This is a genomic window from Agrobacterium sp. O3.4, from assembly GCF_041414895.1.
Classification (GTDB): Bacteria; Pseudomonadota; Alphaproteobacteria; order Rhizobiales; family Rhizobiaceae; genus Agrobacterium; species Agrobacterium cucumeris.
Map to the genome: position 1 here is coordinate 226510 of NZ_JALPZP010000001.1, position 57244 is coordinate 283753.

At 59.2% G+C, this 57244-nt stretch carries 54 protein-coding genes, 1 tRNA gene and 1 pseudogene (1 of these 56 cut by a window edge); 31 read left to right on the forward strand and 25 right to left on the reverse strand.

Annotated features, from left to right (window positions below; all coding sequences use genetic code 11):
- Positions 1-182 precede the first annotated feature (182 nt).
- Entirely contained in the window at positions 183-428 is a 246-nt protein-coding gene (locus tag M0412_RS01070) for a hypothetical protein (protein ID WP_269701897.1), read from the forward strand.
- A gap of 24 nt (positions 429-452) precedes the next feature.
- Here M0412_RS01070 and uppJ read toward each other — a convergent pair whose 3' ends face one another.
- Together uppJ and uppH are read right to left on the reverse strand one after the other, a co-directional pair.
- Entirely contained in the window at positions 453-1397 is a 945-nt protein-coding gene (uppJ, locus tag M0412_RS01075; protein WP_269701899.1) for a polysaccharide biosynthesis UDP-hexose transferase UppJ, read from the reverse strand.
- 8 nt (positions 1398-1405) lie between these two features.
- Complete coding sequence (gene uppH / locus M0412_RS01080; protein ID WP_269701901.1) at positions 1406-2317, reverse strand: polysaccharide biosynthesis endo-1,4-beta-xylanase UppH; 912 nt, start codon at positions 2315-2317, stop codon at positions 1406-1408.
- A 212-nt stretch (positions 2318-2529) separates the two neighbouring features.
- On the opposite strand from uppH, the gene uppI reads away from it, so the two are divergent.
- Both uppI and uppG read left to right on the forward strand, forming a co-directional pair.
- The gene (uppI, locus tag M0412_RS01085) at positions 2530-3600 is read left to right on the forward strand and encodes a polysaccharide biosynthesis UDP-hexose transferase UppI (RefSeq protein WP_269701903.1); all 1071 of its coding nucleotides are present in this window, start codon (positions 2530-2532) and stop codon (positions 3598-3600) included.
- 2 nt (positions 3601-3602) lie between these two features.
- Positions 3603-4682 (forward strand): polysaccharide biosynthesis glycosyltransferase UppG, encoded by a 1080-nt coding sequence (uppG, locus tag M0412_RS01090; RefSeq protein WP_269701905.1) that lies wholly within the window; start codon positions 3603-3605, stop codon positions 4680-4682.
- A gap of 44 nt (positions 4683-4726) precedes the next feature.
- Here the strand turns inward: uppG and M0412_RS01095 are convergent, their stop codons facing one another.
- Entirely contained in the window at positions 4727-5797 is a 1071-nt protein-coding gene (locus M0412_RS01095) for a GNAT family N-acetyltransferase (RefSeq protein WP_269702236.1), read from the reverse strand.
- 524 nt (positions 5798-6321) lie between these two features.
- Between M0412_RS01095 and M0412_RS01100 the strand changes: the two genes are divergently transcribed.
- The 3 genes from M0412_RS01100 to M0412_RS01110 all read left to right on the forward strand — a co-directional run bounded on the left by M0412_RS01100 (position 6322) and on the right by M0412_RS01110 (position 11533).
- Positions 6322-7674 carry an O-antigen ligase gene (locus M0412_RS01100; RefSeq protein ID WP_269701907.1) on the forward strand — a complete coding sequence of 451 codons (1353 nt, stop codon included), beginning with the start codon at positions 6322-6324 and terminating at the stop codon, positions 7672-7674.
- Positions 7675-7948: 274 nt separating this feature from the next.
- Positions 7949-9148 carry an MFS transporter gene (locus tag M0412_RS01105; protein WP_269701909.1) on the forward strand — a complete coding sequence of 400 codons (1200 nt, stop codon included), beginning with the start codon at positions 7949-7951 and terminating at the stop codon, positions 9146-9148.
- Between the two features lie 435 nt (positions 9149-9583).
- Positions 9584-11533, forward strand: coding sequence for a methyl-accepting chemotaxis protein (locus tag M0412_RS01110; protein ID WP_269701912.1), 1950 nt, complete (start codon positions 9584-9586; stop codon positions 11531-11533).
- 89 nt (positions 11534-11622) lie between these two features.
- Here the strand turns inward: M0412_RS01110 and M0412_RS01115 are convergent.
- Positions 11623-11947 (reverse strand): annotated as a pseudogene (locus M0412_RS01115) (BrnA antitoxin family protein).
- A gap of 323 nt (positions 11948-12270) precedes the next feature.
- Positions 12271-12347, reverse strand: a tRNA-Arg gene (locus M0412_RS01120).
- 520 nt (positions 12348-12867) lie between these two features.
- Between M0412_RS01120 and M0412_RS01125 the strand changes: the two genes are divergently transcribed.
- Positions 12868-13374: a MarR family winged helix-turn-helix transcriptional regulator gene (locus M0412_RS01125; protein ID WP_142840477.1), complete on the forward strand. Its 507-nt coding sequence runs from the start codon at positions 12868-12870 to the stop codon at positions 13372-13374.
- A gap of 251 nt (positions 13375-13625) precedes the next feature.
- Complete coding sequence (locus M0412_RS01130) at positions 13626-13901, forward strand: hypothetical protein (protein WP_142840476.1); 276 nt, start codon at positions 13626-13628, stop codon at positions 13899-13901.
- Positions 13902-13947: 46 nt separating this feature from the next.
- On the opposite strand, the gene M0412_RS01135 is transcribed toward M0412_RS01130, so the two are convergent.
- Positions 13948-14409 carry a hypothetical protein gene (locus M0412_RS01135; RefSeq protein WP_269701915.1) on the reverse strand — a complete coding sequence of 154 codons (462 nt, stop codon included), beginning with the start codon at positions 14407-14409 and terminating at the stop codon, positions 13948-13950.
- A 98-nt stretch (positions 14410-14507) separates the two neighbouring features.
- Complete coding sequence (locus M0412_RS01140) at positions 14508-15512, reverse strand: LysR family transcriptional regulator (RefSeq protein ID WP_269701917.1); 1005 nt, start codon at positions 15510-15512, stop codon at positions 14508-14510.
- A 256-nt stretch (positions 15513-15768) separates the two neighbouring features.
- Between M0412_RS01140 and chvE the strand changes: the two genes are divergently transcribed.
- The 4 genes from chvE to araD1 all read left to right on the forward strand — a co-directional run bounded on the left by chvE (position 15769) and on the right by araD1 (position 20767).
- Complete coding sequence (gene chvE, locus M0412_RS01145; protein ID WP_142840472.1) at positions 15769-16833, forward strand: sugar ABC transporter substrate-binding protein ChvE; 1065 nt, start codon at positions 15769-15771, stop codon at positions 16831-16833.
- A gap of 91 nt (positions 16834-16924) precedes the next feature.
- Positions 16925-18463 (forward strand): sugar ABC transporter ATP-binding protein GguA, encoded by a 1539-nt coding sequence (gguA, locus tag M0412_RS01150; protein ID WP_142840471.1) that lies wholly within the window; start codon positions 16925-16927, stop codon positions 18461-18463.
- Positions 18460-19656 (forward strand): sugar ABC transporter permease GguB, encoded by a 1197-nt coding sequence (gene gguB / locus M0412_RS01155; protein WP_142840470.1) that lies wholly within the window; start codon positions 18460-18462, stop codon positions 19654-19656. Before gguA ends, gguB begins: the two co-directional genes overlap by 4 nt.
- 115 nt (positions 19657-19771) lie before the next feature.
- Positions 19772-20767, forward strand: a complete 996-nt coding sequence (gene araD1, locus M0412_RS01160) for a 2-keto-3-deoxy-L-arabinonate dehydratase AraD1 (protein ID WP_269702239.1) — start codon at positions 19772-19774, stop codon at positions 20765-20767.
- A 205-nt stretch (positions 20768-20972) separates the two neighbouring features.
- Here the strand turns inward: araD1 and M0412_RS01165 are convergent, their stop codons facing one another.
- The 7 genes from M0412_RS01165 to M0412_RS01195 all read right to left on the reverse strand — a co-directional run bounded on the left by M0412_RS01165 (position 20973) and on the right by M0412_RS01195 (position 26472).
- The gene (locus tag M0412_RS01165) at positions 20973-21638 is read right to left on the reverse strand and encodes a histidine phosphatase family protein (protein ID WP_269701922.1); all 666 of its coding nucleotides are present in this window, start codon (positions 21636-21638) and stop codon (positions 20973-20975) included.
- Positions 21625-22041: a VOC family protein gene (locus M0412_RS01170; protein WP_269701924.1), complete on the reverse strand. Its 417-nt coding sequence runs from the start codon at positions 22039-22041 to the stop codon at positions 21625-21627. The genes M0412_RS01165 and M0412_RS01170 overlap by 14 nt, the downstream gene beginning before the upstream one ends.
- Positions 22042-22090: 49 nt before the next feature.
- Complete coding sequence (locus M0412_RS01175; RefSeq protein ID WP_269701926.1) at positions 22091-22555, reverse strand: GNAT family N-acetyltransferase; 465 nt, start codon at positions 22553-22555, stop codon at positions 22091-22093.
- Between the two features lie 118 nt (positions 22556-22673).
- On the reverse strand, positions 22674-23270 hold the full coding sequence (locus M0412_RS01180) for a bifunctional 2-polyprenyl-6-hydroxyphenol methylase/3-demethylubiquinol 3-O-methyltransferase UbiG (protein WP_269702241.1): 597 nt from the start codon (positions 23268-23270) through the stop codon (positions 22674-22676).
- A 4-nt stretch (positions 23271-23274) separates the two neighbouring features.
- A complete protein-coding gene (locus M0412_RS01185) occupies positions 23275-24096 on the reverse strand; it encodes a transglutaminase family protein (protein WP_269701928.1) in 822 nt (273 codons plus the stop codon).
- Positions 24097-24117: 21 nt separating this feature from the next.
- A complete protein-coding gene (locus tag M0412_RS01190; protein WP_142840463.1) occupies positions 24118-25059 on the reverse strand; it encodes an alpha-E domain-containing protein in 942 nt (313 codons plus the stop codon).
- A 3-nt stretch (positions 25060-25062) separates the two neighbouring features.
- Complete coding sequence (locus tag M0412_RS01195; protein ID WP_161991253.1) at positions 25063-26472, reverse strand: circularly permuted type 2 ATP-grasp protein; 1410 nt, start codon at positions 26470-26472, stop codon at positions 25063-25065.
- A 477-nt stretch (positions 26473-26949) separates the two neighbouring features.
- Between M0412_RS01195 and M0412_RS01200 the strand changes: the two genes are divergently transcribed.
- From M0412_RS01200 to M0412_RS01215, 4 genes are all read left to right on the forward strand, one after another.
- The gene (locus tag M0412_RS01200; RefSeq protein ID WP_269701931.1) at positions 26950-27846 is read left to right on the forward strand and encodes a DMT family transporter; all 897 of its coding nucleotides are present in this window, start codon (positions 26950-26952) and stop codon (positions 27844-27846) included.
- A 78-nt stretch (positions 27847-27924) separates the two neighbouring features.
- Positions 27925-28542 (forward strand): L,D-transpeptidase, encoded by a 618-nt coding sequence (locus tag M0412_RS01205; RefSeq protein WP_142840461.1) that lies wholly within the window; start codon positions 27925-27927, stop codon positions 28540-28542.
- A gap of 240 nt (positions 28543-28782) precedes the next feature.
- Positions 28783-29172 (forward strand): DoxX family protein, encoded by a 390-nt coding sequence (locus M0412_RS01210; RefSeq protein WP_161991252.1) that lies wholly within the window; start codon positions 28783-28785, stop codon positions 29170-29172.
- Between the two features lie 164 nt (positions 29173-29336).
- Complete coding sequence (locus tag M0412_RS01215; protein ID WP_269701935.1) at positions 29337-30245, forward strand: DMT family transporter; 909 nt, start codon at positions 29337-29339, stop codon at positions 30243-30245.
- Positions 30246-30508: 263 nt separating this feature from the next.
- Here the strand turns inward: M0412_RS01215 and M0412_RS01220 are convergent, their stop codons facing one another.
- The gene (locus M0412_RS01220) at positions 30509-31984 is read right to left on the reverse strand and encodes a DEAD/DEAH box helicase (RefSeq protein ID WP_142840458.1); all 1476 of its coding nucleotides are present in this window, start codon (positions 31982-31984) and stop codon (positions 30509-30511) included.
- A 476-nt stretch (positions 31985-32460) separates the two neighbouring features.
- Here M0412_RS01220 and M0412_RS01225 point away from each other — a divergent pair, with 476 nt between their 5' ends.
- Positions 32461-36159 carry a response regulator gene (locus tag M0412_RS01225; RefSeq protein ID WP_269701938.1) on the forward strand — a complete coding sequence of 1233 codons (3699 nt, stop codon included), beginning with the start codon at positions 32461-32463 and terminating at the stop codon, positions 36157-36159.
- A gap of 30 nt (positions 36160-36189) precedes the next feature.
- Here M0412_RS01225 and mnmD read toward each other — a convergent pair whose 3' ends face one another.
- Positions 36190-36945: a tRNA (5-methylaminomethyl-2-thiouridine)(34)-methyltransferase MnmD gene (gene mnmD, locus M0412_RS01230; protein WP_269701940.1), complete on the reverse strand. Its 756-nt coding sequence runs from the start codon at positions 36943-36945 to the stop codon at positions 36190-36192.
- Here mnmD and M0412_RS01235 point away from each other — a divergent pair.
- From M0412_RS01235 to M0412_RS01285, 11 genes are all read left to right on the forward strand, one after another.
- Positions 36944-38152 carry an FAD-binding oxidoreductase gene (locus M0412_RS01235; protein WP_269701942.1) on the forward strand — a complete coding sequence of 403 codons (1209 nt, stop codon included), beginning with the start codon at positions 36944-36946 and terminating at the stop codon, positions 38150-38152. The genes mnmD and M0412_RS01235 overlap by 2 nt on opposite strands.
- Positions 38153-38248: 96 nt before the next feature.
- Positions 38249-38956 carry a DUF1045 domain-containing protein gene (locus tag M0412_RS01240; RefSeq protein ID WP_142840454.1) on the forward strand — a complete coding sequence of 236 codons (708 nt, stop codon included), beginning with the start codon at positions 38249-38251 and terminating at the stop codon, positions 38954-38956.
- Between the two features lie 205 nt (positions 38957-39161).
- Positions 39162-40085 (forward strand): allantoinase PuuE, encoded by a 924-nt coding sequence (puuE, locus tag M0412_RS01245; protein WP_269701944.1) that lies wholly within the window; start codon positions 39162-39164, stop codon positions 40083-40085.
- On the forward strand, positions 40085-40582 hold the full coding sequence (uraD, locus tag M0412_RS01250) for a 2-oxo-4-hydroxy-4-carboxy-5-ureidoimidazoline decarboxylase (protein ID WP_269701946.1): 498 nt from the start codon (positions 40085-40087) through the stop codon (positions 40580-40582). Before puuE ends, uraD begins: the two co-directional genes overlap by 1 nt.
- A gap of 53 nt (positions 40583-40635) precedes the next feature.
- Positions 40636-40926, forward strand: coding sequence for a nucleotidyltransferase family protein (locus M0412_RS01255; RefSeq protein WP_269701948.1), 291 nt, complete (start codon positions 40636-40638; stop codon positions 40924-40926).
- Positions 40923-41285 (forward strand): DUF86 domain-containing protein, encoded by a 363-nt coding sequence (locus M0412_RS01260; RefSeq protein ID WP_065113955.1) that lies wholly within the window; start codon positions 40923-40925, stop codon positions 41283-41285. Before M0412_RS01255 ends, M0412_RS01260 begins: the two co-directional genes overlap by 4 nt.
- Before the next feature lie 3 nt (positions 41286-41288).
- Complete coding sequence (locus M0412_RS01265; RefSeq protein WP_269701952.1) at positions 41289-41789, forward strand: ureidoglycolate lyase; 501 nt, start codon at positions 41289-41291, stop codon at positions 41787-41789.
- Entirely contained in the window at positions 41786-42142 is a 357-nt protein-coding gene (gene uraH / locus M0412_RS01270; protein WP_269701954.1) for a hydroxyisourate hydrolase, read from the forward strand. Before M0412_RS01265 ends, uraH begins: the two co-directional genes overlap by 4 nt.
- A 5-nt stretch (positions 42143-42147) precedes the next feature.
- Positions 42148-42897: a metallophosphoesterase gene (locus tag M0412_RS01275; protein ID WP_269701956.1), complete on the forward strand. Its 750-nt coding sequence runs from the start codon at positions 42148-42150 to the stop codon at positions 42895-42897.
- Between the two features lie 52 nt (positions 42898-42949).
- Complete coding sequence (locus M0412_RS01280; RefSeq protein ID WP_174030079.1) at positions 42950-43201, forward strand: type II toxin-antitoxin system Phd/YefM family antitoxin; 252 nt, start codon at positions 42950-42952, stop codon at positions 43199-43201.
- A gap of 51 nt (positions 43202-43252) precedes the next feature.
- Entirely contained in the window at positions 43253-43537 is a 285-nt protein-coding gene (locus tag M0412_RS01285; RefSeq protein ID WP_210347428.1) for a Txe/YoeB family addiction module toxin, read from the forward strand.
- A 3-nt stretch (positions 43538-43540) separates the two neighbouring features.
- On the opposite strand, the gene M0412_RS01290 is transcribed toward M0412_RS01285, so the two are convergent.
- Positions 43541-44824: a D-alanyl-D-alanine carboxypeptidase gene (locus tag M0412_RS01290; RefSeq protein WP_269702243.1), complete on the reverse strand. Its 1284-nt coding sequence runs from the start codon at positions 44822-44824 to the stop codon at positions 43541-43543.
- Between the two features lie 203 nt (positions 44825-45027).
- Between M0412_RS01290 and M0412_RS01295 the strand changes: the two genes are divergently transcribed.
- Positions 45028-45600 carry a TetR/AcrR family transcriptional regulator gene (locus M0412_RS01295; RefSeq protein ID WP_269701960.1) on the forward strand — a complete coding sequence of 191 codons (573 nt, stop codon included), beginning with the start codon at positions 45028-45030 and terminating at the stop codon, positions 45598-45600.
- A complete protein-coding gene (locus M0412_RS01300; RefSeq protein ID WP_110756171.1) occupies positions 45597-45941 on the forward strand; it encodes a multidrug efflux SMR transporter in 345 nt (114 codons plus the stop codon). Before M0412_RS01295 ends, M0412_RS01300 begins: the two co-directional genes overlap by 4 nt.
- 214 nt (positions 45942-46155) lie before the next feature.
- Here M0412_RS01300 and M0412_RS01305 read toward each other — a convergent pair whose 3' ends face one another.
- The 4 genes from M0412_RS01305 to puuD form a co-directional block, all read right to left on the reverse strand.
- Positions 46156-47289, reverse strand: a complete 1134-nt coding sequence (locus tag M0412_RS01305; protein WP_269701964.1) for an alpha-hydroxy acid oxidase — start codon at positions 47287-47289, stop codon at positions 46156-46158.
- A 137-nt stretch (positions 47290-47426) separates the two neighbouring features.
- Positions 47427-48089 (reverse strand): sulfite exporter TauE/SafE family protein, encoded by a 663-nt coding sequence (locus M0412_RS01310; protein WP_269702245.1) that lies wholly within the window; start codon positions 48087-48089, stop codon positions 47427-47429.
- A 305-nt stretch (positions 48090-48394) separates the two neighbouring features.
- Positions 48395-49705 carry a guanine deaminase gene (gene guaD / locus M0412_RS01315; protein WP_269701966.1) on the reverse strand — a complete coding sequence of 437 codons (1311 nt, stop codon included), beginning with the start codon at positions 49703-49705 and terminating at the stop codon, positions 48395-48397.
- Entirely contained in the window at positions 49702-50964 is a 1263-nt protein-coding gene (gene puuD / locus M0412_RS01320; RefSeq protein ID WP_269701968.1) for a urate hydroxylase PuuD, read from the reverse strand. The genes guaD and puuD overlap by 4 nt, the downstream gene beginning before the upstream one ends.
- Before the next feature lie 505 nt (positions 50965-51469).
- On the opposite strand from puuD, the gene M0412_RS01325 reads away from it, so the two are divergent.
- Entirely contained in the window at positions 51470-51808 is a 339-nt protein-coding gene (locus M0412_RS01325) for a hypothetical protein (protein WP_003524238.1), read from the forward strand.
- Here M0412_RS01325 and M0412_RS01330 read toward each other — a convergent pair.
- The 4 genes from M0412_RS01330 to xdhA all read right to left on the reverse strand — a co-directional run.
- Positions 51784-52713 (reverse strand): LysR substrate-binding domain-containing protein, encoded by a 930-nt coding sequence (locus tag M0412_RS01330; RefSeq protein ID WP_269701974.1) that lies wholly within the window; start codon positions 52711-52713, stop codon positions 51784-51786. The two genes, M0412_RS01325 and M0412_RS01330, sit on opposite strands and share 25 nt — an antisense overlap.
- Before the next feature lie 237 nt (positions 52714-52950).
- Positions 52951-53805, reverse strand: coding sequence for a xanthine dehydrogenase accessory protein XdhC (xdhC, locus tag M0412_RS01335; protein WP_269701976.1), 855 nt, complete (start codon positions 53803-53805; stop codon positions 52951-52953).
- Positions 53806-54000: 195 nt separating this feature from the next.
- Complete coding sequence (gene xdhB, locus M0412_RS01340) at positions 54001-56340, reverse strand: xanthine dehydrogenase molybdopterin binding subunit (protein ID WP_269701978.1); 2340 nt, start codon at positions 56338-56340, stop codon at positions 54001-54003.
- Positions 56341-56343: 3 nt separating this feature from the next.
- Positions 56344-57244: the 3' portion of a xanthine dehydrogenase small subunit gene (gene xdhA, locus M0412_RS01345; RefSeq protein WP_269701980.1), read on the reverse strand. It continues 569 nt past the right edge of the window; only the last 901 of its 1470 coding nucleotides appear in the window; its start codon lies beyond the right edge, outside the window; it ends in the stop codon at positions 56344-56346.

The window sequence follows — 57244 nt, forward strand, 5'->3', positions numbered from 1 at the left end:
CATCCGCACCTTTGATTGCGCAGCGGATTTTTTGAAAACCGCGCGCGCCAGTCTATATGAGATCACCCTAACGTATTGAAACGATGCGCCTTGCCGCTGAAATTCGTTGCAACTGCGCGCAACGGCGCTACACTGGGAAAATATTATAAATTTATTCGAATCAGAGATATTTGAGGGCAGCGATGGTCATTACGTCCATTTCTCTTTTTGTTTATGGGATTGGCACTGTTACCTCTCTCGCCATGACCTATATTGAAGGCGCTCGCCGCGACAGGGATTGGGATTTTTACCGGGTGACCGGTATCGTGCTTTGTTTCTTTTGGCCGGTTCTCGTTCCGCTTCTCATTCTTGCAGCCGTCTTTTCTTCCCTCGGTTTCCAGAAACGCATGAATGCGCTTTCGCTGGGCAGGGAAAAAACGCTGGGCTGATACGGGCACCCGTAATGAGGAATATCAGGTCTTTTTCACCGGCGCCTTATAGGGCGTGAGCGTGATGCCCAGGCTCGCCATCACGCGGCCGAGGGACATCAGCGGCGGATGGGTGGCGGGCAGCAGCGCCCCGGTTTTCAGGAAAGCGGCAACAGCGCGGATAAGCGAGAGGCCCAGGCTGACGACGTTCTTGGCGGCAAGCAGCAGTCCACCCTTGAGGCCGGGACGGCGAGCGCGGTCGATGCTGTAATTGATGATGCCGGTTCTGAGCGAGCGCTCCATGATCCAGCGCGGTGCCATGCGGTTTTCCGGCACATATTCGATGATGAGGGCCTGAGCGCTCCAGGCGAATTTGAAACCGGCCTTGCGGCAGCGGGTGAAGAAATCCATATCGCCGCCGCCGAGGAAATTGAACCGCACGTCGAATTCCGGTTTCGGCAAGCTCTCGAAAATTTTTCGCGAAATCAGACAATTGCCCGATCCATGGATCTGCTCGACGGGACCGGTCGGCGCTTCGATGGAGCCGAACAGCGGATGTGACAGCACTGCCTTTGGCGCGGGTGCGTCGAATTCACGGTTGACCGGTCCGCCGACGATATCGGCGCCGAAGGACTTGGCCGCCGACACCATTTCGGCGAGCCAGACGGGGGAGGCGGCCTCGTCATCATCGATCATCAGGAACCATTGAGCGGATGGATAGCTCTGCCGGGCGGTGCGGAAGGCGGTATTGATGGCGTAACAATTGCCCTGTGTCGGCTCCACCAGCGTCTGGCCGGCCATGCCGCTTTCACCAAAAAACGCACGCGCGACGGCAAGGCCCTGCTGGCCTGCGCCATCATTATCGACCACGACGATGGCGAAGGGAAAATCGACCTTCTGGGCCGCCAGCGACAAAAGCGTCTTTCGCAGGCCTTCGGGCCGGCGGAAACTGGGAATGCACACCACCGCTTCCGGCATGATCTCGGGCATGGAAACTCCTAAATACCGGCAAGCGCTGCGGCGGAAAAAACGACGGCCCTGAGGCTTTGGCGGGGGCGATGAATGAGCGTATCGGCAAGTGCCTTAAAGGCCTCGCGGTAACGGCGGGCGCGGAAAGCCTGCGCCACGGTATAGGCATTCATGTGGTTTTCGGATTTGTGGCGAAGCCGCCGCAGTTCCTGCGGGGAAATGGCGGCGACGATGGCGGCGTCGGAAAACACCGCCTCGATGGCCGGCTCGCAATCCCGGAAGGTCAAAAGCCGGTTCATCATCACGCTCGTCCGGTGCACCCGGTAATCGAGAACGTGGCAGCCGGGCAGATAGACAAAGCGGCCGGCGGCGGCGAGCCTGCACCAGCCATACCAGTCTTCCGCATAACGCAATGTCTCGTCAAAGCCGCCGAAATCCTGAAAGATGCGGGTCCTGACCAGCATGATGCCGCCATTGACGATGAAGTTCCCGCCCAGCAGCGGCTGGAGGATAAAACCGTCAGGCTTTTCACGGCGGCGAATGAGATTGCGCCGGCCGATCTTGGCGCCGTTTTCGTCGATGCGCTCATAATCGCCATAGACGGCAACGACGTCGGGGCCGGAGATACCGGCGCAAAGAGCGGCGATGGCACCCGGCTTCAGCCGGTCGTCGGCATCGAGAAACATCGTCCATTCGCCGCGTGCCTGCGACAGGCCGAAATTGCGCACGGCGGAAACGCCCTGCCGGCCCTGCGGCCGGGCGAGCAATTTGACCCGTGGATCGGAAAAACCTTCCACCTTCTGCGCGGTGGTATCGGTGGAGCCGTCATCGACCACCAGCACCTCGCGGATGGTCTCGCCCTGAAGCAGGACGCTTTCGATCGCTTCCACGATGTAACGCTCGCCGTTGCGAACGGGAATGACAATCGAAACGGAAACCAAGGTTTTCAACTCCATAAGGGTGGGCCAAGAATTCGCACAGCGAAGTTACTACCGGATTAAGCGGACCTCGCCAATTATGACGTGGTATAGCGTCGGTTAACCTTGCAAATCTTTAATATCCTTTTGGCATGATCGAGATGTTATGTTTTGAGAATTAGAGCGTGGTTGCGTCCTTTCGGACGTTGATACGCGAGGGTTGCGGAGGCGGGTGAATGCGGATCGGGCGGCGGAATTTTCTGGGCGGTGCGGCGAGTGCCGGCCTGTTGCATGCCATGGCCGGCCCGACCCTTGCCGCGCAGAAGAAAGCGCCGGTCAAAACTGCCCCTTATGGTGCGGCGGTTTATCTGCCGGATCTCAATGCCGATAGCCGCATTGGCGAGGCTGTTGTCAAATATTGCTCGCGCATCACCCCGGTTACCGAAATGAAATGGGAGGTCATGCGGCCTTCCGCTGACGTGTTCGATTTCGCCGCCGCGGATGCAATCGCCAACTTTGCGCGCCAGCACAAGCTTTCCATGCACGGCCATCCGCTGATCTGGTACGCCTCCAACGCGCCCTGGCTTGCGAGTATCGGCGGCGGCGGCAAGGTCGAGAAGCTGATGGAGACCCATATCGTCAAGGTGATGGAGCGTTACAAGGACGTGATCCACAGCTGGGACGTGGTCAATGAGCCGATCCCCGATGTGCCGGGCAATGTGCGCGCGCGGCGGGATGCCTGGTATTACGGGGCGGGATCGGACGCCATCAAGAAGGCCTTCGATATTGCGCATGCAGTCGATCCGAAGGCGCAGCTCGTTCTCAACGAATATGATGTGGAATTCGCGGTTGAAAAATCGCCGGCCAAACGCGCGGCCTTCCGCAACCTTATTCTCGAATTGCTTGAGAAGGGCGCGCCGATCAACGCCATCGGCCTGCAGGGACATCTGCGCGGCGGCTGGCCGATCGCCAAGGACGAGCTTGCCGCGTTCGCTACGGAAATGCGCAGCTACGGTCTTGCCATTCTGGTGACCGAGCTGGATGTGATGGACCAGACGCTGCCCGGCCCGGAGGCCGAGCGCGATATGCTGATCAACGGCCAGGTCCTCGATTTTCTGGAAGCGGCCTCGGCGGGTGGCGGGCTTTCCTCGATCACGACCTGGGGTATTTCGGACCAATATAGCTGGATACGCTGGGCCTATCCGCGCCGGGACGGCACGCCCAACCGGCCGCTGCCGCTGGACTGGAGCTTCAACGAAAAACCGATGATGGCCGTCATCAATGAATTCCGGAACCGTGGTGCATGAGCATGAGTGCTGAAACGTCGCTTCCTCCCGTACAGAAGGCGCTGCAGATCAATCTGCATCCCTTCGATGCTCCGCATGCGGCCCTTACCCTGCCGCATCAGCTGCGGGTCTGGGGCGGTCAGGTGGACCGCATTCTTCTGACTGTTGATACCGGGCAGGTCGGAGCGGGCCGTTACAAGGGCAACGGCTTTGATGCGGCCAGCAAACGCCTTTTCGACATGCTGGAGGAAATGCAGACCAATTATCCGCATCTGCATGTGGATGTGGTTGATTACAGCGATGCGGCGCGCAACCTGGTGGCAAAGACCTTCTTTTCGCGCTCGCCGATCCCCTATCCGGCCAAGGCCTTCGACGGGGGGCCGTTTCATGTGTATTTCTACGGGCTGAAACGCGCCAATGCCCGTTATGTGCTGCATATGGACAGCGACATGATGTTTGGCGGCGGCAGCCAGAGCTGGTTCGAAGAGGCCGTTGCCCTGCAGAAGGCCAACCCGGATGCCCTTTGCATCACGCCATTTTCCGGACCGCCGACGGTGCGCGGCGATCTTGATATTTCCCGCCATGTCGGCATGCCGGGGGTGAGGAACATCCCTGAGCCGCGCAAGCTGCCATCGCGCATCCCGACATGGCGTTTTGCCACTGTCTCCACGCGGCTTTTCATGATCGACATGGACCGCTTCACCAAGCGGATCGGCTCTCTGGAACTGCTGCGGCCCGATGCCAAGCGGCGTATCCGCTCCTATGCCTATAACCAGCAGCCGGTCTCGATGCCCGCCGAAGAGGTGCTGAGCACCAACATGATGCGCGTGGGCGTGCACCGGCTGGATTTTCTCGGGACGGGGAAGGGCATGTATTCGCTACATCCGCCCTATCGCTCGCCGGAATTTTACGCGGCGCTGGGGTCCATCGTCGAGCGTATCGAAAAGGGTGACGTTCCCGAGGGGCAGCTGGGAGACTTCGATATCAACGGCTCGATGGTGGACTGGACCAGCGCGCTGGCAGCCAAGACGCGCTCCAAACGTTATGCAAAGGCGCTGCGCCACCTGATCTCGGCGAATGTCCAGCGTTTCACCAAGGCGTAAAAACGCTTGCAGCCTGCCTTCTGCGCCAAGGGCGTGGGGGCGGCTCAATAGTCGGTTATAAGCTTGCTCCAGCTTTCCGAGCATAGCCCGCCAATATAGATGTCGCCGGCAATCGCTCGATCGCGCAGGGCTTCATCCCGGGTTGCCATGCAGAAATATCCGTCATGGCGAAAGCTCATATGGTTCTGGCGGTACAGCGCGTTTATGAGAAAGGGCTGTGACATGCCGGTGACGTGGGCGTAGTTCTCGTCGTCGAAATGGCGGAACAGGGTGTTGAGCACGTCGTTTTCACGGCCGGCATCGCAGACGAGATTGAGCACATAAGCGGTTCTTCCCGGCTGGCCAAAAAACAGCGCGGCGCCCATGACATGGCCTTCTGCGGTCTCGATCGTCAGGCTTTTCAGTTCACCGAGGCTCTCATTGGCCCTGCTCATTTCTATCAGCCAGTGAAACTCCTCGTGAGACCATTCGGGACGAATGGAAAACCGCTCGATCATCGTCAGCGCCTTGCGGCGGAATGTCTCGAAATCCACGGTTTTTACCCTGGCGCCGGCGACCTGATGCGGCCTCAAGCCTTTTTTCCATGACCGCAGGATACCGTCGATAAATCCAAGCGCCGACAGGGCAAGGGTGGTCTTGGCCAGTTTCGAGCGTCGCGGCATGCGCAGCGCAATCGTGCAGAAGGGCTTGAGGGCCTTGTGCCATTGCAGGCTTTCGATCGGCATCATATTGCCGCCGATCGCCACCCAGTGATCGGCGCTGACGGGGGAGGCCGTGTCCGAAAACAGCATGTCATGTTTCGTTGCCCGCATGCTGCGAGACAGGCGGGCAGCCCCCAGCGCGCCGAGTTTCCCATCTGATGCGAAAGCGCACAATAACCTGGCGGTAATGGCTTTTCCATTCGCGATAAACCGCATGGGGACTGCGAGGATGACGCTAGTGACCCTGTTCTCCCCCGCATCATAGACGACGCTGCCATATTCCGGATCAAATGTGGGGCTGCTGAAGAACAATGTCTCGACATAGGAGCGGAAATCGAAATTTACGTCACGCCCGGTCTTCTTGAAAGCGCTGTTGAGAACCGCCTCGACAGCCTCGACATCGTCCTTGCGCATGGGGCGAATGCCGACCGTTCCGGGCTTGCCCGTGCACCGTGTCGATTGACCGATATCGCCATCGTCCATGTTGGTGTGTCTTGGAACGTCCACCTTAGGTCTCCAGCCTTATGCGCAATTATGAGATCAACTCTAGGATATATCTTAAGTTGTTAATATACGCTAAAGAGAGCCTGGAGTCATACCCTCAATACGCCCAAATTGTCCTTCTGCAGCGCAGATGGAAGTAATTTATTCGAGGTTATATTTCGTTATGATATTAATAAAATCAAATATTTGATATCAATTCACAAAATTGTTTCCGGCGGAAATTCCATCGCTCCCCAAACTGACCTCCAGAATGATGCGCCATTTCTCTGTTTGCGGATCTATCCCTTTATAACAAAAGAAAAAGACGGAATTACTATTCTTCCGTGCATTATGCATAACTAAAAAATAGGATTTTTGCTGGATATTCCTGTGACGGGGATGAAGCATCGGATACGATGTGTGCTGACGTGGAAAAAGGAAGAGAAAAACCCCTTATGGATGCAGCGGACGACGGACAGGGGCGTGGCTATTGGCGGGACGCATTGTTTTATGTGACCTTCCTTTACTTCACGATCGGCTTTTCGCCCTATGTTTCACTTTCCTCCACCTATTCCGGCTCCGCCATGGCAGCCGGCTCCAGCCTTCTCAACCAGCTCACCGCGATCATTCTGCTTTTCAGCTTCGTGGCGTTCATGGCGAAGGAAAAATCATTCTCGATCCTCTTTGCACCGCGCCTGCTGATCGCGGCGATTTTCGGCTGGTATGCATTCACTTCGGTGGTGGGCGAAGCGCCGATGTTCTCGCTGCGGCGGCTGGTCATGTGCGCCATCATCTGTGCGCTTGCCGATGGTTTCCTGCAGTTACCGCGCACCGAGCGGCATTTCACCACCATGCTTGCCTTCTGCGTGTGGATTATCCTGTTCCTGTGCTATTTCGGGATCGCGGCCCTGCCCGGACGGTCGATTCATCAGGTCAGCGATGCGCTGGAGCCGTTTCTTGCGGGCAACTGGCGGGGTGTCTTCAATCACAAGAACGAGGCCGCCTCGATCATGTCGGTGCTGATCATCGTCGGGATCTACCTTTGCAGGCGCTGGTCCTTCTTCGGGGGGATGGTGGTTCTACTGCTGTCGCTGATCTTTCTGGTGAAGTCAGGCGGCAAGACGGCGCTTGGGCTGATGCCGATCATCATCGGTACAGGCTGGTTCATCGTGCGCTGGCCACAATGGCGGTATCTGGTCGTGACCCTGCTGATGGTGGTCTTCACGACGGTGGTGATCGGCACCACTGTCGATCCGGTCTTTTCGCAGATGCTGACCAATATGGGGATCGACGCCAGTTTCACGGGCAGAACCGATATCTGGACCATCGCCATTGATTATATCCATCAGCGACCGGTTCTCGGCTACGGGTATCAGGCCTTCTGGCGCAGCGATGCGCTATTATCGAGCTCCATTGAAAACAACAGCTGGGCGGCGACCGCGCCGGCTGCGCATAATGCCTATTTCGACCTTGTGCTTGCGGCCGGCATTCCGGGCCTGGTGCTGGTGCTGGTGTGGATCTATCTGCTGCCGCTTCATTATCTTGGCAAGATGGATGAGGCCACGCGCAAAAGCCCGCTGACGCGGCTTTATGTCGGCGTCTGGCTTTATGTGCTGCTCTACAGCTTTCTGGAAACGATCCTCATGCTGAGTGCGGGTTTCGTCTGGTTTTTCCTTATCGTCGCCGTGATGGGCCTGCATCTGCAGGCAACTGCCAGCTTGGTCCAGGATGAGAAACGGCGGGAGCCGGCCCGCGCCGATGATGACGGGATAATGGTGCCGAAGCCTCTTTCGCGCCCCACATCATAGGCTGTTCGTTGCGGACGATGTCTGGCGGGACGATGCCGGTTCGTGCCGGTGCGCGCAAGTGCTGATCCGCCGGGCGAGTGGCAGGACTGGAGACGCCATCCGCCGTTGATGGGGTACATTTTTTCATCGCAGCTATTGACCTCAACTAATGTTGAGGAATTATCAGAGCATGGAACACTGTTGAAGGACGTTCCATGAGCGATATCATACTCTCCCTACGGATCATATCTGGCCGCGCCCGCAACCCGCGTTCCCCTTCCAGGGAGGCGTGACGATGGCTGAAAATTCCACGGCGCTGAAAATCACCCTGCTGTTTGTCGCCACACTCACCATCATGGCCGGAACGACGGTTGCGCCCTCGCTGCCCGCCATCGAACAGAACTTCCTGTCGACAGCCAATGTCGGGCTGTTGAGCCGTATGGTGTTGACCTTGCCATCGGTTTTCGTTGCGCTCTGCGCGCCCGTCGCCGGAATGCTGGCGGACCGCTTCGGCCGCAAACGGCTGCTGCTGGGTGCGATCCTGCTTTACAGCCTTTCCGGCATATCCGGTCTTTTTACCGACAGCCTTGCGGGTCTGCTCGGTGGACGGGCGTTTCTGGGTCTGGCGATCGGCGGCATCATGACGATCGGCACGGCGTTGGTGGGCGACTATTTCGAGGGGCCGGCACGGGAGCGTTATCTGGGGCTGCAGCAGGCTTTCACCCAGCTTGGCGGTGTCTTTTTCGTCGTCGCGGGTGGATTGCTGGCAGATATTCACTGGCGCGCACCCTTTGCGGTCTATGCCATCGCCCTGCTCATTCTGCCGGCGGCCCTGCTATTCCTGAAGGAGCCGGCGAGGGGCGATAGCCGCGGCGGGGCGGGCGGGCCGGCTTTTGCGGTCAATTGGCCTCTGGTGGCCGTGCTGGCGGTGGCAGTGTTTCTCGTCAACGCGCTGTTTTACACCATCCCTTCGCAATTGCCGTTTTTCATGCGTGAACTCGGCGTGTTTTCCGGCAGTGTTGCGGGATATGCGATTGGCATCTTCAATCTGGCGGGTGCGCTGACGGCGCTCAATTTTGCAAGATTGCGCAGGCATATGGGTGTGGCCGCCATTCTTGCCGTCGGGCTGGTGCTGATGGCGACGGGATTTGCGCTGCTTGCCATGGCAGACGGGCTGGTTTTCATGCTGTCGGCGGTTGGCGTGGCGGGGCTTGGTCTTGGCCTTGTGATGCCGGCCATCATGTCCACGACGATCATGCTTGCACCGCTGCGGCTGCGCGGGCGTATCGCCGGCATCGTCACGGCATCGATGTTCCTCGGGCATTTCATCTCGCCGCTGGCGAGCCAGCCTTGGATTGCCCGGTTCGGTTTTGCAACGGCCTATCGCGATATCGCGGTGGTCTTTGCCGCCATGACCGGTCTTGCCCTGCTGGCCGCACTGGTTCAGCGCTGGACGATGATGCGCAAAGCTCGGACTTTTGCCCGAAGCGGATGATGGCCTGGCTGGCTGCGAATGCGTGTTGCAGGCGCTGCTTCGTTCGGCAAAGCAGGCGGCAGAAATACCTGTCGCCGCTTTATAATCCTAATATTCTGCAGGCCCGAGGGACATGAAGGAATTGTAAAGTTTTTGACTATAATCATTTTGTCGAACAAGGAATGGTGATCGGCATCCAGCAAATTGGCCGCGCTCCATTTCTCTCGAAATGCGCCTCCGCTCTCTTTCGGGTCGCCTGTGCTCTAGAAGGTAACCTGTCGATATTTGAGGGGCGGGCATCACTTTTGGCGGGCGCATGCATGATGCAAATCGCGGCTCGGGCCGGTGATGCGTCTCGCGAAGCCTCAATGATCGAGGCGTTCGACGTGCAATGTCAGTTTTGCCGAACACCTCCGGCACGGGGAAGGAGCGGTTTTTCATTGACGTGAGGTTTCCGTGTCTTTCCTTCAAAACGCCAGCATTCGCACCAAAATCCTGTCGCTTATTCTGCCGCTCTGCATCGTCGGTCTCGCCGCGACCGCCTTCATGTCCAGCCGTTACAAGGAGGCGGATACGGCCTATTCGTTCTTCATTGCCAATGACAACGCCGCTCTGGTGGAGCTTGCGCGGGCCAACCGAAATCTCGCCGCGGTTGCCTATGGTGCCTATCAGGTGATGGCCTATGATGCGAGCGGGCCGGATATAAAGGTTGCCAGGGAATTTTATACCGAGAGCAAGCGGCTGCTGGTGATGCGCCTCAACAATGTGAAGGCGGCCTTTCCCGAAGAGGCCACTGCCATCAACGGCTTTATGGCGAAATCGCAGGAGATTACCGCGATTACCGACAAGGCGGTCGAATTTGGCATCGCAGATCGCTCCGCGGAAGCGGCAGCGGAGATGCTGAAGGCTGATGCCTCCATTCGCCCCGCCGCCGTTGAGATGGCGGCGCTGCTGGACAAGCTGGCAAAAGGCGTCATCAAGGGTAGTGACGATCTGACGGATCAGACCAACTCGACGATCCTGACATCGCTTGCCGCGATCGGATTTGTTTTCTCCATCGGTGTCATTCTGGCGATTTTCGTGGCGTCGCGTGGCATCACCGCGCCGATTGCCCGCCTGCGCGAACGGATGGTGGCACTGGCCGGCGGCGAGACGGCGGCGGAAATCGACGGCACGGGCCGCGGAGACGAAGTCGGCCAGATGGCCAAAGCCGTTCAGGTATTCCGCGAAAATGCGCTCGAGCGTATCCGCCTCGAGCAGGAAACCGAAGCCAATCGTAGCCTGTCGGAAAAGGACCGCATCGAGCGTGAGCAGCAGAAGGCGCGCGAAGCGGCCGACGTTAAGTTCGCAGTCGATAATCTCGCTGCAGGTCTGTCGAAACTGTCCGAAGGCGATGTTTCCTATCGCATCGGCCAGCCGTTCACGGCAGCGCTGGATGGCGTTCGCAACGACTTCAACATGTCGGCTGAAAAGCTGCAGGGCGCGCTGACCAAGGTTGCGCAGAATGCCGGTGGCATCGGTGCCGGCGCAAACGAGATCAAATCGGCCGCCGATGATCTTGCCAAGCGCACGGAACAGCAGGCCGCAGCCGTGGAAGAAACCGCCGCCGCCCTGGAAGAGATCACCACCACGGTGCGCGATTCCACCAAGCGCGCGCAAGAAGCCGGCCAGATCGTCAGCCGCGCCAAGGCGGGTGCCGAACAATCCGGCGAAGTGGTGCGCCGCGCCGTGGTCGCCATGGAACAGATCGCCAAATCCGCCAATGAGATCAGCAATATCATCGGTGTGATCGACGAAATCGCCTTCCAGACCAATCTTCTGGCGCTGAATGCCGGTGTGGAGGCCGCGCGTGCGGGCGAGGCCGGCAAGGGATTTGCTGTCGTCGCGCAGGAAGTGCGCGAGCTTGCGCAGCGCTCCGCCAGTGCGGCGAAGGAAATCAAGGCGCTGATCACCACGTCCAACGATCAGGTGCAGCAGGGTGTTCAGCTGGTGGGCGACACCGGCAAGGCGCTGGCGACCATCGTCTCGGAAGTGCAGGAGATCAACCGGCACGTGGTTTCCATTGTGGAATCCGCACAGGAGCAGTCTTCCGGCCTCCAGCAGATCAATACGGCCGTCAACCAGATGGATCAGGACACGCAGAAAAATGCGGCGATGGTGGAAGAAACCAATGCCGCAAGCCACAGCCTCGCCAAGGAGGTCGCCTCGCTTAACCAGCTGCTCTCGCAGTTCAGGCTTGGTGAAGCCGCCTATCAGCAGAAGAGCCAGCCCGCTCCGGTTCGCAATGCCGGCGGCAACGACAGGCCGGTCGCATCCCCCGTCCGCGCGCTGGGCCGCAAGCTCGCCTCCGCCTTCTCCGGCAATGCGGCGGTGGATACGTCAAAGGATGACTGGCAGGAGTTTTAAACGACGGTCGGTTATTTGCAGGAACATCGGCGGGGATATCTCCGCCGATGTTCAAGGAGGTTAACGTTGGGCGGCTTTGCATTGCGGGCTCAATGAAGACCGGACAGCTTTCTCAAGTCGCTGTTTATGCGCGACTGCCAAACCTTACCCATGGCTTTGTAGTGCTCCACAACTTCGGGGTCGAGCCGGATCGTAACGGGCGTTTTCAACGTTTCCGCTTTTGGCCTGCCGCGACGGGCGAGTTCCCGATCGATGCTTTTTCCAAGGCCAGGGAAAAACTTGCGAAATGGCTTTGCCAGGGCGATTTGTTCGTCCGTGGCTTCCGGGGGCATCCGCATCAGATGCGATCATCCGCAGGACTTCCACCTCTTCCTTTTGCGTGAGCAAACGTTTCGAAGAAAATTTAACAGGCATCAGAACCTCCTTTCCCTGGCGCTGGCTGGCCGCATTGAAATCACGGACAGGCACTGCGAGCCCAAAGGGCGAAAAAAACCGCGACAATGATACGTCCCTCAAATTCACGCACGGCCATAAAGCGGTTTTCATTGGCCGATATGACAATGGAGCCTGCGAAAAATTCAATCGGCGATCTACCTGCGCGATACCGATCGGCGCTGGTTTGTCATGGGCGCTTACAGCGCCATTAGAAACAATGGAAGAATTTTACCCTGGGCGCAGCGGCGCGCTCCCTTTCGGGTGAGATAGTTTCAATCTCATTTGCCAAGTGATTGAAATAATGGCGCACCCGACAGGATTCGAACCTGTGACCTTTGGAATCGGAATCCAACACTCTATCCAGCTGAGCTACGGGTGCAGCGGTCACGCTTGAATCGCGTGCAGCGGTTGGTTCATACCCCAGCTTTCTTTCCGCATCAATGTCTAAAAATCAGAGATTTGCGAAACGGCACGTGTTTTTCTGCCGGGGTGAGACGCGGTTTGTTGTGGGGTGCTGATGCCTTTGTGCGGGTTCCGGAAACAATGCGTCGTTTGGCGTATTGCTTTTTCTGTTGAAATCGGGTTTCCCCTATAAGTAGTATGTTATCGCCTGATCCTGTTGCTGTTTTGCCGCCACCACGGGCAGGCGCTGGGATTGGCGCGATGCCTTTCAAACGCGGTGCGGCGGGCCGTGCGATACCCTCAAAATCGGCGGGTAAATAGTCATATTTTTCCCGGCCTCCGGATGGCGGCCTGGAAGCGAGGTTTGGGTTTTTGCGGATTAACTGTCAAATTATTATACAATATTAGTATCATCTACATTTATTTGGGATACAGTTTTGGAACGTTGTCGGTTATGATTTCGGCAGGGTAAAGGAACGAATCAAGCGGGGGATCGGATGGCTTTGCGATTGGCACATAGCAACGGGCCGCGGGCGGAAAAGGCCGAAAGCGACGGAGTGGAACCGGTGCATCTTACGGCAATTGACTATGGACTGTTGACGACGGCGATCGGCTATCATTTGCGGCACTCGCAACTTGCCGTGGCAAATGGGTTCTCCGATGTGCTGGCGGAACGGGGATTGCGACCGGCTGATTTTTCGGTTCTCGTCATTGTTGGTGGCAATCCGGGCCTGAAACAGAGCGATGTGGCGGAAGCGCTCGGCATCCAGCGCGCTAATTTCGTCGCGATCGTCGACAGCATGGAAGACAAGGGGCTGCTTGTCCGCCGCCGGTCGGAAGAGGACAGGCGTGTTCATTTTCTCGATATGACCGAGGAAGGCAGCCGCCTTCTCGACAGTCTTTCCGATTCATGGCGCGACCGTGAGGAAAAGCTGATCGACAGGATTGGCGGCAAGAAAGCCCGCGACCAGCTGCTGTCGCTGCTTGGACGTCTGCGGGACTAAGCGGGGCTCTCATCGACTGGGGACTGCTCTGCGAGCAACGACCCGGAAAGTGCGGGCCGGGCCGAACCACCGGCTCGCCGGGCTGTGCATGGTGATTTGCCGTTCCGGTATTTTCACGACAGCCTGATCGGTGGCGGCTCGATTTGCGTTGCAATTTTCCTGTGAAACGGCCAAGACGACCTGCATATGCCTTTGGTCACCCGATGCCGTAAGAGCGCGGTGTGGCGGAAAAGGCCGGAAACGGGAACGCCATGCTGAACATCGATACCAGCCATCCGCTTTATCGCCCTTTATGGGTCAGGTTGCTGATCGTCGGTTTCTGTGCGGCCTGGGCGGTGATCGAATTCGTCAATCGCGAGTTTTTCTGGGGCACGATCGTCGGCGGCATCGCCGCCTATGCGGCCTATGAGCTGCTGGTGAAATTCAAACCCGTGAGCGTTGATGATGCGGCCAAGGGCGGAGCGGACAAGGCTGCGCCAGACGAACCCGCCGATAACGCACCCGTCGATAAAAACGACGCCGGCTGACAGCGGCATATCCTTTGGCAGGCATCGCTGCCTTGCATTGCATGATTTAAGTTTTCAGCATCCGTATCGCCTGGTCGATCAGCAGATTTGCCGCGGTCATGCGCAGGGTCGCATTGTGCCGGAATTCCGGTTTCACGCCGTCGGGGTGGTTGAGACGGGCAAAGGCGCGGCGTTTTTCCGCAAGCGTTGCGGCGGTGTCGGTTTCATGGATCGCCAGTTCCGTTGACACATCCGCGAGCGAGGTCTTTTCGAGATGGGCCGGCATGGGTTCCGGCTCTGGCTCCGGCTGGGGTTCAGGCGGTGGTGCCGGTTCGGCCAGAAAGGCGAGATAGGCGTCGAGGCCGCCATTTCCCGGTTGCGGCGCAGCAGAGGGTGAGCCGACGACAAAACCGGAATTGAAACCGACGATGCGGTGGTTGACTGGCGGCGGCGGTTCCGCGGCTTCCTCTTCTCTTTCCTGCTTCAGTCTTTCAACGACCGACTGGAAGACGGATTGTCCGAAAAGCATGCGGCTGTTCCCCTGCGCCGGCTCGTACATCCGGCCTGTTTATAAGATGAAGGTGGCGTCTGGCTTGCCACCTCGTCGCGGCCCCCATGGGGTCATCATCATGGCCAGGTCAGCTTTCGGCTTTCATCCAGTACCAGATCGTAAAGCAGCCGGGCGCTGGGCGGCAAAACGCGGCCTTTGGTGGTGATGATGCTGTAGGGCTTGACCACAAGTTCGAAATCCGTCGGCAGGATGCGGGTGCGGCCGATGCCGGCCTGCTGGCCGGCCACGAATTCGGCCATGTCCTGCGCGATCGGCGCAATCGCATTGGTGTTGCAGATCAGCGCGAGCGTCAGAAGCATGGACGGCGTGTTGATGATATTGCGCGGCATGGCAACGCCATGGGTAAGGAACACGTCCTCCATCGTTCTGCGCAGCAGGGCGCCGGGCGGCTGGAAAACCCAATCGTAGGCGGAAAGATCGTTCAACGTTACCGGCTCGCCGCCAAGCAGGGGGTGGCCTTCGCCGACCACCAGACAGGCGCGCTCGATGCCGATTTCATGGATGGAAAACAGGCCGGGGTCGAAATCGTCAGGAATGCGGCCGATGATGAAATCGTGACGCGCGGCCAGCAACTCCCGGGCCAGCACATTGCTGCTTTCCACCTGCACGTTGATCTCGATGCCGGGATAGGTGTCCGTCGCCCGCTTGATGGCGGGAACCACAAGGCTGATGGCGGGTGCCGTGACGGCGCCGATATAGACCGAGCCACCGCTGCCGGATTTCATCTGGTTAAGCTCGCGGCTCGCCTCGCGCAGCTCCAGCAATATGGTGCGCGCCCGACGGGCCAGTGCCTCGCCGAATTTGGTCAGCACCACGCCGCGCGAGGCCCTTTGACAGAGCGGGCTTTTGACGATGGCTTCCATTTCGGAAAGCATGCGCGAGGCCGCCGGCTGTGTTATGTTCATGGCCGCTGCGGCGGCGCTGACCTGCCCGTGTTCCTCGATCATGACCAGCATGCGCAGATGGCTCATCTTTAATCCGGCGCGCAGAAGCGGGTTGTCTTCAAAGACGAAAAGGGCCTCTGTTGTTTGCGCCTGCTCATACACTTTTTGGTTGTTCATTCGCGTGTTTATACCCACTCATCGCTTATTGTATCGATTTAATATAGCGAAATTGATATATGGAAACAGATTTATTCTATTTGACAGTTATATGGATTCAGAACAGTTTGCGGGATGCCGGGGAGGAGCGGCATCTGTTCAATTTCGCAGCTGCGAGATCGGAACGGGCCGAACGCGGCTCCTTCCTCTGACGGCATGAATTTCATGGTGCGCCGCAACATGCGGGTGCCAGAAAAGGGTTCAAGGGAGAGAGTTAATGAAGTCCATTATTTCGCTGATGGCGGCTTGTGCCATCGGTGCTGCTTCCTTCGCAGCACCGGCTTTCGCGCAGGACAAGGGTTCCGTCGGCATTGCCATGCCGACCAAGTCTTCCGCTCGCTGGATCGATGACGGCAACAACATCGTCAAGCAGCTGCAGGAAGCCGGTTACACGACCGACCTGCAATATGCCGACGACGACATTCCGAACCAGCTGTCCCAGATCGAAAACATGGTCACCAAGGGCGTGAAAGTCCTCGTGATCGCCTCGATCGACGGCACCACGCTTTCGGACGTTCTGAAGCAGGCTGGCGAGCAGGGCATCAAGGTCATCGCTTATGACCGCCTTATCCGCAACAGCGGCGACGTCAGCTACTACGCAACGTTCGACAACTTCCAGGTTGGCGTTCTGCAGGCGACTTCGATCGTTGACAAGCTTGGCCTGAAGGACGGCAAGGGTCCCTTCAACATCGAGCTGTTCGGCGGTTCTCCTGACGATAACAACGCCTTCTTCTTCTATGACGGCGCAATGTCGGTTCTGAAGCCTTACATCGACAGCGGCAAGCTGGTCGTGAAGTCCGGCCAGATGGGCATGGACAAGGTCGGTACGCTGCGTTGGGATCCGGCAACGGCCCAGGCCCGTATGGATAACCTGCTGTCGGCTTATTACACCGACGCCAAGGTTGACGCCGTTCTGTCGCCTTACGACGGTCTGTCCATCGGCATCATCTCCTCGCTGAAGGGCGTTGGTTATGGTTCGAAGGACCAGCCGCTGCCGGTCGTTTCCGGTCAGGACGCTGAAGTCCCGTCGGTCAAGTCGATCATTGCAGGCGAACAGTATTCCACCATCTTCAAGGATACCCGCGAACTCGCGAAGGTTACCGTCGACATGGTGAATGCCGTTCTGCAGGGCAAGGAGCCTGAGGTAAACGACACCAAGACCTATGAAAATGGCGTCAAGGTCGTTCCGTCCTACCTGCTGAAGCCGGTTGCCGTTACCAAGGAGAACTACAAGCAGGTTCTCGTTGATGGCGGTTATTACAAAGAAGACCAGCTGAAATAAGCCTGAAGACACATGCGGGGATGACTTGGCGTCATCCCCGTTTTTCCATAAAAATAAAAACGCCGAAATTAATCGGGCGCTGGATTGCGATATGGCCAATACCATTCTCGAAATGCGGAACATCACCAAGACGTTTCCGGGCGTGAAAGCGCTTGAGAACGTCAACCTCAAGGTTAAAGAGGGTGAGATCCACGCACTCGTCGGTGAGAACGGCGCGGGGAAGTCGACCTTGATGAAGGTCCTTTCCGGTGTTTATCCCGCCGGCACCTATGAGGGCGAAATCCACTATGAAGGCGCAGTGCGGAATTTTCGCGCCATCAATGATAGCGAAGATATTGGTATCATCATCATTCACCAGGAACTGGCATTGGTGCCGCTCCTGTCGATTGCGGAAAACATCTTCCTCGGCAACGAGGTCGCCTCGAACGGCGTCATCAGCTGGCAGCAGACCTTCAACCGGACCCGCGAACTTTTAAAGAAGGTGGGCCTGAAGGAATCGCCGGAAACGCTGATCACCGATATCGGTGTGGGCAAGCAGCAGCTCGTGGAAATCGCCAAGGCATTGTCGAAGAGCGTGAAGCTGCTCATCCTCGACGAGCCGACCGCCTCGCTCAACGAAAGCGATTCCGAGGCGCTGCTCAACCTTTTGATCGAATTCCGCAAGCAGGGCATGACCTCGATCATCATCACCCACAAGCTCAACGAAGTGCGCAAGGTGGCCGACCAGATCACCGTTTTGCGTGATGGCATGACGGTGAAGACGCTCGACTGTCATCAGGAAGAAATCAGCGAGGATGTCATCATCCGCAACATGGTGGGGCGTGATCTCGAAGATCGTTATCCGCCACGCGATGTGCCGATCGGCGAGACCATTCTCGAAGTGAAGAACTGGAACGCCTATCACCAGCAGCACCGTGACCGGAAGGTTCTGCACGATATCAACGTCACCGTGCGCAAGGGCGAAGTCGTCGGCATTGCCGGGCTGATGGGCGCAGGGCGCACCGAATTCGCGATGAGCGTGTTCGGCAAGTCCTACGGCCACAAGATCAGCGGTGAAGTGCTGATCCACGGCAAACCCGTGGATGTCAGCACCGTGCGCCGCGCCATCGATGCCGGTCTTGCCTATGTGACGGAAGACCGCAAACATCTCGGCCTCGTGCTCAACGACAACATCCTGCACAACACCACGCTTGCCAACCTGGCCGGCGTGTCCAAGGCCAGCGTCATCGACGACATCAAGGAAATGAAGGTGGCGAGCGATTTCCGCACGCGCCTGCGCATCCGGTCGTCGGGCATCTTTCAGGAAACGGTCAATCTTTCGGGCGGCAACCAGCAGAAGGTGGTGCTATCCAAGTGGCTGTTCTCCGATCCTGACGTGCTGATCCTCGACGAGCCGACCCGCGGCATCGATGTCGGCGCGAAATATGAAATTTACACCATCATCAACCAGCTCGCTGCCGACGGCAAAGGCGTTCTGATGATATCATCGGAAATGCCCGAACTGCTCGGCAATTGCGACCGCATCTACGTCATGAACGAAGGCCGCATCGTCGCTGAATTGCCGAAGGGAGAGGCGAGCCAGGAAAGCATCATGCGCGCTATCATGCGCTCAGGGGAGAAGAACTCATGAGTTCGGCAAACACAACAAGCGAAGAAAGTAACGTCATCTCGATCTCATCCTATATTCGCTCGAATATCCGCGAATATGGCATGTTGATCGCGCTCGTCGCCATCATGGTTTTCTTCCAGTTCTACACCGGTGGCATCCTGTTCCGTCCGGTCAACCTCACCAACCTCATCCTGCAGAACTCGTTCATCGTCATCATGGCGCTGGGCATGCTGCTGGTCATCGTTGCCGGGCATATCGACCTTTCGGTCGGCTCCATCGTCGCCTTCGTCGGCGCGATAGCGGCGATATTGACCGTGCAATGGGGCATGAACCCGTTTCTGGCGGCGCTGATTTGTCTCGTCATCGGCGGCATCATCGGTGCTGCCCAGGGTTACTGGATCGCCTATCACCGTATTCCGTCCTTCATCGTGACGCTGGCGGGCATGCTGGTGTTCCGCGGCCTGACGCTGTTCGTGCTCGGCGGCAAGAACATCGGTCCTTTTCCGACCGACTTCCAGATCATCAGCACCGGCTTCCTGCCTGACATCGGTGGTATCGAAGGTCTCAACACCACCTCGATGATCCTGACCGTGCTGATCACCGTGGCGCTGTTTTATCTGGCGTGGCGCCGCCGCGTGGTGAACGTGAAGCATGGCATCGACGTGGAGCCGTTCGGTTTCTTCATCGTGCAGAATCTGCTGATCTCAGGCGCTATCCTGTTCCTGGGTTACCAGCTGTCCACCTATCGCGGCCTGCCGAACGTGCTGATCGTGATGCTGGTCCTCATCGCGCTTTACAGCTTCGTGACGCGCCGCACGACCATCGGTCGCCGTGTCTACGCCATGGGCGGCAATGAGAAGGCAACCAAGCTTTCCGGTATCAACACCGAACGCCTCAGCTTCCTCACCTTTGTCAACATGGGCGTGCTGGCCGGTCTTGCCGGCATGATCATCGCGACCCGCCTCAACTCGGCGACGCCGAAGGCCGGTGTGGGCTTCGAGCTTGACGTGATCGCGGCCTGCTTCATCGGCGGTGCTTCGGCCTCCGGCGGTGTTGGCAAGATCACCGGTGCGGTCATCGGCGCCTTCATCATGGGCGTCATGAACAACGGCATGTCGATCGTCGGTCTCGGCATCGACTTCCAGCAGATGGTCAAGGGCCTCGTGCTGCTCGCCGCCGTGTTCTTCGACGTCTACAACAAGAACAAGGGCTGATCGGCCCAACCAAATCGCAAGTCAAAAAAGTGGCCGGTTTCCGGCCACTTTCATAAGATGCAGGCGCGACGCGCCGTAGCGGATAAGGCGCATGGCGCCGCAGGAAGGAAAACCCGTGCTCATTTCACAGATTAAAGATGCCAGTGGCAAAATCATTGTAGCGGTTCGCGAAGACGGCGGACAGGCACAGGCGGTCAAGGGTGCCGGTTCGGTCTACGCGCTTGCCATGGAAGCCGCCAATAGCGGCAAGAGCCTTGCCGACGTTGTTTCCGCCCATGGCCTGGGCGATGCCGTCGATCTCGAAAAGGCTTATGCCGAAGGTCGTTTCCTGCCGCCGATCACTCATCCCGATCCGGCGCATCTGCATCTGACCGGCACGGGCCTCACCCATCTCGGCTCGGCCGCGACCCGCGACAGCATGCACAAGAAGACCACGGAAGCCGCCGAGGAAAGCCTGACGGATTCCATGAAGATGTTCCGCATGGGTCTGGAAAACGGCAAGCCGAAGGCCGGTGAAAAGGGCGTGCAGCCCGAATGGTTCTACAAGGGCAACGGCCATGTGGCGGCAGCGCCGGGTGCGGCGCTCACCTCGCCATCCTTTGCGCTGGATGGCGGCGAAGAGCCTGAGATGGCCGGCATCTACGTCATTTCGGACAAGGGCGAGCCCGTGCGCATCGGCTTTGCCGTCTCCAACGAGTTTTCCGATCACGTCACCGAGCGGGTCAACTATCTCTACCTCGCCCACTCCAAGCTGCGCCCGGCAAGCTTCGGCCCGGAAATCCGTGTCGGTGCGGCACCTTCGGATATTCGCGGCACCTCGCGCATCCGCCGCGGCGACAAGGTCATCTTCGAAAAGCCGTTCGTTTCGGGTGAGGACAACATGTCCCATACCTTCGCGAACCTCGAATATCACCACTTCAAATACGGCCTGTTCCGTGCGCCGGGCGACGTGCATGTGCACATGTTCGGCACGGCCACGCTCTCCTTCGCAGACGGCATCAAGCCGGAAGCGGGCGACGTGTTCGAGATCGAGGCAGCCGGTTTCGGCCTGCCGCTGAAGAACCCGCTGGCCGTGGACGCGGAAGAAGAGATCGCCGTTCGCCAGATCTGATCTGCGAGCTGATTTTGAGAATGCCAAGGGGTGGCGCCATCACATGGTAGTCCCACCCCTCGATCTCATCCTCGGGCTTGACCCGAGGATCGGCAACAGACTGACCCGCGAGACGTGGTTGGATCCTCGGGTCAAGCCCGAGGGTGACACTGGAGGTCGGGCCTTATGTCCAATTGCGCGCGGGCAATGTTGAAGCGATTGCGTCTCAACCATCGTCGTCTGTCAGATGCGAAACATCCGCCAGTGAAACGACGGCGCGATTTTGCCAATAGTCGTCTTCCTTCAAATGCGTGATGCTTCCAGACCGCGCCGGAAAACTGACATGGCCGACGCTTTCGACCGGCATCTTGATCCATGCCGCGATGACGAAGGTAAGAGCAAAGCCATGGGTAACGATGACCTGCATGGGGCAGGGGCGTGATATAATGGTGTTCACGGAGCGGTACACCCTTTCGGCGAACTCACGTCTCGTTTCTCCATCGGCAATTCCGCCGCGATGATGCAAACGGTTATGATGAGGGGCGGGGATCTGGCGGGCGTCGAGCCATTCCTGCGGCATACCGCCGGCTGAACCATAGCTTATTTCCCGCAGGTCATCTGTTGTTTCAAAAGGGTGCTTGAGGTGTTCAGCGATGATTGCAGCTGTCTGGGAGGCTCGGAGAAGATCGGAGCTGAAGATTTCAACCGGGGCGCTGCCGATCAAGGCCATAAGCTTGGCGGCTGTCGCCTCCGCATCGGCCCTGCCCCTGGGTGTCAGCTCGGTGTCATACCAGCCCCCGACCTTGTTCTCGACATGGTGGACGGATTGAGCGTGCGTGACGACAAAGATGTTATTCATAGCGTTTTTCCCGGTATTTTCAGGCCTGCTCAATCCCCCACAGCTTGCCTTCGCCCACCTCCACTGAATTACCCGCGGGATCGCGGACATAGACCGAATAGCTGTCATTCGGCCAGCGATGATAATGTTCGACGGGAATTCCAAGCGTTTCGAACCGGTCCTTCCAGCCATCCACTTCCGATTTATCCTTTGCATAAAAGCAGAAATGGCCCTGGCCCACCGCCCCATGGCGGGGGATTGGATTGTCGGGGTCGGCCCGGCGGGATTGCTGCGGATCGAAGATCAGCAGCATTTGCTGGCCGCATCTGAAGAAGACGAATTGGCCAGGCAGTCTGCGCACCACCTCCAGCCCGAACACATCGCGGTAAAAGGTCTCGGCGGCGTCGAGATCATCCACGTAGATTGCGGTTTCCATGATGGCTGCTGGCGGGCGCATGTTTCCTCCGGTATCTACTGGGCGTCCGACACTGGAAGTGCCGGGACGCTTATGTTTTGGCGCTGTAGGTCAGTACGGTCAGATCGTGTTTGCCGACGCCGCGTTCCAGAACCGTCCAGCCGCAATTGACGTAATAGGTCTCGAGATCGCGCTGGCAGCACAGGTAGCTGGTATGGTGGCCGAGTTTGGCTGCCCTTTGCGTGGCGGCCTGCATCAGGGCCCGTGCTGCGCCTGAGCGCCGTCGGTCTTCCTCTACCCAGAGAGCGGCAACCCATGGCAGATATTGCGGTCGCTCCTCCAGATCGCAATGGATAAGGAATGCGGAGCCGACATAAGCCTCACCGTCATGGGCAACGAAACCGGTGGGCAGGGCGTGCGGGTTGGTCATGTCCTTCAGGTGCTCGGCGACATCATCGACCTTGAGGCCGCTATCCTGCCACCACGCCGTCCAGACACGGTCGGCGATGACGGGGCCATGGGACTGGCAGTCGCAATAGTCGGAAATAGTGTACAAGACCGTCTCCCGGCCGGCTTTTCTGCCCGCAGGCTGAAGCCGGATCATGCTTTCAAATCGATGCGGCGATTTAAACGGTCGGGAGACGCTTTCGCAACCGGCAAGTTCCGGAAATGGATCAGGACTTCGTTGCCGTCACATGCAGCCAGTCGGTCGGCATCTTGTCGTAACCGCTGCCGTGGCGGGATGTGATCCCGACGCTTGTCCAGCCAAATTGACCGTAGACATTTTCGAGCCAGGCTTTGGAAGGGTAGTTGTAATAACGGCCAAACGTGTCACGGCCTTCCGCCTCTCCGGCCTTGAAACTGGCGTAAAATACACCGCCCGGTTTCAGTGCCCCGTGAATACGGCCGATAATGCCGGCAAGTGCTGCGCGTGGCACATGCAGCAGGCAGGCATTGGCCCAGACGCCGTCATAACGTTCCCTGTCGTCAATATCCTCGAACAGCAATGTCGCGACGGGAACCCCAAGCCGGGCTTGCGCCGCTTTAGCGATCTCGGGTGTTCCATCGGTGGGATGAACGTCGAAACCGGCAGCCAGCATGAATTCGCTGTCCTGCCCGCCGCCGCATCCGAGTTCTAGAATGCTCGCGCCCTCCGGCAGCTGCGCCAGAAATGTCTCCAGATGCGGGCGGTCAGGAGCCTGTCCCCGGGTGGTGTAGGCGTTGGCATTATCGGTGTAAAAACCGATCGTATCCTCGTCTTTGGCGGCCATCATCTCAACTCTGCGACTGGCTCTGGCTCTGCGACTGCTGCACGGTGACAGTCACGTTCAGCGTCTCACCGGCGGGGCCGATGCGCATGCCTGATATCGGCGCGCAATCGCGGTAGCACAGGCCCGACGCGATGCGGACATAACGGTCATCGGGGCAGATATTGTTGGCGGCGTCGAAGCCGACCCAGCCAAGCCCCTGAAGATGCACCTCGGCCCAGGCGTGGGTGGCCGTCTGTTCTTCCACCTCTTCCATCATCAGATAACCGGAAACATAACGGGCCGGCAGGCCCATCAGCCGCGCTGCGGAAATCAGGATATGGGCATGGTCCTGGCAGACGCCCTTGCCTGCCTCCAGCGCCGTTTCCGCTGTCGTTTCAATGTCGGTTGCACCAGGCACATAGTCCACCTTGCGGTGAATATTCTCCATGAGGTCATGCAGGCGGGAGAGTTCGGTGTCACCAGTGCTGACTTTCACCAGCTCACGCACCAGTTTTCCCGGCTTGGTGCGCGGCGTCTCGCGCTGGAAGAGCCAGAGCGGCGCATTGCCGATATGGTGCCCGAACACGCCGGCCCTGTCTTCGGTGGTGACGAGACCGCTTGCCACAACCTTGACCTTGCGTTGCGGGCCTTCCGTTTCCACCAGCGCAACCCGGTTGCCGAAATGGTCGTCATAGGTCACTTCGACGGTGGCGCCATCCACCGAGACATCCCAGTTCTCCACCGTCTGGCAGGGGCCGGTCTGCGGTGTCAGGCGCAGCCGCTGCAACGCATAGGGCGTCGGCTCGTCATAGACATATTCCGTCGTATGGGTGATTTTCAGACGCATAAGCTGTCCCCGTCCACGCGCTTATTGATAAAAGCGGTAGCCTTCCATGATTTCCTGTCCCAGCTGCCCGTTGCGGTTTATGAATCTCTCCAGAAACTCGTGCAGACCTTCATCCATGACGCGGTTGATCGTCGTCTTGCGCAGGCTGTCACGAATGCTTTCGGCCGTTTCATGCGCCTGGTGCCTTTCGCCGTAATCCTCAGCTATGTAATTGAGGTTGCTGGCGATCTTCTCGTAACAATAGGCGAGCGAACGCGGCATGCGGCCATTGAGAATGAGGAAGTCGGCAATATTGGCCGGCTTGTATTCCGCATCATAGACCCAGCCATAGGAACGGTGCGCCGAGACCGAGCGCAGAATGGATTCCCATTGCGCGTTGTCGAGCGAGGAACCGACATGCGCCACAGCCGGCAGCAGCACGTAATATTTGACGTCTAGAATGCGGGCGGTGTTGTCGGCCCGTTCGATGAAGGTGCCGATGCGGGAGAAATTATAGAGATCGTTGCGCAGCATCGAGCCGTGGAAAGCGCCGCGCACCAGACCGGCGCGGTGTTTGATGCCGTCAATGGTCTGCGGCATGTCCGCCGGCTTCACCCTGCGCTCGAGGCTGGTCTTCAATTCGATCCAGAATTCGTTGGTCGCTTCCCATGTCTCGCGCGTCAGCGCGGTGCGCACCATGCGGGCATTGTTGCGGCCCGCCTCAATGCAGGAGAGGACGCTCGACGGGTTGGCCTTGTCGCGCAGGAGATAATCGATCGCATCCGCCGTCGTCACCTTGTCGTGCGTTTCGAGGAACGCCTCGTGGACGCCAGCACTCTGCAACACGCCGTCCCAGTCTTCATCGCCGCTGCCCGAGCGCGTCAGTGAAACGCGCAGACCCGCATCGATCAGCCGGGCGATGTTTTCAGCGCGCTCGATGTACCGGAACATCCAGTAGAGCCCGTTTGCCGTTCTGCCCAGCATGGCTTAGTCCTCCAGTACCCATGTATCCTTGGTGCCGCCGCCCTGGCTGGAATTGACCACCAGCGAGCCCTGCTTGAGCGCGACGCGGGTCAGGCCGCCGGGAATGATCTTCACCTTGTCCGACACCAGCACGTAAGGGCGCAGATCGACATGGCGCGGCGCGATGCCGTTTTTCACCATGATCGGCACGGTGGACAGCGACAGCGTTGGCTGCGCAATATAGTTGGAGGGGCGGGCCTTGAGCTTTTCGGCAAACAGCGCCCGTTCCTTTTTTGTCGCCGTGGGGCCGACCAGCATGCCGTAACCGCCCGAACCGTGGACTTCCTTGACGACCAGTTCGGCAAGATTGTCGAGCACGTATTTCAGGCTGTCCGGCTCCGAACAGCGCCAGGTGGGCACGTTTTCCAGTAGCGGCTTGCGGCCGGTATAAAATTCGACGATCTCAGGCATGTAGGAATAGACGGCCTTGTCGTCGGAAATGCCGGTGCCGGGGGCATTGGCGATGGTGATGTTGCCGGCACGGTAGACATCCATGATGCCGGGCACGCCGAGCGCCGAATCCGGCCGGAAGGTCAGCGGATCGAGGAAGTCATCGTCAACGCGGCGATAGAGAACATCAATCGCTTCATAACCGCGGGTGGTGCGCATCTTGACCTTGCCGTCCATGACACGCAGGTCGGATCCTTCCACCAGCTCCACGCCCATCATGTCGGCGAGGAAGGAATGTTCATAATAGGCGGAGTTATAGATGCCGGGGGTCAGCACCGCGACGCGCGGCTTGCCGGAACAGCCGGGCGGGGCGAGCGAGGCGAGCGATTGCCGCAGCAGATAGGGATAATCCTCCACCCGCCGCACGCGGTTTTCATGGAAGAGTTCCGGGAACATCTGCATCATCGTCTCGCGGTTTTCCAGCATGTAGCTGACACCGGAGGGCGTGCGGGCATTGTCTTCCAGAACATAAAACTGGTCTTCGCCGGTGCGGACGATGTCTGTGCCGACAATGTGGGTATAGACGCCGCCGGGCGGGGTGAAACCGATCATCTCCGGCAGGAAGGCTTCGTTTTTCTCGATGATTTCGCGTGGGATGCGGCCGGCGCGGATGATTTCCTGCTTGTGGTAGATATCGTCGAGGAAAGCATTGAGGGCGAGAACGCGCTGTTCGATGCCCTGGGCCAGTTTGCGCCACTCACGTCCGGAGATGATGCGCGGGATGATATCGAAGGGGATCAGTTTTTCTGAACTGTCGGCATGGCCATAGACTGCGAAAGTAATGCCGGTTTTTCGAAAGATGTTTTCCGCGTCTTTTGATTTCTGGATCAGGTGCGACCTGTCCTGTCGGCTGTACCACTCGTTATAGTTTTCATATGGGCTTCGCGGCGTTTCGTCCGCATTTATCATTTCGTCAAATGCCAACTTCGATGTCCCCTTTTTTACCATATGAATACAAGGCCAAATGCAATGCAAGAACTATGCGGACCTCGTCATGAAGATTTTTTGTCGCCCTAGAGTTTTAAAAAAGAAGCGTTTTTTCGGTTTCAGCCTATAAATGCGGCATCGTCAAAATGGTTGCGCGGCGCGGCAGTGCGGAAGGGCGTGATGGGGCTGTGTGCGCCGTGGGCGAATGCACAAAATTTGTTCGTTCGTTTTCGGTTGATGGATTGCGGATGCCGCATAAGAAAAACTGAAAGATGCGATCACGAAAACGCCTTTGACCTTTGGCGGCGATAGCGATACCGCCTTGGCAAACGGCGTGTATGCCGCCACAGGCCTGGTGCCAAGCCGGCCTGCTTTTTCACCGGTGTGCCTTGGCCGAAATATCAATTCGCTGCATGGTCTTGCGTCCCCGGCAATGTCCGAGAGGCGGGATTGTGCCGCACAGGGGATGTTCCCATGTCGCTTGACCGTCTGGCTCCAGCCATCTTCGTGTTTCTCTGGTCGACCGGCTGGGTCACGGCTAAATATGCCGTCTATTATACCGGGCCGCTGACCTTCCTCTGTCTGCGTTACCTGCTGGCCGGCCTGATATTATGGGCGATCTGCCGGCTGTCCGCCATTTCCTGGCCGAAGCAGCGCGCCGATGTCCTGCGGGCGATCCTGTCCGGCGTGTTCCTGCACGGCATTTATCTCGGCATGATCTGGTGGGCGGTCGGGCAGGGCGTGCCGGCGGCGATCGGCGGCATCATCGCCGGTCTGCAGCCGCTGATGACGGCGGTGGCCGCCCGTTTCATGATCGGCGAGAGAATCTCACCCATGCAACGTGCCGGTTTGCTGCTCGGTTTTGCCGGCATTGCCATCGCCGTGCTGCCGAAGGTCATGGCTACGGGTGCGCTTGGCATGTCCGTGCCGCTTTATGCCGTGGCGGTGAATGTGCTGGGTATGGTGTCGGTGACCTATGGCACGCTGTACCAGAAGAAATATGTCCATGGCGGAAACATCATGGCGGTGGCGACGCTGCAATATGTCGGCGCGCTGCTGGTCACCATTCCCTTTGCGCTTTTGCTGGAAGACGGGCATGTGGACTGGAGCCTCGGGCTGGCCGCCACGCTTGGCTGGTCGGTGGGTGCAATCTCCATCGGCGCGGTTGCATTGCTTCTTTATCTCATCCGGCGTGGGCAGGTATCGCGCGCGGCCTCGCTGATCTATCTCGTGCCGCCGCTTGCCGCCGTCGAAGCTGCGCTGCTGTTCGGGGAAACGCTGACGCCGGCCATGATTGCCGGTACGGTTCTCGCGGTCACGGGGGTCTATCTCGCCAACCGCCGGCCCACTGCATCGGTTGCAGCGGGTTAATTACTACAACCTCATATTAGGGGTTTGTTAACCATAAAATTATACCTCTCGTTAATCACATGATTTGGCGGGGGTTACATGTCTATTTCACGTCGTGGGGTTCTGTTCGGATTGCCACTGTTTCTGGCCGGCTGCGCAAATACCGGTATCGGTCAGCAAAGGCTTAATTATGCGGCGATGCCGGAAGAGAAATTCCCGCTGCCCGCCATGCATCTCGACAAGGTCAAGCCGGAACTTCGCCGGCAGGAAGTCACCTACGATACGAGCCATCCGGCCGGAACGGTGGTGGTGGATACGCCGGCACGGCGACTCTATTATGTCATGGGCGATGGTCGCGCCATGCGTTACGGCGTCGGTGTCGGCCGGCAGGGTCTTGCGCTGAAGGGCGACGCCTATATTGGCCGCAAATCCGAGTGGCCTTCCTGGACGCCGACAGCAAACATGATGCGACGCGATCCGCGCAATCTGAAATTCGCCGGTGGCATGGCGGGCGGCCCGAACAATCCGCTCGGTGCCCGCGCGCTTTATCTTTATCGCGGCGGCAACGACACCATGTTCCGCCTGCACGGCACCAACCAGCCGCAATCCATCGGCCACGCGATGTCCAGCGGCTGCATCCGCATGCTCAACCACGATATCATCGATCTTTACAGCCGCGTGCCGGTTGGCTCCAAGGTGGTTGTGCTGCAGGCGTGACGGAGAGGCGGATTTTCCGCCTTTGCCTCGCGAAAAAATGTCTGTACCCTTGAGTTGAGTTTTTCAGCAGATGGCCAATTTTATGCTGGAAAATCAACCATGTGTAGAATGCCTCCCTTTCTGTATTTAAGGGAGTTCTGCAATATCGGAAACGTGATTTCCGGTGTTCGAGACGTGTATCCATAAAGGCTTGAATGCACTGTATCGAGCGCGGCACCACTTCAACGGGGACACATGAACATGGCAGCTTTCGACAATCTTTCTCGCTATCGACCTTATGCTCTTGCGGCACTGCGCATCATCGCAGCGCTGCTTTTCATCGAACATGGAACGCAGAAGCTGTTCGGCTTTCCGGCATCGCAGATGGAAGGCTCGTTGCCGACCCTGATGCTGGTGGCGGCGCTTCTGGAACTCGTCGGCGGCATTCTCGTGCTGATCGGCCTGTTCACGCGACCGGTCGCCTTCATCCTTTCCGGTCAGATGGCCGTCGCCTATTTCATGGCGCACGCGCCGAGCAGTGTTTTCCCGGTCCTGAACGGTGGCGACGCCGCCATCCTGTTCTGCTTCGTCTTCCTCTATCTGGTCTTTGCCGGTCCAGGCGCTTTCTCGGCGGATGAACGCCGGGCCTGATCTGCCCGACCGATCAGCATCGATCCTTTTACCGAAGCCCCGCATGGTCATGCCGTGCGGGGCTTCTTTTTGGAAAGGGGTGAAACTTCGGCCGCGACCGAAGCATAGATGCCTGCTTTCGGGTTAAGAATGGTTGATCCTGAACGCTGTTGGAAAGTCGATCCGTGACCACTCAAAATCCCATTGCCCGCGAATTGCTGCTACTCGCGCTTCTGTCCACGCTATGGGCGGCCTCCTATACGTTCATCAAGATCGGGGTGGAGACGATACCGCCCATCACCTTCATCGCATCGCGGACGCTGATTGCGGGTCTGCTGCTCTACGTCGTGATCCGGCTGCGCGGGCTGCGATTGCCGAGGGATTTCGCCACCTGGCGGCTGTTCTTCATTCAGGCCTGTATCAATAGCGTGTTGCCTTTCACGCTGATCGCCTGGGCGGAGCAGAGCATCGACGCCGGGCTTGCCGTCATTCTCAATGCCACGACACCGATCTTCACCTTTCTTCTCACCGCGCTGGTTATCAGGCATGAGGCGGTCAGTGGGCGCAAGCTGTTCGGCACCATTGCCGGCATGACGGGCGTGTGCCTCATCATCGGCATGGAGGCGCTGGGTGGTGCGGGCGAGGCGATATGGAGCCAGCTCGCCGTGCTGATGGCGGCGTTTTCCTATGCCTGTGCGGCGATCTTTGGCAAGAACTTCAAGGGGCTTGATCCGATCATGCCGGCTGCGGGCTCGCTGATCTGCGGTGCGGTGCTGCTTTTGCCCGTCAGCCTGATGGTTGACCGGCCGTGGACATTGTCGCCTTCGGCGGCCTCGCTCACTTCGCTTGTGTGCCTGAGCGTCTTTTCAACCGCGCTCGCCTTCATGATCTATTTCCGGCTGATGCAGACGCTCGGCTCGGTCGGCACCACATCGCAGGCCTATCTGCGGGTGCCGGTCGGCGTGGCGATCGGCATGGCATTTCTGGGCGAAATGCCGACACCTGCCATGTGGGTGGGTCTCGTCTGTGTCATCGCCGGCGTGCTGGCCATGACCCTGCCATCCCGGCGTCGACCGGTTGTGCAGGGCGGGTGACGGCAAAGAAAAACCCCGCAGGCTGGTGGCTTGCGGGGTGTGATTTGAAGGCGTCTCGGAAGAGAACAACCGCATAATAGACCGAGCGGGTGCCGCTTGTTTCTTCTTCCCGAGGGGGAGAAGTCCGCGGCAGCGGGATGAGGGGGCGAGGGTAGAGAGATTCGGCAATGTTGCCTCCTCATCCGACCCTTCGGCCACCTTCTCCCCCTCGGGGAGAAGAAACGCGCGGCAACGCCGAGCGTCCTCATCCCACGCGAAGCAACTTAACGGTTGCGGCCGCGATGGCCGTTGCCGGAAGCGCGCTTTTCCTGGCCGTTGCCGCCAGCAGGTGCGTGGCGGTTGGCGCCGCTGCCGCCGGGCTTGCGGGCCGGACGGCGGTGCTTGCGGGGGCCGGCCGGACGACCTGCGTCGCCTTCAGCCTGCTTCACACGCTTGAAGTCGGACGTGACTTCAAGATCATTGTCCGCATCGCGCGGTGCGTGGTTGCGGGACGGGCGGGATTCGCCATTGTGACGTCCACCTTCACGCGGGCCACGCTGCTGGCCACCATTGTTGTTGTTGCGACCGCCACGGTTGTTGTTGGGGCGCGTCGGGCTGGCGAGACCGGCCGGACGTTCACCCGATGCGACCGGGATATCGATCTTCATCAGCTTTTCGATGTCGTGCAGCAGGCGGGTTTCGTCCGGTGCGCAGAAAGCGATGGCGATGCCGTCGCGACCGGCGCGGGCGGTACGGCCGATGCGGTGAACATAGGCATCAGGCACTTCCGGCAGATCGTAGTTGAAGACGTGGGTTACGGCCGGGATATCGATGCCGCGGGCGGCGACGTCGGTTGCGACCAGAACCTTGATGTCACCATCCTTGAAGCCCTTCAGTGCCCGCTCGCGCTGGCCCTGGCTCTTGTTGCCGTGGATGGAGGCGACCTTGAAACCGATATGTTCCAGATGCTTGTAAAGCTTTTCCGCGCCGTGCTTGGTGCGCAGGAAAACGATCGAGCGACCGTCCGGGTTCTCGTTCAGCGACTTCTTCAGGAGATCGGTCTTGTCGTTCTTGCCGGCGACGAAATGCACGTACTGCTCGACCTTGTCGGCAGCCTTGCCCGGAGGCGTGACCTCGACCTTGATCGGGTCGGTCAGGAAGTTGCTGGCAAGCTCGGAAATCGCCTTCGGCATGGTCGCCGAGAAGAGCAGCGTCTGGCGCTTGGGCGGAACCATGCGGGAAATCTTGCGCAGATCATGGATGAAGCCGAGATCGAGCATCTGGTCTGCTTCATCAAGCACCAGATAGGTGACCTTGGAGAGCGAGATGGCGTTGCGGGCGATCAGGTCCAGCAGGCGGCCGGGCGTGGCGACGAGGATGTCGGTGCCTTTTTCGAGCTGCAGCTGCTGCTTGTTGATCGACGCGCCGCCGACAACCTGGTTGATGCGCAGCGGTGTCTTCTTCACGAAGGAGCGCAGGTTTTCGCCGATCTGGTTCACCAGTTCGCGGGTCGGTGCAAGGATCAGCGTGCGGGTGGTGCGGTTTGCCGGACGGTCGGCCTGCTTCATCAGCATTTCGATGATCGGCAGGCCGAAGGCTGCGGTCTTGCCGGTGCCGGTCTGTGCGAGGCCGATGAGGTCACGGCCTTCGAGCAGCAGCGGAATGGCTTTTGCCTGAATGGGGGTCGGGGTTGTGTAGCCAAGCTGGGTAACGCTGGCCACAATCTTTTCGGAGAGGCCGAGTTCGCTAAAACTGGTCAATATATTGCCTTTCGGGGCGCCAAAACAAACTCAGCCGGAGCAGGGCTGCTGTCCGGTGGTTTCGGCGTCAAGAACCCCGCGTGAATTGGGAACTTGTGGGTTGGAATAACTTTCTGCGCATCAGTGCGGCAAATGCCGTCTTCTGTATTCGTTGCGCTTTTCCTTCATGCGGGCCAGATTTCTCTTGGAACAAGTCGTTCTGGACATACGCTGCAGCTCACGCGGCTGCCGAAGGTGAAAGCTTGACCGGCATGTGGGCGTTTTGCGCGTTAAAGTCAAGCGATAGTTTTATAACGCCGCTGTCCCGCGACGCATGGCAGCCATGCGCAAGGTCGGCCGGTTATGGTCGGAATGGCGCATCGGAGCGAATATTTATGGTTAAAAAAGGGTAGCGGTGCCGCTCGGTACATAGCAAACGGCGATTTTATCACATAACGTTTTTACGACGATATCCGGAAATATTTGATTCGACAGAAATGGAACTGCACGGTGTGGAGTATCGATTGACCGAAGGCAGCGGGTTGCTGGAAAAAGCTTACAGGGCCGTCGCCGCCCTGGACCTGCCCGCGTGCATCAAGGACAGCGAGCTGCGCTATCTCATGGTCAACGCCGCCTATGGCCGGATCATGGGGCGTCCACCTGCAGCGTTTCAGGGGCAAACGAGCTTTTCCCTCTCCGCCGATATTCGCGATGCCGAACGGGAAGACAGGGAGCGCCGCTCGCTGGTTTTCGCTACGGATGAGCTGATCGCCTGTCATGGTGCGGCGTCTTCCGGGCCATATACGCTTCGTTGCGAACGTTTTATCGGTGATGACGGCAATCTTTTCCTGTTCGAAGCATTCGAGGAAATGCCGGCGGTTGCCATTGAGGGCTTTTCCAGCGGCGATAACGCCTCCGAATTGCTGTTCGGCAGTGGCGTGATTGATCTCATCGACGCCGGTATCGTTATCTATGACGAAGAAAACCGGCTGATTTATTGCAACGCCCGCTTCCTGGAATTCTACAGTGCCTTCGGTGTTGCGCTGAAGCCGGGCATGCGGCTCGAAGCGCTGATGGAAGCGGTCTATTTTTCAAGCGGTTACAGCCGCGCGAAAGAGGATGATCAGGCTTTTGAAAGCTGGAAGCAGGAGCAGCTGCGGGATTTTTCCCTGCCCTATCTGGAAAGGGTGGAGCAGTTTGCCGATGGCCGCTGGGTGCGCATGGTCAACAAGCGGCTGGAAAACGGCATGCTGGTCGGTCTGCGCATCGACGTGACCGAGTTCAAGGCGCATGAGACCCTGCTCAGCACGCAGATCCGCGAGACCTGGCTGCTGCGCGCCGCGCTTGAGCAATTGCCGGTGGCGGTCTTTTTGCGGGATCATGACAGGCGGCTGACCTTTGCCAATGCGGCCTATGAGAAATTCGTCGGAGGCGATCTCGCCCATTTTATCGGCAAGACCGAAAACGAGATGTTTCCGGCGACCGGCGAGCAGTCCCGGCTTGAAAACGAGCGGCTGCTTGAAACCGGGGAGGCAATCGAGAAGGCGGAAACCCTGCCGCTGCCGGATGGCAGCTCCGTTCCCGTCATTACCCGCCTCGGCCGGGTGGCGACGCCTGACGACGAATATTATCTGGTCGGCTCGGTTACCGATGTCAGCCTGTTGCAGGACCGTGAAAATGCACTGATTGCGGCGCAGGCACAGGCCGAAGCGCTGCACCGCCAGCTGGAGATGATTCTTCATGCCCTGCCGGTGGGCGTGCTGCTCATCAACGCCGATCTCGTCATCGAATATGTCAATCCGTTCTTTTACGAGGTCTGGGGCGAAATTGGTGGCGAGAAATCGCTGGTCGGCAAAAGCTATCGCGAATTCATGGAATTGAATTTCGAAAGCGGCCTTTACGACTATGGCGACATGTCTTTCGACGATCTTTATAGTCAGCGAACGGCGCGACTTCTCAGCAAGGAGGCCTCTGCTCCGCGCGAAGTGCGCAGCAAAAGCGGCAAGGTCACCGTCATCTCGAAAACCCGTCTCGATGGCGGGAAAATCCTCAGCACCTATGCCGACGTGACCGATGTGCGCATGCGCGATGCTGAGATCATGAAGGCCAAGGCCGAGCTGGAGCGCGTCGGCGAATATATGCAGGGCGCCACGCGCGCCATGGCGCAGGGCCTGGTGCTGGTCGAGCAGGGCACGATCATCATGTCCAACGAAGCGATGGCGCGGATGTTCGACGTGCCGCCGCATCTGCTGGAAAAAGGCCGCAACTGGTCGGGTTTCTTTGCCCATTGCGCCAAGCGCGGAGATTTCGGCACTGCCGAAGAAGCGGCCGCAACGCTTGCCGCCTGGAAAGGCAACATTGCCGCCAACCAGCCATTCTCCTGGCTCATTCATGTGGCCGGCAAGACCTGGCTCAATCTGGAAGCCACCAACAGTTCCGGCAATTACTGGCTCGTCATCGTCACCGATGTGACCGAGATGAAGCTGCGTGAAGAGGAATTGCAGCGGCTGCTTTCGCGGGCGGAAGCGGCAGATCGCGCCAAATCGGAATTCCTGGCCAATATGAGCCATGAAATCCGCACGCCGATGAACGGTGTGCTCGGCATGGCCGAGCTTCTGGCCAAGTCCAATCTGGACACGCGCCAGAAGACTTTCACCGATATCATCGTCAAGTCAGGCAATGCGCTTCTGACGATCATCAACGACATTCTCGATTTTTCCAAGATCGAGGCCGGACAGATGAAGCTGCGCAGCGTGCCTTTCGATCCGGCCGAAGCGGTGGAGGATGTGGTTTCGCTTCTCTCCTCGGCGGCGCTGGAAAAGGACATCGAACTGGTTGTCCGGATCGACCCGTCGGTTTTCGGCAAGGTCATGGGCGATGCCGGGCGGTTCCGCCAGATCGTCACCAACCTCGTCGGCAACGCCGTGAAATTCACCGAAACGGGGCATGTGCTGATCGAGCTTGCCGCGCAATCGGCCGAGGCGTCGGAAGCCATGCTCTCGCTGCGCGTTGAAGACAGCGGCATCGGCATTCCGCCTGACAAGCTCGAGACGATCTTCGACAAGTTCAGCCAGGTGGATGGTTCGGCGACGCGCCGGCACGAGGGAACAGGGCTTGGACTGGCTATCACGGTCGGCCTTGTCGGTCTTTTCGACGGTTCGATCAATGTCGTGAGCGAGGTCGGCAAGGGGTCGACCTTCGAGGTCAATATCCCGTTTCAGGTCACCGAAAGGCGGCGCGACGTTCCGCTTATGTCCGTGGCGATCGACGATATCCGGGTGCTGGTCATCGATGATAACGACGTCAATCGTCGCATATTGACTGAGCAGCTGAAGACATGGGGCATTGATGGCCATGCGGTGGAGGACGGCCCGTCCGGCATCGCCGTATTGCAGGAGGCCGTGTCGCTCGGCTTTGCCATCGACGCCATCATCCTCGATTATCATATGCCTGTCATGAACGGCCTGGATGTGGTCGAGCGTATTCGCGCGGACCAACGTTTCGATGAGATTGCCATCGTGTTTCTGACCTCCATGGATGTGGTGGGTGACGAGACGCTGTTTACCGATCTCAACGTGCAGGCGCATCTGATGAAACCGGCGCGGGCGCGGCTCTTGCGCTCCACCCTGTTCGATGTGGTGCGCGACGTGCGGCTGAAGCGCGCCCGCCTGCAGCCGCTGGCACTGGACGCAGGCGGCTGGCCGGTGCGCCCGGAAAGGCGTCTGGCTGAAAAGAAACAGCGTATTCTGCCAGCGACCCCGGCGGTTTCCGAACGCCGCCGGCCGAGCCTGATCGAAGTGCTGGTGGCCGAGGACAATGACGTCAACCAGATCGTCTTCACCCAGATTTTGCAGCAGGCGGGTTTGCGTTTCCTGATCGTCGGCAACGGCAAGAAGGCGGTTCAGGCGTGGGAAGAAAACAATCCCGCCATCATCCTCATGGATGTCTCGATGCCTGTCATGAACGGCCATCAGGCAACGCTTGCCATCCGCGCCGCCGAACAGGCGGCGGCTGACGGCCGGCATGTGCCGATCATCGGCGTTACCGCCCATACCCAGGACGCTGACCGGGAACTTTGCCTGCAGGCGGGCATGGATGATTATCTGTCGAAGCCGATCAGTCCTGAAATCCTCGAGGACAAGATCGCGCAATGGCTGGGGGATGCCATGCCCCGGCGTGACGCGCCGGGCGTCTGATCATCCGGCGCGTCGGGGGGCGGAGTTGCCTCAGGTGGGCCGTTTGGTGCCACAGAGCATTTCCCGCTTTCCGGCAAAGCCCTTGCGCCGCTCCAGGTCAAAACCCGCGGCGATGAGGTTGCGGCGAACGAAGCCGGCGGCGGCATAGGTGGCGAATGTGCCTTCCGGCGCCGTTTTGGCAAAAAGCGCCTGCATGATTTCCAGCGACCACATGTCCGGATTGCGCGCCGGCGCGAAGCCGTCCAGAAACCACGCGTCGAAACTCTCATCGCTGCTGGAGATTCCGGCAAAGGCCTCGCCGCAGACCACCGTCAGGCGCGTCTTGTCATCCAGTGCGATCTCGACCCTGCCTTGCGGCTCTTCCGGCCAGAGGGCGACAAGCGCCTTGCGCTCAGTATCGATCTCCGGCCAGCGGGAAAGCGCCCGGTCGATCTCGTCCGCCTTCATCGGATAAAGCTCGAAGGAGATGAAATGCAGCGTGGAGCGGCCGTTGCGCATCTCTTTCCACTGGCGCCATGTCTCGCAGAGATTAAGGCCGGTGCCGAAGCCCAGCTCACCGATGCGGAAAATGCCCTTCCGTTCAAGCCAACGCTCCGGCAGGCCGTTTCCGGACAGGAAGACATGGCCGCATTCCAGCCTGCCATCCGTCTGGCAATAAAAATGATCGTCAAAGGCCAGCGAATAGGGCATATCCCCGTCACGCCAGTCGAGTGCGGTACGGGTTTCTCCGGTTGCGGAACCGGTCTCTGTGCCAGCCTCTGGGATAAAGTCGTTGGAATTTTTCATGGCTAATGCCGATAGTCCTGCTTTCGAACAGGGTCAATCTCCAAGATTGCCGGGCTCCGTGCCGCTCCTCATCGTTGGTGGCGGCATTATGGGGCTCTGGGCCGCCGTCAAGGCGGAACGGCTCGGAATAGACACCCTTCTGGTGGAGGCGGAGCAGCTTGGCAGCGGGGCGAGCGGCGGGCTGCTTGGCGCCTTGATGCCGCATATGCCGGACCGATGGTCGGACAAGAAGCAGTTCCAGTTCGATGCGCTTGTGGCGCTGGAAACGGAAATTGCCGGGCTGGAGGCCGAGACCGGGCTTTCGGCCGGTTATCGCCGTTGCGGCCGGATCATTCCTTTGCCGAAACCGCATCTGCGGGACATCGCGGAGCGGCACGAACGGGATGCCGGGGAAAACTGGGTGTCGGGTGAGCGCCGGTTCCACTGGCATGTCGGCGAAAGACCTTCGGTGGCAGACTGGGTGGACGATGCGGCAGGGCAGGCCGGCTTTGTGCTGGACACGCTGGCGGCGAGGGTTTCGCCGCGCGCGATGATCGCCCTTCTCTCGGCGTTTCTCCGCAAGGCGCACCACGTGCGGGTGGCGGAACGGTGCTCGGTGGTTTCGCTCGACCCAAAAGCAGGGCGGGCGATGTTATCTTCGGGAGATGAGGTTGCCTTCGGCCATGTTGTCGTCGCCAACGGACATGGTTCTTTTCCCCTGCTTCGTGACGCGATGGGTCTGGAGGCCGGTGTTGCACTCGGGCAGGCAGTGAAGGGGCAGGCGGCGCTTCTTGATGCGGCGGCCGATCCGGCCATGCCCGTCGTCTTCCTCAACGGTCTTTACATCGTGCCGCATGAGGATGGCACCGTCGCCATCGGCAGTACCAGCGAAGATTGTTTTTCTGAGCCTTTCAGCACCGACGAAAAGCTGGAAAAGCTGCTTGCAGAAGCATGTAGCGTGGTACCATCGCTTGCCCACGCACGGGTTCTGGAACGGTGGGCCGGCCTGCGGCCGAAGGCGGTCGGCAGAGACCCGATGGTGGGGTCGGTTGCCGGTTATCCGAAGCTTGTCGCGCTTTCGGGTGGCTTCAAGGTCAGCTTCGGTCTTGCCCATTTTCTTGCCGATGCGGCCTTGCAAACCGTGTGCGGGGAAACAGCTGACGTACCCGCCGGGTTTCGCCTTCAACAACACGTGAATATTGCCGTCACGGACTTTAGAAAGTGCTGATCAGGCCGTCCACGTCGTTAATCTGTCACGCAAATCACCTATTTGCTGGCCTGCAACGAGGCCGGTTTGGCCGCTTTTGCGGCGAGGTGACAGCGCATGCGATACGCCATTCATTTCACGCCTACCCCCAATGACCCCCTGACGCAGGCAGCCGCCGCGTGGTTGGGGCGCGATGCCTATTCCGGTCAGGCGGTGGAGCCGCCGGGCATGATCGATCTCGGCATGCAGGAGATTTCATACCACACGGCGCTGCCGCGCCGTTACGGTTTCCATGGCACGATCAAGGCGCCTTTCCGGCTTGCCGAGGGCCACTCCGAGGCCGCGCTGTTGCGCGACCTGATGTATTTTTCCGGCAAGCAGGACCCTTTCACGCTTCCACAACTCGTGGTGGCAAGGCATGGGAATGTCTTCAGCCTCGTTCCCGAGCGCCCCTGCGAAGTGCTGCATTTTTTTGCCGCCCGCGTGGTGCAGGAATTCGACCGCTACCGCGCGCCGCTGTCCGAGGCGGAAATCGAGCGGGCGGATCCGGACCGGCTTTCAGCCTCGCAGCTCACCAACCTGCATCGCTGGGGCAGCCCGCATGTGATGGATGAGTTCCGGTTCCAGATGTCGCTGACGGGCGGTGTTGAGCCTGCCAGCAGCCAGAGAGTCGAGCGTGCCGTTCGCAAGGTTTTCGAGCCGCTGCTGACCCGGGAACTGCAATTTTCCAGCCTTGCGCTCTTCATCGAGGATGAGCCGGGTGCGCCCTTCCGGGTGCATTCGCTGCATCCCATGGGCCGCGTTTCCGCCCGCAAGATTGCCTGAGAAACAGCAGCCCATAATCGTATACAAAAAAGCATCGGAATGTCGGCAAAATTGATCTCGACATTCCGGATGCGGATGATACCGTTCGGCATCGCATATCCGAAGTTTGCGCCGTTTACCCATTCCGGGGTCGGCGCCCTTTGGAGATTTGTTTATGTCTCCCGAAGCCGCTTTTCGCCTGGGGAGAGATGTCTTGGGTGGCTGAATGATTTCCGACAATTACTCCCGCAATCTGGTGGGCTATGGCCGTAACGTTCCCGATCCGAAATGGCCGGGCGGCGCGCGTATCGCCGTGCAATTCGTCATCAATTACGAGGAGGGTGGCGAAAGCTGCATTCTCGACAATGACAAGGCCTCGGAATCGCTGCTGTCGGAAATCGTTGGCGCCCAACCCTGGCCGGGCCAGCGCAACCTGAACATGGAATCAATCTATGAATATGGCTCGCGCGCCGGCTTCTGGCGGCTGTGGCGCATGTTCACAAGTCTTGGCGTCACCACCACCGTTTATGGCGTGACCGCCGCCATGGCCCGCAATCCGGAAGCCGTCGCGGCCATGAAGGAAGCCGGCTGGGAAATTGCCAGCCACGGTTATCGCTGGCTGGAATACAAGGATTTCTCCGAAGAGGAAGAGCGCAAACATATAACCGAAGCGGTGCGCCTGCATAAGGAGGTGACCGGTGAACGGCCCTACGGCATGTATCAGGGCAAGCCTTCGGACAATACGCTGCGCCTCGTCATGGAAGAGGGCGGTTTTCTCTATTCGTCCGATTCTTATGCCGACGATCTACCCTATTGGGTGAAGGGCGCGAAAGAAGAGCCTTTCCTGATCATTCCTTATACGCTTGACACCAACGACATGCGTTTCGCCACGCCGCAGGGTTTCAATTCCGGTGACCATTTCTTCACCTATCTGAAAGATGCCTTCGACGTGCTTTATCAGGAAGGCGCTGAAGGCGCGCCGAAGATGATGAGCGTCGGCCTGCATTGCCGCCTTGTCGGCCGTCCCGGCCGCGCCGCGGCGTTGCGCCGTTTCATCGAATATGTGCTCAGCCATGACAAGGTGTGGATCCCGCAGCGGATCGAGATCGCCCGGCACTGGCATGACCATCACAAGCCGGTGGCTCCGTGATGTCGGCGCGGCAGGAATTTGTCGCCCGGTTCGGTGGCGTGTTCGAACATTCGCCCTTCATCGCCGAGCGGGCCTATGATGCCGGCGCGGTCGAGGGAGATTTGACGGCGAAGGTGGTTCACGCCGCACTCACCGCGCAGTTTCGTGCCGCTTCCGAGGCTGAAAGGCTCGGCGTGTTGCGGGCGCATCCCGATCTTGCCGGCAAGCTGGCGATTGCGGGCGAGCTGACGGCCGATAGCCGCAACGAACAGGCCGGTGCGGGGCTCGATCGGCTTTCGCCGGCGGAACATGCGCGTTTTACCGAGCTGAACAGCGCGTATACCCAGAAATTCGGCTTTCCCTTCATCATCGCAGTCAAGGGGCTGAACAGGCACGATATTCTTTCCGCCTTCGAGACGCGCATCGGCAACGGCGCAGCCGAAGAATTTGAGACGGCGACGGCGCAGGTGGAAAAGATCGCCTGGCTTCGCCTTTCCGCGATGCTGCCGGAGGGCTGAATTGGCGAGCGATGGCCGTTCTGCTAGGATCGTGCTGTCTGGAGACAAAGATCATGAGACCCTCCGAGGTACTGGAAAAGAACAGGGAAGCGATCCGCGAAGCGACGAAGCGCTTCAACGCGGCAAACCCCCGCGTGTTCGGCTCCGTTGCCCGCGGTGAGGACCGGCCGGACAGCGATCTCGATATTCTGGTGGATGCATTGCCGGGTGCCACCTTGTTTGATCTGGGCGGTTTACTGGAGGAACTGAAGGCGCTGCTTGGTGTCGAGGTCGACGTCGTCACCTCAGGCGGTCTGCATTCGGATATAAAGGCGCGCGTGCTGAAGGAAGCCAAAGCGGTATGAGTACGGATCGGCTTCTGCTCTATCTGAAGGAGATGGATGTCGCCGCGTCCAGAATACGGGATTTCATTCAGGACATGGATGAGGCCGCTTTTTCCTCCGACACGCGTACGCAGATGGCGGTCATGATGGGGCTTGCCCTCATTGGCGAGGCGGTTGCCAAACTCGACAAGCACTACCCCGCGTTTTTACAGCAGCACCCGGAAATCCCCTGGATAAAGATGAAGGGTATGCGCAATCTGATCGTGCATGATTATTTCCGGGCGGAGCTCTCGGTTGTCTGGAAAACGATAACGCAGAGCATTCCGGATTTACAGGCGCGTCTCTCCCTCCTCAGAAACTGGCATGCCCAAGGTGAATGACATTTGACCGATTTTCTCGACATAAAACCCCTTACCAAGCAAGCATTCGCATCCTTCGGCGATGTGATCGAAATCACGCCTTCCTCCATGCGGCACATCAATGGCGGCCAGACCGAGCGGCACCATGCGCTTGCCGCACCCGAGGCGGCGGGCGAGGGCGCACGCATCATCCTCAATATTTTCCGTGGGCAGCCGCGGGTGTTCCCGCACAAGATCGAAATGATGGAGCGGCATCCGCTCGGCAGCCAGAGTTTTTCGCCGCTGTCCGGCAGGCCTTTCATCGTCGTCGTTGCGGAAGATGACGGAGGCCGTCCGGCCCGGCCGCAGGTGTTTCTGGCGCGCGGGGACCAGGGTGTGAATTACCGCCGCAATGTCTGGCATTATCCGCTGATGCCGTTGCAGGCGGTTTCTGATTTTCTGGTTGCCGACCGGGAAGGGCCGGGCAACAATCTGGAAGAGCATTTTTTCGATGAGCCCTTCATGATCGCGGAGCCCAACCCATGACCGGTCTGACCACCCATGTTCTCGATGCCGCCCATGGCGTGCCGGCTGAGGGACTGACGATCGAGCTTTACCGGCTCTCCGGTGATCGCCGCGAGAAGCTGAAGACGGTGAAGACCAATAGTGACGGCCGTGTGGATGGCGGGCCGCTGCTGGTCGGAGAGAGCTTCAAGGCCGGCGAATATGAGCTGGTTTTCCATGCCGGCGATTATCTGCGCGGCAGGGGCGTTGTGCTGCCTGAACCGGCCTTTCTCGACATTATCCCGATCCGCTTCGGCATTGCCGATGAGAGCGGCCACTACCACGTGCCGCTTCTGCTTTCGCCCTATAGCTATTCCACCTATCGAGGAAGCTGATTGCCATGATCTTTGCCGCCATTGCCGATATTCACGGAAACTGCGCTGCGCTTGAAGCCGTGCTTGAGGATATCGCCAGGCTTGGCATCAAGGATATCGTCAATCTCGGTGATTGTTTCAGCGGGCCGCTGGAGGCGGGTTTCACCGGTGATGTGCTGGTCGGCAACTGGATCCCCAGCATTCGCGGCAATCACGACCGGGAATTGATCGAGCGGGCGCCGGAGGATATGGGCAGCTGGGAAAGGCCGGCCCATGCGCAGATGACTGCTGCGCACCTGGACTGGCTGCAAACCCTGCCCTTCAGCTTGGTATTCAAGGACGTCGCCTATTGCTGCCACGGCTCGCCGCACGGCGATCTCGACTATTGGCTGGAAACGCTGTCGCCGGAAGGCGTGCTGAAACTGCGGCCGCTCACCGAAATCGAGGCGAGGGCGGAAGGTATAACGCAGCCGCTGATGCTGTGCGGCCATACCCATATTCCCCGCGCGGTGCAGCTTTCCGATGGCCGGCTGATCGTCAATCCCGGTAGCGTCGGCTGCCCCGGCTGGAAGGACGATACGCCCTTCGATCATCACGTCGAGGCCGGTCATCCGCTTGCCAGCTATGCGGTGGTGGAAGAAACCGGGCGCGGCTGGCAGGTCTATTTCCGGAATATCCGCTACGACAATCTGGCCATGGCCGAGATGGCGCGAGTCAACGGCATTCCGTATCTGGCCGATGCTCTGGAGAATGGCTGGCTTCGCAAACGGACTTGAATTGTTCAGGTAGTTGTACTATTTATTGTACAACTCTTGTCGAGGTTCATCCATGCGTACCGTCATGTTTTCAAAAGCACGCGAATCCCTTGCATCGCTTCTAGATGAAGTATCGCAAGACCGTGTGACCGTGGAAATCGTGCGGCGCGACAAGCCGTCCGCCGTTCTTATCGATAAGGACGAATATGAAGGCTTGATGGAAACCTTGCATCTCTGCTCGTCACCCGAGAATTTCGCCAGACTTAGAAAGTCGATGTCCGACGTGGATGGCGGCGTTTTCGAAAGCCACGATCTGATCGACTGATTTTTCAAACCCATCGCGCATGAGTGCGAGCTTCCATCAGGAGAAACTCTCATGCAGCAAAAGGGCTCGATTGCTCTCGGCTGGAGCCACGAAGGCTGGGAAGACTATCTTCACTGGCAGAAATACGATCGAAAGATGCTTGAACGCATCAACGAACTCATAAAAGACTGCCGGCGGCATCCATTCGAGGGCATCGGAAAACCCGAACCCCTGCGTTTCCAGTTGAAGGGCCTCTGGTCACGCCGGATCTCGCAAGAGCATCGCCTTGTTTATGAGCTTCGCGGCGAAGGTGAAAAGGCAGTACTGATCATTCATCAATGCCGTTTCCACTATTGATCTTCACCCCTCGCTGTTCATCACCACGCAGGCGTAGGACTGCGCCTTCAGTTCCTTGCAGGCGGAAACCGCCGAAGACTGGTCTTCAAAGCCGGTGAAGCGGGCGCGGTAGAGCGTTGCCGAGCCGCTTTGCACCGCTTCGGTATAGGGGGCGATCCCGGCATAGCTGCCGATGTTGGAGCGCGCATTGGCAAGCAGCGAGCGGGCGGCGGCTTCGCTATCGGCAGCGGCAATCTGCACTTCCCAGCGGCTTCTCTGGCCCGCAAGCTGGCCAATCGCAGCAGCGGGGGAGGGTTTCGGAATGGCGGAGACCTGGATCATGTCGGCCATCTGGTTGTTGGCCGTGGCGATCTGCATGGCAACGGGGTCGGAGCGGCGTTCGGCAAACATCGGCAATGGTACCGATGCGGTCGGGACGGCTGCGGGCGGCACATCGAAGGTGCGGCTGACATTGGCGCTGGCGACGAGCTGTTCGGTGTTGCGGCTTCTCGATGCCTGCGGCACGGCCTTGTCGAGAAGGGCCGCCATCTGCGCATCGCGGCTGCGCGCGGTCTTGCCGCCCAGCACGACGCCGACGACGCGGCGGCCATTGTCATTGATGGCGCTGACGAGGTTGAAGCCGGACGCGTTGGTGTAACCGGTCTTGATGCCATCCATGCCCCGGTAACGATACATCAGATTGTTGTGGCCACGGATGCGTTTTCCCCGGAAGCTGAAGGATTCCATGGCGAAGAGGTCATATTCCTTGGGGAAGTCGCGCTGCAGCGCAAGGCCAAGCTTCGCCATATCACGCGCAGTCGTTACCTGCGATTTGCTGGGCAGGCCGGAAGCGTTGCGGAACACCGTTTTCGACATGCCGAGCTGGCGGGCCTTGCGGGTCATCATCTCGGCAAACCTTGCTTCGGAGCCGCCGAGGTGGTCGCCCATGCCTTCCGCCATGTCATTGGCGGATTTGACGATCATGCCATAAACCGCTTCGCGCACGGTGAAGGTCTGGCCCTGACGCACATAAAGCTTGGAGGGGATGACGGCTGCACCATTCTTGGACATCTTTATCTTCTGATCCCAGCGAATGCGGCCGGCATGCAGCGCCTCGAAGGTCATGTAAAGCGTCATCATCTTGGTGAGCGAAGCGGGGTGGTTCAGCACATCGGCATTGCGGGACGCCAGAACCTTGCCGGTGTTGGCATCCATGATGAAATGGGCGTAGCCGGCCTGCGCCGGCGATGCCTGCAATGAGAGGATCGCGCAAAAGAAGGCGAGCGCGAAGACCCATGTTCCCGCCATTCCCCGTTTGACCGTTCCCGACATAATTCGCCCCTTTTGTTTGACCGCCGCTGTTGATTTCAAGTTTTACTGACACTTTCCGGCAACAAAACCGCTAAAACTTTAGAGATCGCTTTCATGCTTAATTAAGTATGAATTTCAACCCGTCTGCTGCCCTCACAATTTCCTTGAAAAGAAACCTACCGTCCGGTATGTTTTAAAACATGACAAATGCTCACGAACGAAAGAAGCAGCCCGAGATCGTGCGTCGCAGCCTCCTTGACTGCGCGGCGAAACTTGCTGCGGATCAGGGTGTTGCGGCACTTTCCATACAGGCTGTGGCCGATGCGGCCGGGGTGACGAAGGGTGGGCTGTTCCACCATTTTCCCTCCAAGCACGCCTTGCTGGAGGCCGTCATGGCCGACCTTCTTTCGGCGCTGGACGCGGAAATCGATGCGCTCATCTCACAGGATTGTGAAGCTTACGGATGCTTCACGCGGGCCTATTTGAGGGCGGTTTTCGATGATCGTGACCGGGATTCGGGCAGGCAATGGGCGGCAATCTCGGTTTCCATGGTCGGTGAACCGTCGCTTCGGCGTATGTGGACCAGCTGGGTCGAGGGGCGTCTTGCCCGTCATAAAGATACGGATGACGGGGTGGTACTGGAGATGGTGCGGCTTGCGGCTGACGGCATCTGGTTTGCCGATCTTCTGGCCGATGATGGCAGGGCAGGTGGCGACAGGGCGGCTCTCAAGGCCCGGATGATCGCCCAGACGACAAAGGAAACGGAACGATGAACGCGGCACTTTTCACCTATGGGGCGCTTGTCGCGGCCATTATCTGCGAGGTTATCGCGACCTCATTCCTGCAGCAGTCGCAGCAATTCACCAGATGGCTGCCGACGGTGCTGATGGCGGTGTTTTACGGCGCGGCCTTTTACCTTCTGTCGTTCACGCTGCGCGTCATACCTGTCGGAGTTGCCTATGCGATCTGGAGCGGGCTCGGCATCGTGCTGATCTCGGGCATCGGTTATTTCGTGTTCCGCCAGACGCTGGATATTGCCGCCGTTATCGGTCTCGGTTTCATCATCACCGGCGTGGTGATCGTGAATGTGTTTTCGAAGACCGTGGGGCACTAGGCTCTCTTGTCCTCATTCCTGTTCCCCGGAACAAGCCCGAGGATGTCACAGGAATCCAGCCGGCGCGCGTCGGTGCGACAGAAAGACTCCTTCCAGCCCAAGGACTTGGGCTGGCTGGATCCCTGTGACAGGCACAGGGATGAGGGAGGCAGCGTAGGGCGGGACTTTATGGCGCATCGGCTCTGAGGCCCTGCCCATCTACTCGACGTCAGCATCACGCCAGAATGCTGCGATCCACATCCGTGATCAGCCTTTTGCCGCAAAGCGCCATGCTGATATCCATCTCCTTGCGGATGATTTCGAGCGCCGTCGTCACGCCCTGCTTTCCATCAGCGCCGAGGCCGTAAAGGAAGGGGCGGCCGATATAGGTGCCTTTGGCGCCGAGCGCCACGGCTTTCAGCACGTCCTGACCGGAGCGAATGCCGCCATCCATGTGCACCTCAACCCTGTCGCCGACGGCATCGACGATTTTCGGCAGCATGGCGATGGAGGAATGGGCGCCATCGAGCTGGCGGCCGCCATGGTTGGAGACGATGATGGCGTCGGCGCCTGTGTCGAGCGACGCGCGTGCATCTTCCTCGTCAAGAATGCCCTTGAGGATCAGCTTGCCGCCCCAGCGTTCCTTGATCCATTCCACGTCTTTCCATGACAAACGCGGATCGAACTGTTCCGCCGTCCAGGAGGAGAGCGACGAGAGGTCGGAAACGTTCTTGGCGTGGCCGACGATGTTACCGAAGCTGCGGCGCTTGGTGCGCGCCATGTCCAGGCACCATTTTGGCCGGGTGGCCATCTGCCAGATGTGCTTCGGCGTGAATTTCGGCGGTGCCGACAGGCCGTTGCGCAGATCCTTGTGGCGTTGGCCGAGGATTTGCAGGTCGAGCGTCAGCACCAGCGCCGAGCACCCGGCTGCCTTGGCGCGGTCGATCAGATTGTTGACGAAGTCGCGATCCTTCATCACATAAAGCTGGAACCAGAAGGGTTTCGAGGTAACCGAGGCGACATCCTCGATGGAGCAGATGCTCATGGTGGAGAGCGTGAAAGGCACGCCGAATTCCTCAGCAGCCTTGGCGGCCAGCATCTCGCCATCGGCATGCTGCATGCCCGTCAGGCCGGTGGGAGCGAGCGCCACTGGCATGGACACCTTCTGGCCGACCATTTCAGTGGCCAGCGACCGGTCGGTCATGTCCACCAGCACGCGCTGGCGCAGCTTTATCTTGGCAAAATCATCCTCATTGGCGCGGTAGGTGCTTTCCGTCCACGCGCCGCTATCGGCATAGTCGAAAAACATTTTTGGCACACGGCGCTGAGCCTGTTGCTTCAGGTCCGCTATGGTGAGGATTTTGCCCATGGATAAAGCCTTCACATTTGAATGATGGCTTCACATAACATGAATGTGGCGGTCACGACATCAAAATCGACGGATTTCCATCACCAGAATGCCCGCAAAAACAGCTCGGCTCCCAATATGAGCAGGCAGATGAGAAACTAGCGCCGGAATGTCGCCGGGCTGACGATGGTACGGATTTTCTGGCCAAGCCACATTCCGGCAAGGGCCGGCAGCACGGCCAGCGCAGAAAGCGACAGATGCTCGACGTGAAAGGCATTCTGCGAGGCAAGACCGGCGGCGAGCGCGACGGTGGAGACGGTGAAGGAAAGGCCGAGCGCCTGCACGAGATCATCCCGGCTGAAACCGAGCGACTGGATATAAGGCACGGCGGGCACGACGAAAACTCCGGTGCCGCCGGTCAACAGACCGGTTGCGAGCCCCATGACCGGGGAGAGTTTCGGTTCCAGCCCGGCCGGAATCGAGATGGGTCTGGCAAGCAGGCTATAGGCCGCGTAAGCCGCAAGGCACAGGCCGAGCGCCGAGGTGGTCCAGACGCCGGTGCCTGATGTCATCAGCCGGATGCCGATGAGGGTGCCAAGCGCAATGGCGATCATCATCGGCCACAGCCGCTTCACGATGGCCCGGAAATCAGGCCCGGCCAACAATTGCCAGATATTGGTGATGAAGGAGGGCAAAATGAGCAGGCCGGCGGCGATGACCGGCGGCATGAAGAGGCCGAGCACGCCCATCGCGACAGTGGGCAGTCCCATGCCGGTTACGCCTTTGACGATGCCGGCGATGATGAAGGTCGCGAGAACCATGAGCATGGTGGTTGTGTCTAGATTCAGCACGGGGTGCTCCGGAGGGTTTTCACGTTTTGGCCAAGATGGCGTCAGGAAATCATGTGGAGCGAGCGGGTGCCACGGGCTTCTTCTCCCCGCCGGGGAGAAGGTCGCGGCAGCGGGATGAGGGGGCAAGCGTGAGGTCTATCGCTGGCGTTGCCCCCTCATCCGACCCTTCGGGCCACCTTCTCCCCGGCGGGGAGAAGAAACAAGCGGCACCCGCTCGATCTTATATTTCAATGGTATAAACCACGTCGTGACCGGATGTTTCGGCCCCAACCGAACTATGTCAGCACGCTTTTCAATGCCCTGCCGGCCACATAGGTTTCCACCACGGTGCGGTCATCACCCATGGTCAGCATCAGGAACAGTTCTTCCGTCAGGCTTTTCACCACTTCCATCTTAAGGGCCATGGCGGGTGTCGAGGAGGCGTTCAGCACGGTGATGTCGGCGTCCGTGCCGGCGTCGAGCGTGCCGATGCGGTCGACCATGGAAAGCGCTTCGGCATTACCGCGCGTCATCAGATACCAGCTTTCCAGCGGGTTCAGGCGCTCGCCCAGCAATTGCTGGACCTTGTAGGCTTCATCCATGGTGCGCAGCATGGAATAGCTGGAGCCACCGCCAATGTCGGTGGCAACCGCGATACGAACAGGCTTTTCGCGCCGTTGCAGCTTTTTCATCGGGAAGAGGCCGGAGCCGATGAAGAGGTTCGAGGTGGGGCAATGTACGGCCACCGCGCCGGTTTCCGACAGCACGTCCGCTTCGCGCTCCGAGAGGTGGATGGCGTGGCCGAGCAGGGTCTTGTTGCCCATCAGGCCGTATCGCACATAGATATCGGTATAGTCGGTCGCTTCGGGGTAAAGCTCGCAGGTGTATTTGATCTCGTCCAGATTTTCGGAGAGATGCGTCTGGATAAAAAGATCGGGAAACTCCTGCGCCAGCGCCTGGGCGGCCTCCATCTGCTTCGGGGTGGAGGTGATGGCGAAGCGGGGGGTGATGGCGACATGGTTGCGGCCCTTGCCGTGCCAGTCGGCAATCACTTGGCGCGTCTCGTCATAGGAGGTTTCCGGCGTGTCCAGCAGGCCCTGCGGGGCATTGCGGTCCATCATCACCTTGCCGCCCACCATCAGCATGTTGCGCTTCATGGCCTCAGTGAAAAAGGCGTCCGCGGAGGTCTTGTGCACCGAGCAATAGGCAGCAGCCGTGGTGGTGCCGTGGCGCAGCAGCTCGTCGTAAAAATGCGTGGCGATGCGCTGGGCATGGGCGGTTTCGACGAAGCGGCATTCTTCCGGGAAGGTATAGGTGTTCAGCCATTCCAGCAGGTTGGCGGCATAGGAGCCGATGACCTGCATCTGCGGGAAATGCAGGTGCATGTCGATGAGGCCGGGCACGATGAGATGCGGCCGGTGATCCTTTTCCTCGACGTTTTCGGGGGCTGCCTTACGGATATCGGCATATTCGCCAATGGCGGCGATCCTGCCATTTTCGATCAGCAGGCCGCCATCTTCGATATAGAGATAGCTTTGCGTATCGTCGATTGCGAGCGGCGCGCGGCGGAAGCTCAGCAGGCGGCCACGCAGCAGAACCATGCTCATTCAGTCTTTCCTTCGGCTTTTCCAGCCCCGGAAACCGCACTTTCATACCATGCGGTCAGCACCTTGCGCTCATCCGGGGTGATGGCGGTGATGTTGCCGGGAGGCATGGCATGGCTGCGGCCGGCTTGCAAATAGATTTCGCGCGCATGGGCGGCGATCTGTTCGTCGGTTTCGAGCTTCACGGATTTGGGTGTGAAGGGCACACCTTCCCAGACAGGTTCGGCCGCATGACACATGGAACATCGACCCTGAACCACATCGCGCGCCTTGGTGAAATGGACGTCGCTGACGAATTGCTGCTGCATGGGGGAGAGGGTGGCGGCCTTCTGCTCCTCCTCGCCGGTCAGCACTTTCGGCACGGTGGAAAGCCACATGATGACGATGAAGATGAGAGCGGTGAGAAGCCAGGTCCATGTCGGTTTGCCCTTACGGGCATGTGTGGTGTTGAACCAGTGGCGGATGGTGACGCCCATCAGGAACACCAGCGCTGCGATGATCCAGTTGAACTCAGTCGCGAAAGCTAGCGGATAATGGTTCGACAGCATGAAGAAGATGACGGGCAGCGTCAGGTAGTTGTTGTGCAGTGAACGCTGCTTGGCGATGCGGCCATATTTCGGGTCCGGCGTGCGCCCGGCAATCAGGTCTGCGACGACGATCTTCTGGTTGGGAATGATGATGAAGAACACGTTCGCCGACATGATGGTGGCGGTAAACGCGCCGAGATGCAGGAAGGCGGCACGCCCGGTGAAGACCTGCGTATAACCCCATGCCATCGCCACCAGCGCGACGTAAAGCACGATCATCAGGCCCCAGGTATTGTTGCCGAGCGGCGATTTACAGAGGAAATCATAAAACAGCCAGCCGATGGCAAGCGATGCCAGCGACAGACAGATGGCCTGGAACTGGGTGAGATCAAGCACGGAATGATCGATCAGGAAGAGATCGGCACCGCCATAATAAACGATGCAGAGCATGGCGAAACCGGAAAGCCAGGTGACGTAGCTTTCCCATTTGAACCATGTCAGGTGTTCGGGCATCTGGGCAGGCGCAACCAGATATTTCTGGATGTGGTAAAAACCGCCGCCATGCACCTGCCACTCCTCGCCATAAGCCCCCGGCGGCAGATGCGCCCGTTTGACCAGCCCGAGATCGAGCGCGATGAAATAAAAGGACGAGCCGATCCAGGCGATGGCGGTGATGACGTGGAGCCAGCGGACGGCAAAGGCCATCCATTCCCACGCAATGGCGTATTCGTACATGCGGTTCCCCTGATCCTTGTGCAGCGCACCTTGCGAGAAATTTGGCCTTTAGGAAAGGGAAAAGCAGAGGGCAGGAGGTGATTGTTCACAATCTGACGCCCTTGTGTCTGCAATCTCGTTTCAGTTCACCCGTGTACGTGGGTTGGCCCGGTAAAGTTGCAGCCGCATATTCCTGTCGCATAGTTTGTGCTTAGCTGGCTAACGCGACTCAGCTATTATCCTTTGTGCAGTCTGCCGATGTGCTAAAATATAAGGCTGCGGAGTCCTGTGGGGCGCCTTGCCGGAAATCATTCCGGTTTCGCGCCGATGCGCAGGGCTTCCATGACATGTTTCGCTGGCGGTTCTTCCGAAAGCGGGCGCTGCGAACCCTGGGTGGGGGCAGATCAGGGGGCAGGTATCGCAGTTCCCGGTGCCGTTGTGTCCGGGTGGGTGTTGATGTGAAATTTGAATAAAGGGACGCAATGATCTTCCGGCAGCCGCCGTTGTTTCAACGGAGACCATGCCGATGCGCCTTGTTCTGACGGTCCTCTTCCTGTCTCTGGCGTTCAGCGCCACCGCGCTTGCCCATGAATCCCATAAGGGGTTCAAATATGAAAGCTATTGCTGCAATGGCGACGCCGAAACCGGCGACTGCCAGATGATCCCCACGCGCAGCGTCCGCGTGACCCCCGATGGTTACGAGGTCTCGCTCGCACCCGGCGATCACCGCATGGTCACGCGACGCCACGTCTTCAACTGGTCGCAGCGCGAGGCAAGACGATCCGAGGATGGCGAATATCATCTCTGCCTGTTTCCGGATGAGGATACGCCGCGCTGTTTTTATGCGCCGGACATGGGGTTTTGAGGCGATTGCTGCGGCCGGCTTTCCTCGATCCGCTTCAATATCCAGTCGCGGAACAGCCTGATCTTGCGGATGTTCCTGCGGTTTTCGGGGTAGACCAGCCAATAGTTCTTTCCTTCGCTGCTGAGGTGCTCGAAGGGTTGATAAAGGCGGCCGAGCGCAATCTCATCGGCATAGAGTTCAGGGGTGAGCATGGCCACCCCCTGGCTGGCAATTGCGGCGGCGGCTTCGAAGGCCTGCACATTGAGGCGGCTGCGGGGACAACGGTCGAGGCCGGGATTTTCAACACCCACTTCCCGAAACCATTGGCTCCACCAGATGTCGCCGGGATCGATGATGCGCAGGCGCAGCAGGTCTTCCGGCTTGTGCAATCCGCCGATGCTGTCGGCAAGGCCCGGATGCAACATCGGCGTATAAACGCCGCGCAGCAATTGATGATAGATCAGCCCTTTGCCGTTATCTTTGCTCCAGCGAATGGCGACATCGCAATCCGACTGGGAAAAATCGATCAAAGCGCTTGATGTGTCGAGCCGCACGGCGATCGAGGGATGTTCGAGCTGGAAAGCACCCAGATGCCGCGAAAGCCAGCGTGAGGCGAAGGTGGCGGTGGAATGGATTGTCAGGGTCGCGTCGGACGTGTCGCGCACATTGTCCACGGCCTCCCGCAGATTATTGAAGGCTTCCGCGACTTTCGGCGCAAGTTTCTGCCCGGCCTCGGTCAGCGAGACCTGCCGCGCCTTTCTGATGAAGAGCGGCTCGCCGATATTCTCCTCCAGCAGTTTCACCTGATAGCTCACCGCCGTCTGGGTCATGCCCAGCTCTTCGCCGGCCTTGGTGAAGCTCAGATGCCTTGCGGCAGCTTCGAACACCCGCAGAGCGTTCAGGGGAAACTGGCGGGACATTTTCATGGATAAGTTCTCTTTATGCCAATTGCCGAAGGTTTCATTGGTTTTTCTCCGGAAAACAGAGCATTTTTAGCTCAATTCATCAACTGAGCTTCTGACATTTTTGAATGGAGACGAACATGCGCACAGCACTCTTGCGCGCGTGGTCCCGCCTGCATGCGGGTCTGCGGACAGCGGAACGGTTTACTCTTGAAAGCCTTCAACCCGACAATCTGGCGGATGAAAGCCTGCCGGAGGGGCTCAGGCGTGATCTTGGTCTTGAGGATGGGCGTGTCGATTTTCGTTGCGACGGATTTCGGCAGCGGAAAATGCTTGCAGCAACTCGGCTGCCACAAGGGCCGCTATGACGGCGGGGCGTTTGTCTCTCACGCTTGTCCCGCCGATGGGCAGGGTGAGCTTTGCAAGGCGGGAAGGGGGCTCTCCTTCCCGTTCCAGCCAATGGGAAAAGGTGGCGCGTTTGGTCTTCGAACCGATCATGCCGACATAAGCGAGATCGTCGCGGGCAAGCGCTTCCTTCGCAATCAGGAAATCGAGCGCGTGATCGTGGGTGACGATGATGGCCGCGCCGTTTGCCGGGATTCTCGGAACGAATGCTTCCGGCATGGGGGTCAGTATGGACGCCACCACCGGGGGAAGATCGCGCAGCTCGCTTTCACGGGTTTCCACCACAGTCAGGGTCAGGGGCAGCAGCGACAGGGCATCTGCCAATGCCTTGCCGACATGACCGGCGCCAAAAATGAAGACGGCGGCCTGCTGCTCGGTTTCGCCCTTCAGCCGCGCTTCAAGCCCGGCAGCGATCTCTGCCGTTATCCGCCGGAAACGGATGAGGGTGCGACCGCCGCAGCATTGGCCTATTTCCGGCCCTAGCGGAATATCCATGCGGTCTTCGGCAGCACCTGTTCGCAACATGGTACGGGCGTGGTCTATCGCCATATATTCGAACTGCCCGCCGCCGATGGTTTCCCACAAGTCAGCCTGTGAGACCAGCATGAAGGTGCCGGCCTCGCGTGGGGATGAGCCTTTCACGGCCTCGATTTCCACGAGGATTGCGGGAGCAGGGCGGGCGAGGAAGGCGGGGAGGGAGGTGTCAGGCATTGGCGCTGGCCCCCTCATCCGGCGCTGCGCGCCACCTTCTCCCCGGCGGGGAGAAGAAACCCGGAGCGATGTTTTCGCTTACCTCACCAACTTTGCGGAAATTTGCGACGGCGCGGCAAATTTCTTCTCCCCGCCGGGGAGAAGGTGGCCCGAAGGGACGGATGAGGGGGCTCGGCCACATGGATACGCCCTCCCTCACACCTTCTTCAACCGTTCCACCGCCATCAGCACCCGCTCAGGCGTTGCCGGCGCATCGAGGCGCGGGCAGACCTTGTAATCGGCGACGGAGGCGACGGCCATGGAGAGGGCTTCGAGAACCGAGATCGCCAGCATGAAGGGCGGTTCGCCCACGGCCTTGGAGCGGCCGATGGTGGGCTCGGCATTTTCCGCCCATTCCGCCAGCTTGACGTTAAAGCTCTTCGGCCGGTCGGAGGCGAGCGGGATCTTGTAGGTGGAAGGCGCATGGGTGCGCAGCCGCCCCTTGCCGTCCCACCACAATTCCTCGGTGGTCAGCCAGCCCATGCCCTGCACGAAGGCGCCTTCGATCTGGCCGATATCGATGGCCGGGTTCAGCGACTTGCCGACATCGTGGAGGATATCGGTGCGTTCCATCAGGTATTCGCCGGTCAGCGTATCGATCGATACTTCCGAGCAGGCCGCGCCATAGGCGAAATAATAAAACGGCGTGCCCCGGCCGGCGGCGCGGTCCCAGTGGATTTTCGGCGTCTTGTAAAAACCGGCGGCGGAAAGCTGCACGCGGGCGAAATAGGCCTTTTTGATGAAATCGTTGAAGGCGATTTCCTCAAGGCCGATGCGCACCCGGTTTGGCAGGAAGACGACTTCCTCTTCCGGCACGTTCCAGTTCTCAGTGGCGAATTTGACGAGCCGCTCGCGGATCTGGCGGGCGGCGTCATAGGCCGCCATGCCGTTGAGGTCGGTGCCGGAGGAGGCGGCGGTGGCTGACGTGTTAGGCACCTTGCCCGTCGTCGTGGCAGTAATCTTCACCCTGTTGATATCCACCTGGAAGGCATCGGCCACCACCTGCGCCACCTTGGTGTAGAGGCCTTGGCCCATTTCGGTGCCGCCATGGTTCAGGTGAATGGAGCCGTCATTATAGATATGCACCAGCGCGCCGGCCTGATTGAAGGCGGTCATGGTGAAGGAGATGCCGAATTTGACAGGGGTGAGCGCGATGCCCTTGCGGATGATCGGGCTCGTTTTGTTGAACTCGATGATTGCATCACGTCGTGCGCGGTAGTCGCTTGACGTCTCCAGCTCCTCGACAACGCGGGCGATGATGTTGTCTTCGACTTCCTGATGATAGGGCGTCGTGGTGCGGCCGGAGCCGGTCTCGCCGTAGAAATTCAGCTTGCGGATATCGAGCGGGTCCTTGCCAACGGCATAGGCGATCTCCTCGATAAACCGTTCCGCGCCGAGCATGCCCTGCGGCCCGCCGAAACCGCGAAAGGCGGTGTTGGAGACGGTGTGGGTTTTCAGCGGCCGCGAGGTCAGATGCACATGCGGGTAGAAATAGCTGGAATCGGCATGGAACAGCGCGCGATCCGTGACCGGACCGGAGAGATCGGAGGAAAAACCGCAGCGGGCGGCATAGGTGGCGTCGACGGCGTGGATGCGGCCTTCTTCATCGAAGCCCAACTCGTAATCGACGCGGAAATCATGGCGCTTGCCGGTGGCGCTCATGTCCTCGTCGCGGTCCGGACGGATTTTCACGGCCCGGTTCAGCTTCTTGGCGGCGATGGCGCAGAGTGCTGCAAACTGGTTGCCCTGCGTTTCCTTGCCGCCGAAACCGCCGCCCATGCGGCGCACCTGCACCGTGACGGCGTTGGACGGCACCTGCAGGATGTGGCTGACGATATGCTGGATTTCGCTTGGATGCTGGGTGGAACTCCACAACGTCACCTCGTCATCCTCGCCCGGCACGGCCATGGCGATGTGGCTTTCGAGATAAAAATGCTCCTGCCCGCCGATCCGCATCGTGCCGGTGAGGCGACGCGGTGCGACATCCATTTCGATCTTGGCATCGCCACGTTTCAGCGTCATCGGATCGATGACGAGCGCGCCGCCATTTTCAATCGCCGTGTCGATATCGGTGAAATGCGGCAGGTCCCTATAGGTGATCTTTGCCTTGCGGGCCGCCTTTCTGGCGATATCGCGGGTTTCGGCAAAGACCGCGAAGATCGGCTGGCCGTGGAATTCGACCTTTGTCTCGGCCAGCAAAGGTTCGTCGTGGCGACCGCCTGACGAGACATCGTTTTCGCCGGGCACGTCCTTGCCAACCATGACCCAGAGCACGCCCGGTGTGGCCTCCACTTCGGAAAGGTCCATGGAGACGATTTCGGCATGCGCCCGGTCGGAAAGGCCGAGTGCGCCGTGAACGAGGCCTGCGGGCTCAGGGATATCATCGATATATTCGGCGCTGCCCGTCACGTGCTTATGGGCGGAGTCGTGCCGGAGCGACCTGTGGATGGGGCCGTCGATTTCGGTCTTGGTCTTGTCGAAGCTTGTGGTGTCCATGGTTCAAGCCTCCTCCAGCGTGAAGCGCGCGAGTTCCTGCTTCTCGCCCGAAGTCTCAAGGAAGAACCGCGTCAGCAGGTTCTTGGCCGTCATTTGCCGATATTCGGCGGTGGCGCGCCAGTCGGTCAGCGGGGTGAAATCCTCGTCCAGCACATCGCGCGCTGCGTCGATGGTATCCTGCGACCACGCCTTGCCGAGAAGAGCTGCCTCCAGATGAGCGGCGCGTTTCGGCGTGCCGGCCATGCCGCCAAAGGCGATGCGGATGTCCTCGATGGTGCCGTCAGCGTCTAGCGTCAGATTGAAGGCGGCGCAGAGGGCGGAAATATCCTCGTCGCGCCGTTTGGAAATCTTGTAGACGGCGTAGTGGCTTTCCGGCTTCTGGAACGGAATGAAAAGCTTTTCGACGAATTCGCCGCTCAGCCGGTCCTGTTTGCCGTAATCGATGAAATAGCTTTCAAGCGGCACGGTGCGACCGCCGGAAGACGAGCGCAGGGTGAGCGTCGCGCCAAGCGCGATCAGCGCCGGTGGTGTGTCGCCGATGGGCGAGCCGTTGGCGATGTTGCCGCCGATGGTTCCCATATTGCGCACCTGCTCGCCACCGAGGCGGTTAAACAGCCGGGCAAGCGGTGGGAAATGGTCTGCAATGGTCCTGAAGGCCTGGCTGTAGGTGACGCCGGCACCGAGTGTCACGCCATCCTCATCCACCGTAATCGCCTGCAAATCGCCGAGATTGTTGATGAAGATGACGGGGTTCAGCGCCCGCATCTGCTTCGTTACCCACAGGCCGACATCGGTGGAACCGGCGACGATGGTGGCCTTTGGTTCAGCGGCGTAAATCTCGGTCAAATCAGACAGCGTCGCCGGAATGATGGTGCGATCCTCGCCTCTGACGACGGTGATCGTC

Bases quoted from the DNA above. Each gene is read 5' to 3' on its own strand.
- M0412_RS01200 (WP_269701931.1), top strand. From the start codon at position 26,950: ATGTCGCTTGACCGTCTGGCTCCAGCCATCTTCGTGTTTCTCTGGTCG.
- M0412_RS01325 (WP_003524238.1), top strand. From the start codon at position 51,470: ATGCGCCTTGTTCTGACGGTCCTCTTCCTGTCTCTGGCGTTCAGCGCC.
- M0412_RS01330 (WP_269701974.1), bottom strand. From the start codon at position 52,713: ATGAAAATGTCCCGCCAGTTTCCCCTGAACGCTCTGCGGGTGTTCGAA.
- puuE (WP_269701944.1), top strand. From the start codon at position 39,162: ATGATTTCCGACAATTACTCCCGCAATCTGGTGGGCTATGGCCGTAAC.
- xdhC (WP_269701976.1), bottom strand. From the start codon at position 53,805: ATGCCTGACACCTCCCTCCCCGCCTTCCTCGCCCGCCCTGCTCCCGCA.
- xdhB (WP_269701978.1), bottom strand. From the start codon at position 56,340: ATGGACACCACAAGCTTCGACAAGACCAAGACCGAAATCGACGGCCCC.
- M0412_RS01310 (WP_269702245.1), bottom strand. From the start codon at position 48,089: ATGGTTCTCGCGACCTTCATCATCGCCGGCATCGTCAAAGGCGTAACC.
- M0412_RS01280 (WP_174030079.1), top strand. From the start codon at position 42,950: ATGCGTACCGTCATGTTTTCAAAAGCACGCGAATCCCTTGCATCGCTT.
- M0412_RS01125 (WP_142840477.1), top strand. From the start codon at position 12,868: ATGGCTTTGCGATTGGCACATAGCAACGGGCCGCGGGCGGAAAAGGCC.
- M0412_RS01190 (WP_142840463.1), bottom strand. From the start codon at position 25,059: ATGCTGGGCAGAACGGCAAACGGGCTCTACTGGATGTTCCGGTACATC.
- M0412_RS01260 (WP_065113955.1), top strand. From the start codon at position 40,923: ATGAGTACGGATCGGCTTCTGCTCTATCTGAAGGAGATGGATGTCGCC.
- M0412_RS01205 (WP_142840461.1), top strand. From the start codon at position 27,925: ATGTCTATTTCACGTCGTGGGGTTCTGTTCGGATTGCCACTGTTTCTG.
- uraH (WP_269701954.1), top strand. From the start codon at position 41,786: ATGACCGGTCTGACCACCCATGTTCTCGATGCCGCCCATGGCGTGCCG.
- M0412_RS01240 (WP_142840454.1), top strand. From the start codon at position 38,249: ATGCGATACGCCATTCATTTCACGCCTACCCCCAATGACCCCCTGACG.
- mnmD (WP_269701940.1), bottom strand. From the start codon at position 36,945: ATGAAAAATTCCAACGACTTTATCCCAGAGGCTGGCACAGAGACCGGT.
- M0412_RS01100 (WP_269701907.1), top strand. From the start codon at position 6,322: ATGGATGCAGCGGACGACGGACAGGGGCGTGGCTATTGGCGGGACGCA.
- M0412_RS01290 (WP_269702243.1), bottom strand. From the start codon at position 44,824: ATGGCGGGAACATGGGTCTTCGCGCTCGCCTTCTTTTGCGCGATCCTC.
- M0412_RS01300 (WP_110756171.1), top strand. From the start codon at position 45,597: ATGAACGCGGCACTTTTCACCTATGGGGCGCTTGTCGCGGCCATTATC.
- puuD (WP_269701968.1), bottom strand. From the start codon at position 50,964: ATGTACGAATACGCCATTGCGTGGGAATGGATGGCCTTTGCCGTCCGC.
- gguB (WP_142840470.1), top strand. From the start codon at position 18,460: ATGAGTTCGGCAAACACAACAAGCGAAGAAAGTAACGTCATCTCGATC.
- M0412_RS01255 (WP_269701948.1), top strand. From the start codon at position 40,636: ATGAGACCCTCCGAGGTACTGGAAAAGAACAGGGAAGCGATCCGCGAA.
- M0412_RS01285 (WP_210347428.1), top strand. From the start codon at position 43,253: ATGCAGCAAAAGGGCTCGATTGCTCTCGGCTGGAGCCACGAAGGCTGG.
- uppI (WP_269701903.1), top strand. From the start codon at position 2,530: ATGCGGATCGGGCGGCGGAATTTTCTGGGCGGTGCGGCGAGTGCCGGC.
- M0412_RS01185 (WP_269701928.1), bottom strand. From the start codon at position 24,096: ATGCGTCTGAAAATCACCCATACGACGGAATATGTCTATGACGAGCCG.
- guaD (WP_269701966.1), bottom strand. From the start codon at position 49,705: ATGAGCATGGTTCTGCTGCGTGGCCGCCTGCTGAGCTTCCGCCGCGCG.
- M0412_RS01210 (WP_161991252.1), top strand. From the start codon at position 28,783: ATGGCAGCTTTCGACAATCTTTCTCGCTATCGACCTTATGCTCTTGCG.
- chvE (WP_142840472.1), top strand. From the start codon at position 15,769: ATGAAGTCCATTATTTCGCTGATGGCGGCTTGTGCCATCGGTGCTGCT.
- M0412_RS01225 (WP_269701938.1), top strand. From the start codon at position 32,461: ATGGAACTGCACGGTGTGGAGTATCGATTGACCGAAGGCAGCGGGTTG.
- M0412_RS01305 (WP_269701964.1), bottom strand. From the start codon at position 47,289: ATGGGCAAAATCCTCACCATAGCGGACCTGAAGCAACAGGCTCAGCGC.
- M0412_RS01130 (WP_142840476.1), top strand. From the start codon at position 13,626: ATGCTGAACATCGATACCAGCCATCCGCTTTATCGCCCTTTATGGGTC.
- gguA (WP_142840471.1), top strand. From the start codon at position 16,925: ATGGCCAATACCATTCTCGAAATGCGGAACATCACCAAGACGTTTCCG.
- M0412_RS01070 (WP_269701897.1), top strand. From the start codon at position 183: ATGGTCATTACGTCCATTTCTCTTTTTGTTTATGGGATTGGCACTGTT.
- M0412_RS01095 (WP_269702236.1), bottom strand. From the start codon at position 5,797: ATGCGCAAGGACGATGTCGAGGCTGTCGAGGCGGTTCTCAACAGCGCT.
- M0412_RS01275 (WP_269701956.1), top strand. From the start codon at position 42,148: ATGATCTTTGCCGCCATTGCCGATATTCACGGAAACTGCGCTGCGCTT.
- M0412_RS01140 (WP_269701917.1), bottom strand. From the start codon at position 15,512: ATGAACAACCAAAAAGTGTATGAGCAGGCGCAAACAACAGAGGCCCTT.
- uppJ (WP_269701899.1), bottom strand. From the start codon at position 1,397: ATGCCCGAGATCATGCCGGAAGCGGTGGTGTGCATTCCCAGTTTCCGC.
- M0412_RS01235 (WP_269701942.1), top strand. From the start codon at position 36,944: ATGGCTAATGCCGATAGTCCTGCTTTCGAACAGGGTCAATCTCCAAGA.
- uraD (WP_269701946.1), top strand. From the start codon at position 40,085: ATGTCGGCGCGGCAGGAATTTGTCGCCCGGTTCGGTGGCGTGTTCGAA.
- M0412_RS01135 (WP_269701915.1), bottom strand. From the start codon at position 14,409: ATGCTTTTCGGACAATCCGTCTTCCAGTCGGTCGTTGAAAGACTGAAG.
- M0412_RS01295 (WP_269701960.1), top strand. From the start codon at position 45,028: ATGACAAATGCTCACGAACGAAAGAAGCAGCCCGAGATCGTGCGTCGC.
- uppG (WP_269701905.1), top strand. From the start codon at position 3,603: ATGAGTGCTGAAACGTCGCTTCCTCCCGTACAGAAGGCGCTGCAGATC.
- M0412_RS01105 (WP_269701909.1), top strand. From the start codon at position 7,949: ATGGCTGAAAATTCCACGGCGCTGAAAATCACCCTGCTGTTTGTCGCC.
- M0412_RS01170 (WP_269701924.1), bottom strand. From the start codon at position 22,041: ATGCGCCCGCCAGCAGCCATCATGGAAACCGCAATCTACGTGGATGAT.
- M0412_RS01180 (WP_269702241.1), bottom strand. From the start codon at position 23,270: ATGGCCGCCAAAGACGAGGATACGATCGGTTTTTACACCGATAATGCC.